Raw genomic sequence first — 47,914 nt, forward strand, 5'->3', positions numbered from 1 at the left:
GGTGGCCACGGCGAGGCTCATCGCGAGCGCGCCTGCAAGGGCAGAACGCCGGACAATGCTGAGCATGATGATCCTTTTCTGGAGAACTCGGCCACTCTAGCCTCGTCTCCCATATGCGCAACGTGGTTCGGAAAATGGTGAAGCGTTTGCGGGGGTTTCTCGCAGCGTGCGGCGGACGAAGCGCTGTAGATCTGGCCGAAATGCCCCGGCACTCGGGCCTGGCTTCCTTCCGTGGCCACGCCGATTCCCCTGGTGGACGTGGCTCGGCCTCAGGGTTCGCGGGCGCAGAGGCACGCGTCCAGGCCGCCGCCTATGAGCGCCGCGCGCTCGGGATCGGCTCGCACTGGCCCTTCGACCAATGGGGGCGTTTTCTGCCCGAGCACACCACCGCGGTCAGCCTGCTGGATCGGCTCTTGCACCACAGCATCGTCGTGGTCACCGAAGGCGAGTCCTTCCGGATGCGACAAGCCCGAACCCGAGGCCCAGGACGACTCACCAAGAAGTAGTCAACTACGAAGAGGTGGGGACTTTTTCCTGGCCACCAGCGGCGACACGCACTTGGCCGTTGACACCCTGTCTGAGTGTCAAGTACCGAATTGGAACGTCCCGCGCAGGACGGTGCCTCGCCCGCTCCAGTAGCTCTCGTAATCGGCCCGGTAGGTGACGTCTTCGAAGGCGGTGAGTACCTCACAGGTGGCGCCCGGGTGCCGGATGTTGTCATCTCTGATGACAATGGGCCTTCCGATCACACCCGGGCGGGTCAGGGTCACCTCCACCCAGGCGGTCCCTGTGGTGTCATCCGCCCGGACGCACAACTCATTGGTGGGGTCGGCGTAGCGGACGATCCCGTCTCCGACATCCCGTTGAAAGCTCGCCGCCAAGGCTGGTTGCGCGAGGATGACGCTCGCCACCGTGGCAGCGACGCCGACGGTGACCGTTTTGAGCGGGTTCATCGTTCCTCCTTCTCTCGGACAGAGATCAGCCCTCCGAAGCGCCTGGTATTAGGAGGTGAAATATGGCCTCTAGTAAGGATTCGTCATGCTCGAATCTCTCTGACGCGAGCGATCCTCTGGCCGGGGTTCACTGGAGTGATCGTTGCACGCGTCGGTAGCACCGTGGAATATGCGCGGAATACGCCTGGTTACCCGGCTTTGCTTGGCTGAACGGGTACAGCGTCCTCACCTGATGACGCTGCGGACCTTGGAGGCTCCTTGTCGAGCAGCCCGCCTTCGGCGGTCGCGCCGGTCACGACCTGGAGGCTTGCCAGATGCTCCGGTGCATCCGCCAGGCGCAGCAGATAGTTGATGTGGCGGGCCGGTGCGACCGTCTCATGCGCCAGAGGAAGTGGGCGCGATCATCGGCAGGTGATCGATGGAATCTTGTAGCGTCTGCGGACCGGTGCGCCCTGGCAGACCTGTTACGAGCGATTCGAACGCCGGGAAGAGGACCTGGGCCGACCCGGCACCGCGCCGGTGACCTTTGAGGGTGACCGCCGACCGTCTGATGGCGGTCATCCACGGCGACGGGTCGCCGAGGCCCGGCTGCCCTTCACCCGAGCCGGGAGTCCAGCGTTCTCACGCCATTCTCGTGCGAGATCCCGCGGAACAGCTCACGGGCCTCCTCCCAGACGGCCCTGGCCGTGCGGTGGTCGCCGGCGCCGTCGTGGGCGTCGCCGAGGGCGCGGAGCGTCCGCGCCAGGTAGGGGATCGAGCCGCGGGTTCGCCACACCCGGACCGAGCGTTCGAGGGTGGCGATGGCGGCGGGCAGATCTCCTTCGGCCAGGTCCAACTGCCCGAGAACGCTGAGCGCGTCGGCGAGATAATGGCCGAAGTTGCCGTCCTCGCTGTGGGCCAGCGTCAGTTCGGCGGTCGCCCTGGCCCGCTCGTCCCCGACCGCGGCGAACAGCTTCGAGAGGTAGAGCAGCGAGAACGTCTCCAGATAGCGGTAGTGCAACCGCCGTGCCATCTCCAAGGAGCTCTCCAGCAGTTCCTGGCCGCCCGTGATGTCACCGCAGAACGATTTCGCCGCGCCGAGGAACTGGGTGATCGTCGTGGTGTAGTGAGCGTTGCCGAGCGCCTCGGCGACCTTCGTCGCCTGCTCCAGGACCGTGAGCGCCCCTTGAGGGTCGTCCTCGCCATGGATGATCGCCATCACGTGATAGGCCCGCGCCTGGCCGCCGAGGTAGTCCGCGTCGGCGGCCGTCCGCAGAGCGCGCTCCGCCAGGGCGAGCGCTTGTGCACCACCGTTCCCGTCGGCCGTCATGCTCCAGGCCAGGGTCGCCAAGGCGTCGGACATTCCGGCCGGATCGTCCAGCATGGTGAACAGGTCGAGGAGCTGCGAAGCGCCGGCCCGCATCCGTGTCATCGCCGGTCCGGGGCCCGCCGGTGAGTTCCAGGTGGTGACCTCCAGGAGGCCGCGCATCAGCACGGCCTCGCCGCGCTTGTCGCCGGTCTCACGGCAGAGGGCGAGCGCCTGCTCGTGCATGCGCTGCCAGCCGTCATACAGGCCGCGCACGTTGAGGTACGTCTCGGTGGATCCCGCGAGGTCCCATGCGAGTTGGGTCAGGCGCGCCTCGCACGCCTGGGCGACCCCCGCCATCAGCGCGGCGTGCTCCGCGCCGAACCAGGCCATCGGGTCGGCCAGCAGCGGGCCGGAAACCGCCGCAGGCAGCCGCCAGCGCGGCGCACAGCCGTGCATGAGTGCGTAGCAGGGGCCCTGGACGTGCTCCGCCGCGACCTCCGCCAGCGCCAGCCACGCACCCAGGGCCCGTTCGAGCGCGGCCTGGCGCTCGGATCCGGAATCCTCGCGCTGCGCCCGCTCACGCGCGTACAACCGGATCAGGTCGTGGAACCGATACCTGAGCCTGCCCGTCTCGTCCGTCCCGGTGAGGTTCAGCAGATGAGCGTCGATCAGGGTTTCTATCTCGTGCTCCGCCTGCCGTACCGGCACGTCCAGGAGGGCCGCCACCGCCCAGGGGGCGAAATCGGGCGCGTCGAGCAGTCCAGCTAACCGGAAGGCCCGCTGCGCACCCGCGGGAAGCGTCCGGTAACTCATCTCGAATCCCGCGCGGATGTCGAGGTCGCCCGCCACAAGTTCGTCCAGCCGGTGCCGTTCCTCCCCGAGGACGCCGGCGAGGTGGGACAGACTCCACTGCCTTCTGCCGAGGAGCCTGGCCGCCGAGATGCGGACCGCCAGCGGGACCCGGCCGCACAGCCGGGTGATCTCCAGAGCCGCGTCCGGGTCGTCCTGGACGCGTTCGTCGCCGACGATCCTTCTCAGCAGGTCCATGGCCTGGGCCGACGGCAGGACGTCGAGTTCCAGCAGGCTCGTGCCCTCGAGACCGACCAGCCGGACACGTCCGGTGAGGAGCACGGCCGTGCCGGGGGCCCCGGGCAGGAGCGGCCGCACCTGCTCCTCTCCGGCGACGTTGTCGAGCAGGATGAGAATTCTGCGTCCGGCCAGGCAGCTCCGGTAGAACGCCACGCGTTCTTCCAGGGATTCGGGTATGCCGGTGGCGCTGATGCCCAGTGCGAACAGGAACCGGCTGAGCACGTCCTCCGGGCGGGCAGGGTCGGCGGAGGCACCGCGCAGGTCCGCGTAGAGCTGGCCGTCGGGAAAGCGATCCGCGATCCGGTGCGCGACGTGCACGGCGAGCGTGGTCTTGCCCAGGCCCCCCAGACCCGCGATGCTGGCCATGGCGACGGTGCCCGGCCGCGGCTTGGTGAGGACCTCGGTGAGTTCTGCCACCTCGCCGTCCCTGCCCGTGAAATCCGCGATGTCCGGCGGCAACTCGGCGGGGGTGGGGGCCGCTTGAGGTTCAGGCGTCGGGGCCGTGGCAGGGACGGGACGGTCGGCGGACAGGGCACGCATGTGCTCGCTCGGCTCGCTGCCCGGTTCATCCGACAGGCGCGCAGCAGTGTCACGGTGAGCCGGCCTGTACGGGCCCGGCCCCACAGGGGAGCCCGTGATCGTCGCCGTGATGCGAGGAACGAGGTCGAGTGAGGGGTCCTGAGTGAGGATTCTCTGATGCATGTCGTGCAGCTCTTCGGCCGGGTCCAGACCGGTCTCCTCGATCAGGGTCTTGCGGGCACGCGTGTATTCGGCGAGCGCGTCCGCCCGCCGGCCACAGCGGTACAGCGCCAGCATCAGCTGCGCGCGCAGCCGCTCCCGCAGCGGGTACTCGTTGGTGAGCGCGGTCAGCTCGCCCAACAGTCCGGCGTGGCGTCCCAGCCTCAGATCCACGGCGATCCGCGACTGCAGGACCGACAGGCGGACCTCGTCCAGCCGCGCGGCCTCCGCGGCCAGCATCGGGACATCGGTCATGCCGACGAACGCGGGCCCGCGCCAGAGACTCAGCGCCTCGTGCAGGCGGTGGGTCGCTTCCTCCGGTTCACCGGCAGCCTCCACCGCCTGCCCTGAGCCGGCCAGGTTCTCGAACCTCGCCGCATCCAGCTCGTCCCGGACCGCCGGCACCAGATAGCCGGAGCCGTGCCGCACGACGCGAGCCGGGTCGCCCAGGTGCCGCCGGAGCCGGTGGACGTAGGTCTGCATGTTCTTGGTGGCGCTCTTCGGAGGGGTGTTCCCCCACAGCGCCACAGCCAGCTGATCTTCCGAAACAGGATTACCCGCTTGGCACAGCAGAACCGCCAACAGCACCCGCGCCTTGGGCGTGCCGAGATCGAGCTGCTCACCCTCTCGCCACACCGTCAGCGGACCTAGTATCCCGAACTTCATCGCTCCCCCTTGACTGGACGCACTGTAAACCTGGACGGCCTGTTCCGGTGATCCGCTGGGTGACGAAACGATTGCGAACTCTTCTTGCCCGGGCCGAACCCCAGGACATGACCAGCCGGCTGCCGAACCGTATTACGGCCTCGTTCCACCAGGTCTGCCACGTAGGCGGCCTGAGCAGAGCGGGAGGTGCACCAGGGACATGCGGCTCTTGATACGGCTGGTTCCCGTCGGAGACGCCACGCCGGCGATCGTCCTGACCGGAGAGCTCGGCCTCACAACCCGGCCGGTCCTGGCCACTTTCCTTGATTCGATCGCCGTGCTGGACACCAGCGCTTCCACCGACCACTGCCCCGCGGTCCTGCCGCCGCGTGAGTCAGGTCACCACGACCGTTTTGGGCTATCCCCGTATCGGGGGCCGTCGCGAGTTGAAGCGGGCGACGGAGGATTACTGGGCCGGGCGGGTCGATGCCGCCGGTCTGGGGGAGACGGCCGCCGGTCTGCGCGAGCGGGTGTGGCGGGAGCTGTCGGGGCTGTGAAGGTGAAGCCGAACACCGCCTTCGGGATCGCGTGATGACGGTTGGCGGATTCCTATCCGTCAGGCTTACCGATAGTGGGCGGACTGGGCATCCTCCCTCAAACGCCGCGCCACGCGTCCAGCCGCCTTGTCGAGTTCTCCTTCGATCTGCTCCGAGCTTGCGGCGGACACCCTGGGCGCCAGGTATGGCAGTGCCAGCACGCGTTGCGTGCGCAGGTACGTCGGCGGATGGGTCGTGTCGACCCCCGTCTTCTCGACGCGGGCAAACTCGCGGTGTCGTTCGAGCTCGGTTTCGGCAACGGCGTCCACATGGGACCGGAGAGCCGCCCACAGGTTCCCGGTTTCGACGGCCACCGCGCTGGACGCGAGGAAGCTGCCGACCGAGCGCGTCCGGGTGATCAAGACGTCCAGAAGCGAAGCGGCGGCCGCGGAGCCGGCCACCTGGGCCTGCATCTCGTCAGCACGGTATTCGGCGTGTTGAGAAGAGCGGTTCAGCAGGAATTCCAGCAGGAAGATCAAGACGCGGACGGGAACGCCCAGGATCGCGAGGAGGCACCCGGTGATGAGAGCGGACACGCCGTCACCGGGTTGCCAGCCGAAGCCGGTGACGATGCGGAGCTCGTGGAGCGAGTACAGGGCACTGCCGACGACGAGGCCGTGTCTGGCGTCGCCATTCCTGGAGTGGGCCATTTCGTGGGCCAGGAGGGCGACGCGTTCCTGCGGGGTGAGGATCAGCCAGAGTGGGTAGCCGATCTCCACCAGACGGCTGCGTCGCCAGCCATAGGTACGGAATGAGGCGTTGACCGCACCGCTGATGGCGATCAGGTCTGCTCGGGGGGCCCGCAGGTCCTCGCCGATGCGGTCAACGAGGGCGTACAGGTGGGGAGCATCTGAGTGGGTGTCTGAGAGGTGATCGTTGAGCCGTCTTGCCAGGTGGGTAGGGGTGGGACATGACACGAGATCGGTTTTTACCCCTCTGATCTGACCGATGAGCAGTGGGCGCTGATCGAGCCGCTGCTTCCCGTCCCGCACTGGGATGGCCGCCCGGACAAGCACCCACGGCGAGAGGTAGTGGACGCGATCATGTACGTGGTGCGCACCGGTTGTGCCTGGCGGCAACTGCCGGCCGACTTTCCGCCCTGGCAGACCGTCTACTGGCACTTCGTACGCTGGGAAGACCAGGGGGTAACTCAGCAGATCATGGATGTGCTGCGTCGGCGGGTCCGCAGGAGCGTCGGCCGCAAGACCGAGCCATCGGCCGCGGTGCTGGACTCCCAAAGCGTCAAAGGGGCCGACACCGTCGGCCGAGACAGCCGCGGCTACGACGCGAACAAGAAGATCAACGGCCGCAAACGGTTCGTGGCCACCGACACCCTCGGGCTGCTGCTGGCGGTGATGGTGCGTCCGGCCAGTGTGCAGGACCGCGCCGGCGCCACCACGATGCTGCTGGGGCTATATCTGACCGGTCGCTGCCGGGTCGTGTTCGCTGATCAGGGCTTTGCCGGGCGGCTCGTGCTCTGGGCACGTGAGGTGCTGGGCATCATCGTACACATCGTCGGTAAATCCCCTTCTCAGCACGGCTTTCAGGTACACCCCAGGCGGTGGGTGGTGGAACGGGCACTGGCCTGGCTGATGGCATATCGGCGGTTGGCCCGTGATTATGAACGTCGGCCGCCGACCAGTGAGGCGATGATCCGCTGGGCCGGGATCAATACCCTCCTACGGCGCATCACCCGAGGCCACCCCGCTCAGCGGCCCGGACCCCGCCCCCTTCAACGGGTTCACTGAACTTCACGAACACTGCTCAGCCGCCTTCTCACCTCAGCTCGGCTGCCGACGCAGCCCATGAAATCGGAGGACCGTCTCACGCTGTTGCTCGATGGAACCGATCTCGCAGGGCTGAGCCGGTGCGAACAGGTCGACTTCCTCAAATGCATCGCCTGGTGGTCTGGGCGCCAAGACGTATCCGAGGCGACCGTTGGTGAACTGTCGGAGTTGGCCTGATGGCCAGACGTCCGATCGTGCTCCCTGGCAGCAGAGGTTGAGCCCTTCGGCTTCCAGCCGGCGGCGGAGCTCGAGGAGACAATCCAGCAGATCTTCGCCCTCCACCTCCAGCAGGAGACCGCAGCGCGTGAGGACGAGCCGAGCCGGCACAGCGTCATAGAGCGTGAGGGTCGACGCTGCGATCCTGCCCTCCTGGTCGACAACGTCTAGTTGAAGGATTTCGTTAGGCGATGTCTGCATAGACGATCAGCTTAGGGCTGGCGCCGTCGACTGCCTGGGCGTGCTGTTGCGTCGTCCTCTGTCTCATGTTCTGGCATAGAACGACCTCGTGATCACCTCTCAAACACTCACTGAGCGGGTGAGGGGTATGGCCGAGGCAGGGAAGGGGGCAGGGCGGGGACGCAGCAGCCAGGCGAGGTCCAGGGCCACAAGGCCGAACAGGATGCCGGTTATCGTCAGACGAGTGACCAGGTATGCGCCGGTGACCAGGAAGGCCGGTGCCAGAAGGTGGACGACCGAGGCAAGGATGTAGCCGCTGGTCCGGGACACGCGACCGGCCGCTCGGCGCGACTGGACGGGAGCCGAAGGAAAGGGCGGGAAAGGTCCCGGAGGTCGCGGCGGTTCCTGGAATGCGCTCGGTGTTTCGGCCGGTAGATCGGTGGACACGACGAACAAAATGTCAGAACCCGAGAATGGCGGCAAGACGCCGAAAGTGGCCGGTCATGCGGCCGAGCCTGGATCACCTCTCCGGATCCGGTGCAGAAGAGTGAACGCGACTTCCGGATGACTGGACCGCATCCTTGCGAAGTCACTCCATGGTTCATGGGGGAGGAGAGCCCGCGTCCGTGGAACGGGCAGGTTCCCTCCAGCCGGCCGGGGGCAGCTGGGGGAGGCCGCCTCTGGCATATGCTCGTTGCGCGGTAGCTGTCGGGGGCGGGGCTGGACGCGGTGCCGTCCAACACCTTCTCCCTGTATGACCACGTGCTGGACACCACCGTCATGGTGGGCGCGGTGCCCGAGCGGTTCGCCGGGGCGGCCGATCCGTACTTCGCGATGGCCCGGGGCGCCGAGGGGGTGGCGCCGCTGGAGATGACCAAGTGGTTTGACACCAACTACCACTAGTTCAACCGCAAAGGCAACTATTTGCGGGGGAGCGGTCGGCGTAGCGGCTCATTGAGCGATCGATGCTCTGAGCTGCCAGAACGTCTGGGCAACGGGCCAGATAGGTCCTTGAGCTACATGATCGAGATCGCGTTAGCGGGTCGACCCGCGAGGATTTTCATTACTTGGTCAAGGCAGTCCGCCTGCGGCGGCCTGCGCGCGTCGGGCGGTCGCTGGCCGCGCTGCGGCTCTCCGGCCGGTCGCGGCCAGCGCCGCCCACGCGCATGACCACCGCTACGAAGGACCCGAGACGGTGAAGCTCAACGACGAAAGGGACATCAACTCGGGTATCGCATTCTCAGCTCGTCCATTGCGAGGTCCCAGAAGGACTTGTAACGGTTGGCGCCAGCCAGCCATGGCGCGAGATACCAGGCTTCCCATTCACCTTCAGGAGTTTGGACGTGGGGGTTGAGGAGAACGACTCCATCGTCCCAATACCCGGCCAGAAGGGTGTCGGATACATACTCCCCTCTCGTGTCGCCGGAGACTTGCTCGTGTCCATAGACGAAGTAGAGCTCGTCGGGCACGCTCCATGAGTTCTCGGGCTTGGGTTCTGACCAGCTCTCGGCGACCGAGGGGTCGACGTCACGGAGCCAGCCGACTTCTTCGATACGCAACAGGCAGCAGTCATCGTCGCTGCCCCACCCGTTGGCGAACAGGAGAAACTGCCGGTAACTCTGCGGCAGCTCCACACCCAGCCGCTCTTCAAGCTCGCGGACCTCTGCTTCGGTAGCCGGAGGGCACAGATCGCCGAGTGGACTGACGGCCGGGTGATCAGAACCCTCAGTCACTAGATGCTTTGCAGGAAAGCGTTCAGACCATGCGTACTGGGCACTCATTGTGAAAAAGATATCCCGTTCTGCATCCTCAGGGCGTCAGCGCTCCGCGTCGCTGTCCGGCGCGGCGCGCCCGCCCGCGCCGCACGGACATCGGGACCGGGCATGCAGCCTGGAGGCCGGTCCCGTCCCGCGCCCGCCCGGCGCGGACGGCCGGGCCCCGCCGCCCGCCGCACCAGCCCGCCCGCCGTACCGAACACCGCGCCGACCGTGAACGCACTGCCGCCCGCTTCGACCACCGGCCCAACCGCTACGCGGCCCCTACGGGGTCCTTCGGATTGCGCCGGCCGCTCCGCTCGTGTTCATCAGGAACGCTCGAATGGGGGAGTAACACCTCTGCCGTCCCGCTTCCGATGCGCGGGCCTGGCGGCCCTGTGCTTCGGGTCGGGTTGCCACCGAATGACATGGTGACCAACAGCAAGAGGGACCTATCCCCGCCGCCGTCAGATGTCCCTGGCCTGCCGTAGCCGGTCCAACGTGTCGTTGACCAGGTGACCGAGGTTTCCCAGTTCGTGCGCCATCCGGTGACGTTCGTTGTCCTCCCAAGCCCTGATGGCCGCATCAAGGGTGCCGAACCTATGGGCAGTGATGATGATCTCTTGGCCGTTGACTCGCTTCGTGGCCGCATCGCCCAGGATGACCCAGCCGTACACGGTCACGTCCCCCGAGCGGCCAGGATCAGGTCGACCACCTTTTCCGGATGTTCCTGCCTGACTGTCTGAAGGTCGGCACCGTTGCGGATGGACACCAGGTAGCAGCCCGAGCGCGGACCCATGGTCACCGTGGCTTCGCACCAACCCTGCGGACCTTTCACGGTCAGCTCCGGCGGGTGTCGCTCCATCCACGATCGGAGCGGAGGCTGGTCGGGCCAGGCCACCGCGCTGTTGGCGAACAGCCCCAGGCTGATCGTGTGATGACGGTGAGCACGGATTCCCCGCTCGATGAGAAGTCGTTGCACGACGGCCAGAGCCCTGTCGTGGCTCTCCACCGTCGCCTCGTCAACGACAGGCGGGACGGCTCTACAGTTGTCCATGGGTCGCACCTCTCTGTGCGATCAAGGAACCCGTACGGCGTGACCGCGCCTGCGGGTTCCGCTTTTTCACGGTCCTCCCATGACAGCGCCCCACCAGCACGCGGAGATAGGGCGGGACAGGGGAGACCAGGGGAGAGAAGAGGAGTAAGAGGCTCAGCGGAAGGGGAATAGGGGAGACTGAGGGAGAGACGCAGACCCCTATCTCCAGAGGTAACGCGATGCGCGACGTTCCAGCTTGGGCGCGACGGCTACGCGCCGAACGGCGTAACCGGCTGTGGACTCAGCGGGAAATGGCCCGAGCGTTGACCGATCTGGCCGACGAACGCACGCGTAGCCGTATGCCGGGACGGGATTCCGTCACCCGCATGATCAAAGACTGGGAAGCGGGTAGGCATAAGCCGAGGGATCCATACCGGCTGCTTTACTGCCGAGCTTTCGACCTGGACGAGAATGAACTGTTCAGCGTGGAAAGCACGTCACGCACCGAGTCGGAGGATGATGTGCTACGCAGAGAATTTCTCGGTGCGTCCGTGGCGACTGTAAGCATTGCCGCTATTCCCGTACCGTTTGAGAGTCTTCCTCAGGGGCGACGCGTCAATGATGAGCTTGTCGTTTCGCTTCGCAAGCGCATTGCGCGGCTACGTCGAATCGACGACTATCTAGGTGGCGCCGAAACCTATCCTCTCTATGCTGCCGAGCTTGAGAGAACGAGCACACTCGTCAACGAGGCCAGTTATACACAGAAGACGGGAAGAGCGCTTCTAAGCGTGGTCAGCGAGCAAGCACAACAGGCGGGATGGGCTGCCTTCGACGCGGGATGGGCCAAGAAAGCGAGGCAGCTTTTCAAGAAAAGCCTGTCGGCCGCCACTGATGCCGGGGACACCGCCCTTCTTGCCAACTCGCTGGCGTTCCTGGCCTATCAGAAAGTGAGCTACGGCTCTCCGGGGATTCAGGAAGCGGATGCTTCGTGCCGGGTAGCGGAGCGAGGGACTCCCCCTGCGGTCAGGGCACTCCTGCTGGAGCGGGCGGCATGGGCTTACGCGTCTGAAGGGCAGAGATACCAGGTTGAGGTCGAAAGAGCCCTTGAAGAGGCCGGTAGGGCCCTTGAAGAGAGCAGTGGTGAGCCGAATCCAGATTGGGCACTCTGGGTTGACCGGCTCGAACTTCAGATCATGACGGGACGGTGCTGGGTCGCGCTGAATCAGCCCGTTAAGGCTATTGCCGTTCTTGAGGATGCCCTCTCGAAGTACGAGGACACCCGCGCCCGAGACAAGTCTCTCTATACGACTTGGCTTTCGGAAGCGTATCTAGACGCCGGGGAGATCGAACGCGCATCCGCCGCCCTGAGTCAGTCGCTGAGCCTCTCCATGGATGTCGCGTCAATTCGTCCACGCCAGCGCGTCAGTGCCGTTCTTGAGCGACTTGAGGATCACAGATCGCTGCCATCCGTCGCCGAACTTTTCGACCGCATGGCTACGCCGTCGTCTTGCTCAGCCATTCCAAGTACGGAGCCGACCCACCGTCAATCGATGTGAAGGTCACTTCAGGGTTGTTCCACGGGTGCTCGGATAGCAAATGCGCCTCCAAGTCCGGGTAGCGCTCCGCAGTCGTCCTCAGGAAGATCTGCCACTCTTCCCCTTCTCCCATTTTTCCCTCATGCCAGAAAACAGATTGCGCAGGCCCGAAGACTTGGCCCGATGCCGCCAATTTCGCGCGGACGGCAGATCTGAGGAGATTCATCGCCGCATCACGGCTGTCCACTGTGGTCGAAACCTGAAGGTAGTCAGTCATGCGGCCAAGCCTAGATCACTTCCCCAGATCCGGTACAGAAGAGTGAAGGGGGCTTCAGGACGACTGAAACACATCCCCATGAAGTCACCCCATTTCAGGATGAGTTTGTTCTTTGGTGATCTCGCGGGCAGTGGCGATGCGTTGCCGAAGTCAGTTGAGCCCAGAAGGGTTCGCCGTGCCGGTGGCCGCTTCCGGATAGCACCTCTCAGACGGGGTGATGCCGGTCTTCGGCAGGATCGGGCAGACCCAGAAGGCTACCTCTACTGCTGGCCTGCCGCTGGCCGGCTCGGTCTGGAGACAGGGGCGGGTTATGCTCGTGGTGCGGTTGGTTCTTCCGGTGTCGTGTTGGTGTCGGGAGTCGTAAGAGGGAACCCGGTGTGATTCCGGGACTGCCCCGCAGCGGTGAGTGGGAACGAACGCCGTCATCGGCACTGGACGCTTGTGCGTCTGGGAAGCGACGGTCAGTAGGAATTGTGTGTGGTGCCCGCGAGTCCGAAGACCTGCCAGTCGCCCGTGCGCCGTCCGGTGTGCGGTGATCCGTGGCCTCGTGGGAGGGCCTGGGATGCGTCTTTCCCGGATGGGTCCTGCGCGTGGCCGTGGGTCGGCATGGCATGAGCCGAGGGAAGGACGCCATGAGTCAGGTCACCACGACCGTTTTGGGTTACCCCCGTATCGGGGGCCGTCGCGAGTTGAAGCGGGCGACGGAGGATTACTGGGCCGGGCGCACAGATGCCGCCGGGTTGCAGGAGACGGCCGCCGGGTTGCGCGAGCGGGTGTGGCGGGAGCTGTCGGGGGCGGGGCTGGATGCGGTGCCGTCCAACACCTTCTCCCTGTATGACCACGTGCTGGACGCGATCGCGCTGGTGGGCGCGGTGCCCGAGCGGTTCTCCGGGGTCGCGGATCCGTACTTCGCGATGGCCCGGGGTGCCGAGGGGGTGGCGCCGCTGGAGATGACCAAGTGGTTCGACACCAACTACCACTAGTTCAACCGCAAAGGCAACTATTTGCGGGGGAGCGGTCGGCGTAGCGGCTCATTGAGCGATCGATGCTCTGAGCTGCCAGAACGTCTGGGCAACGGGCCAGATAGGTCCTTGAGCTACATGATCGAGATCGCGTTAGCGGGTCGACCCGCGAGGATTTTCATTACTTGGTCAAGGCGTCGGCGTAAACGCCGCCGCACCTACGCAGTCCTCTCTGTGCGAGCTGCGGCTTTTAGGTTGATCTCACGCAGGCTTTTACCTGCACTAAGCCTGACCAGATAATTATTCTAGACGGGCGGCTATCCGGGATCCACCATGGTTTACGCTTTTTATCAGTACATGCCTCTAGCGGGGACTCAGCTCTGGGGTGAGCGCGACGAACCCTGCAAACCAAAGAGCTAGGGGAAAGGTTGTTATTCCAATGGGGAGCTCCAGATTTGATCTCTGGTCCTAAACTTTCTGCTTTTATATGAAGGAGGCAGATAGAAAGATCTCAGGAGGCTGGTTTTTGAGGCTCTGTTGGCGGGGTCTCCGAAGCCGACACCTGTGATGCTTCCAACGTTACATCAGGGTATGCGCTTTTGAGGGTGGCAACTTCGGCATTTATCTGAGTCCTGAACTTTTCAATATCCATTACGCGTCGAGCAACGCGAACCGTTTGGTAGCTGTATCGAAATAGGAGGGTTGCTAGTGGTATATACATAACAGCATCAAGCAGGTTTAGTGCATTTACCCATGGGTCGGTTATTAGGCCAATGGTCGTTATCGTATTAATGCCTAGCATGGCGTTAATAATAAAGGATAATATAAAGCCAGGAATGCCGATAAGTAGCCATATCGCATTTAATACTAAGATGCGATAGCCGATAAAGGCGATGAATTTGAGTGGGTCTTTTTTGTACTCCTCCGCTTCCTTGAGGTCCTTCTCAAGAATCCCGCGCCTGATGTTCGACTGGATGGAGCTGCGCCTTGCGCGCCACCGCTGAATCTTGACTGTGATAAAAGGAGAAAGTATGGATATTGGTATCGACACAAGGGCGCCGAGCAGAAAGAAGGTAAAGTCATTCATTTTCGATACCTCACGGATTCAACCTAGGCGGGGTGAGTCGCCATACGTGCGAGCGCCATCTGGCAGGCAGCTCCTCGTTGTCATGGGCTCCAATGGGCACCCAACGTCAGCGAAAAGTCAACATTGCTCTAGTGTGTGATCGTTGTGGATGGTGCTCGGCGTTACAGGATCTGCAACGGTTCATGCTGAACTGGTCTTTCTAGGCCATGACGACCGCCTACTTTGGTTCCGGTCATTCGTGGCTAAGGCGATCGACGCCGAAGCCCTCCTCCGTTAGGTTTCGGCGCCAAGTAACCACGGATGAGGTGACAGCAGTGCTGACAGCAACGTCCTCACAGGTCAACACATCCGTGCCGCCACGTATATGCACGTGACCACGGCGTTTATCATCCGAGCTAGGTGATTGCTCCGCCTGAAAAGCGGACGGTCGTGCTGCTATGAGGCTGATGAGGAGGCCGCAGGTTCACCTGCATCATTAGGGCGTCAGCGCTCCTCGCCGCAGTCCGGCGCGGCACGCCCGCCCGCGCCGCCCGGACATCGGGACCGGGCATGCGGCCTGGAGGCCGGTCCCGTCCCGCGCCCGCCCGGCGCGGACGGCCGGACCCCGCCGCCCGCCGCACCAGCCCGCCCGCCGTACCGAACGCCGCGCCGACCGTGGACGCACTGCCGCCCGCTCCGACCACCGGCCCAACCGCTACGCGGCCCCTCCGGGGTCCTTCGGATTGCGCCGGCCGCTCCGCTCGTGTTCATCAGGAACGCCCGAATGTGGGAGTAACATCTCTGCCGCCCCGCTTCCGATGCTCGGGCCTGGCGGCCCTGTGCTTCGGGTCGGGTTGCCACCGGATGACATGGCTACCAACAGTGAGAGTGACCTACTCCGGCCGCCTCCTTCAGGTATCCCTGGCCTGTCGTAGCCGGTCCAACGCGTCGTTGACCAGACGGCCTAGGTTTCCCAGTTCGTGCGCCATCCGGTGACGTTCGTTGTCCTCCCAAGCCCTGATGGCCGCCCCGAGGTTGCCCGACCTACCGGCAGTGATGATGACCTCTTGGCCGTTGACGCGCTTCGTAGCCGCATCGCCCAGGATGACCCAGCCGTACACGCTCACGTCCCCCGAGCGGCCAGGATCAGGTCGACCACCTTTTCCGGCTGTTCCTGCCCGACAGCCTGAAGGTCGGGACCGTTGCGGATGGACACCAGGTAGCAGCCCGAGCGCGGTCCTACGGTCACCGTGATATCGCGCCAGCCTTGGGGGCCGATCACCGCGAGTTCGGGCGGGTGCCGTTTCATCCATGTCCGGGAGTCAGGTCGGTTCGGCCAGGTGGGAAGGTCTACATGGTTGCCGTAGAGCCCGAGGCTGATCGTGTTGTGGCGGTGGGCACGAATGCCATGTTCGGTGAGAAGTCGTTGCACGACGGCCAGAGCCCTGTCCTGGCTTTCCGCTGTAGCGTCGGTGATCACCTCGCCGCACTCGTCGCCACGCTGGTTTTCGCTCTGCCCCTCTGTTTCGCTTTGCGTCACTCTCATAACACCCGCCTTTCCTCTCACAGGTGCGCGCTCTTTGGGGCCCTCATGGTTCCGACCCGTTTCTGAGAGCACCAGCAAGGGCATCGCTTACAGCGATAGGAGTGCTAGGGGAAAGATCGCTCACAGCGATACGCTCGTTCGGTGGATGTGCGAACTTTCCCAGAGGCCCTTAAAGCGATCATGGAGCAGCAAGGGTGGACCCAGACCGATCTCGCCCGTGAGCTAGGTGTTTCCCAGGCATGGGTCTCCGAGGTATCCCGAGGCCAGAAGGACACCGGCATGGCCAAGGCCATCAACCTACTGGCGCGCGTAGGCTGGGAAATACGCATATCGCCCAAAGTGGAGGAGTCCGTGGAACGTAGGGAATTTCTGGCAGCAGCCGCATCCGTTATCTTTGTTCCCTCTACTGGCGCGAACCCCTACCAAGACGCCAATTATGTGAATACGTTGGCCACGTCACTTGCTCGCAGTCGGTATGAGCTTGGTGGAATTCCGCTCATGTCGCGTGCGTCAAGCCACATGCAGCACATCGATCGGATATTGAAAGACGTCAGCGAGCGGCCTCTGCAAAAAGCGGTTTCCGAGCTTATGTATCAGGTCACCCTCGTTCTGTACGACGCGGGGAAGCTTGCCCAGGCTGACCGGACCGGCGGCATCGCGCTAGACCTCGCGCTTCGAGCCCAGGACTTCAAGAGCCAGGCCCGCGCGTACGACAGCCTGAGCCGGGTCAGTCTCTACCGAGGTGATCATGCCCGAGGGGTCACCTACGCTCAGCGAGGGCTACAGGTCCCGGACATCACCAGCAGCCAGCAGGCATCTTTGAGCATGAGGCTTGGGCGTTCCCTGGCGCTCATACCGGAGCAGAAAGCAGCATCCCGGGACGCGCTTGATCGTGCGCTCAATGTCGGAGGGCTTTCTCCCTTCGGAGAGGCCGCCTTGGCGGGTGACGTCGGCATAGGACTGAGCCACCTTCGCGAGTACGGGGAAGCCGGAACACTGCTGAATGAAGCGGCCAGCACGATCGGGCAATGGTCGCCGCTTTTCCGGGCGCAATATCTGGGACGGCAGATACAAACGGCACTCAGGGCTTCTGATCCGTCTTTCGCGGCTGATCGGATGAACGAACTGGCGCGAGCGCTCCCGTTCGTCGCTTCGGCGCGAGTCAACAAACGGGTTCATGAAATACTCCGAGCGTCCCTCAAATGGAACGCGACCCCGGAGATACGACAGGCGCGCGAACACCTGCAATCCATGATTTCCCCTGAAGCGCCACCGCCCGCCGCGTGACAACGGGCCTCATGGTGCCGCCCGTTCTTTGGCGATCCTGCGGGCAGTGACGATGCGTTGCCGGGCCAGCTCCGCCCAGAAGGGTTCGCCGTGTCGGTGGCCGCTTCCGGCGTAGCGCCACTCGGACAGGGTGAGCGTGGTCTCTTCGGCAGGGTCGGGCAGGCCGAGGAGCATCCGGGCTTGCGCGGCGCGGTAGTCGGCACGGGTCCGGCGTAGCTCGCCGAGGGTGGTGGAGTAGTAGCGGCTCTTGGTGGAGAAGTGGCCCCGGTACCCAAGCATGTGCGACCAATGCCGCAGTGGGAGCAGCCGGTATTGAGACAGGCGGTTCAGAGTGAAGCAGGTCAGGATCATGCGCCGGGCGTGTTCGGTCACGTCCAGTCGGGCGATGTCCCGAGCGTCACGGATGCGTCGGTCCACCGTCCCCGCGGATTCCGCTCCCTTGGTCGCGTACTTGGCCACGTAGGAGGCCACCCGCTGGTCACTCACGCCGTCGAGGTCGGTGGAGAGGTAGACCGGTCGCACGTCGAGTTGGTCACCCCAGCGCAGCAGGACCGGAGGAGGAGCGTCCGGCGACTGTTTCGAGGCCGGGACGACGACCTGTGCGGCGGCCTGCCGGATCGCGGTGTCCAGCAGTGGAACGGTTGCCCACTCCGGGGGAGGGGAGGCTGGACCGTTCGGGCCGTCGAGGCGGATCACCGCGTGGAAGTGGACCAGGCCGCGCGCTTGGTACTCGGCGACCTTGGCATACGACAGGCGCAGCACCTCACGCAGGTGAGCACGAGACACGCCGAGCTGCCGAGCCAGGACAGCCGGGAGTGCCTGGGTGAAGCGGCGCCACAGCTCTCCCGCGTGAGCGTTCCACAGGACCGCGCCCTGGTAGTCATAACAGTCCACGCAGAGCGGTTGCCCCACTTGTGGGTCCTCGCGGTCGTGACGTCTACCGCAGCCCTCGTATCGGCCATGAGGGCAGATAGGGGAGTCGCGCCGGGGACGGCATGGCAGGGTCTTGCCGTCCTTGCCCGTACGGTGAGCATGGACTGAGCCGAAGGACGGAGCGGTGAAGGTGGCGAACACGCGAGGATGGCCGCCCACGTCTTCGGGGACGCCCTTGCCGCCGCGCAGGCCGGAGATGATGAGGTGGTAGGTGTCGTCCTTGTAGACCGCCGAGCAGGCTGCGCACCGCGACGCGCGACGGTTGCCGCAGGCGGTGAGTAGGAACCCGGTGGGTTCGTCGGCCGTCCGGTAGACGTCGAGGATCTCACCGGTCGCGCCGTCGAAGGTCAGACGTTCACCGTGCAGGCGGACCGGTTGGGCACAGCCGCCCGTGGCGTAGACCATGCGTTGCCACCGGGCGAAGTCGGGCATGGCCGCGCGTTGCAGTGCGGCCAGGATGTCAGGGGCGAAGGAGGGGGCCGGGTTCACGCGGCACCCCTCCCGGCTTCGAGGGACGGGGGTTCGGCACGGGTCGGCCCGTCGGCCAGCTCGATGCCGTGGATGGCGGCGATACGTCGCCATTTCTCGGGTGACCACCGAGGCGACTCGGCGATCTTGCGCTTGGACCACTCCCGTACAAGCGCGGCGTGCGGTACCAGTTCGGGAGGTACCAAAGGACTCCTTTCTCTCTGCGGAGTTCCCACGCCATTTCGGGAAAAGACAGGTGCCATCGGCAGGCATGCGGAAAAGACATGACTGCGCAGGAACGGCACTCGTCAGCGAGATTGATGGAGTGTTGAGGTCGCGCGACGGTGAACCAGTGAGCGCTGCCTGTACTGCTGGCCTACCGCTGGCCGGGTCCCCCCAGCGGAACGGCTCTCGTCTTCGTGGTGCCCGGTGGCGTACTGCGCTCGAATGTGTCGCGTCTGGTCTCTCGCTGCTTCCCGAAAGGCGGGGGAAATTATCTATTGTTATTTTGCCACGGTGGACGGGAAATTATGCGTGCGGGAATTTCCGCCGGGACGTCTTCCGAGCCGTCCCCTGTCGTCCGGTGGCGTCCGGCTGCGTCCAGTGACGTCCGGCTGCGTACGGCTGCATCTGATCGTCAGGGGCAACAAGTAAGGGAGCTGTCACCTGTCGGTCAGGTGCTCAGCTCCCTTGGGGGCGAGGACGTCCCAGGACGTCTTACTCCATCCACACCGGTTCGAGGAGGTCGGGATTGAAGGTGGCCCGTCCCTTGCCCGCCGGGTGCACGATCACCGCGTGGAGCATCTCCCGGACATGCGCCCTCTTTCGCGACAGCGGTAGCCCGCCCTCCGCTTCCGGGAGGTACCAGCGCCGCCGGATCTCCTTGATGTCGGTGACCATGCTCGCCCGCTGGCGTTCCGCCCGTCCCGTGATCTTGTTCTTCTCCGCCCGCAACCGGGCGATGTCGCCTTCCAGGTCGGCGGCGGTGCGGAAGTAGAGGTTGTTGGAGATCTTCCGCCCCCGCCACTGCCGGGTCAGTTCCTCCAGTTGCTCCTCTACGTCGGCGAGTTCTTCTTCCCGGGTCCACAGTGGAGCGTCGTCCACGTCCGTGTACTGGGCGAGTTCCATCTGACCGAGCACGAGTTCCGAGATGGCGAAGTCGACCAGGTCCCCGCGCCGCGCGACTCCGCCGCAGCCGCCCACGTCCTGGCCGGGGCAGAAGTAGATGTGTCGCTTGCCGTCCTTCGTCTTCTTGGTCCTCAGCGGCACGTTGCATACGCCCCCGCCCTCGACGGGACGACCGCAGCGCAACACGCCGGTTAGCAGGTAGCGGTGCTCCCGGTAGTCCAGGGGGAGGGGAGCGCCCACGGCGCCGCCCCGCTTGACGGTGTGCCCCTTGCGGCTGTCGAGGATGTCTCGCACGGCCAGCCACTCCGCAGGGGTGAGGATCGGTTGCCATTCCCCGGTGATCGGGTCGCCGCTCGCGTCGCGGACCAGTTCGCCGCGCAGCTCCCGGTAGCCGCACATGCGCGGCTTGGCCAGTGCCGAGCTGAGCGTGCGCGTTTGCCAGTCGTTGCCCCGAGGGGTCTTGACCCCCCGCCGCTTCCAGTCCATGACGATGGCGTAGAGCGACGTGCCCCCGGCGAAGTCGCGGGCGGCCTGCCGCAGCAAAGCCGCTTCCGGCTCTTCCACCGTGATCCGGTCGTCCTTCCAGCCGAACGGACGAGGACCGCCGACCGCCTTGCCCTGGAGTGCCCGCGCCTGATGGGAACTGCGCATCCGGCGTTGCATCTTGCGGACCTCCATCTTGGAGATGACCGCGCCGAACAGGCCCATGCTCTCCACGTCCTCGCTGTAGAGGTCCTTGGACTGCTTGGCGTCGGCGAAGACCCGCCCGTCCCGGTAGGTGATCGCTTCGACGAACCGTTCGTAGTCGCCGGGACGACGGGCCAGCCGGTCCTCAGCGATGATCACGACGCCCCGGACCTCTCTGCCGTCCGGCAGCTTCCCGCCCTTGAGGACCTTGAGCATCGCTTCGAAGTCGTCGCGGTAGACGTCGGCCTTGGCCGCTGACTTGTCGTTGTCGGTGAACTCGTGCACCACGGTCCAGCCGTGACGTGTGGCCGTCTGGCGGTTGACCCGGTGCTGGTCCTGCACACCGTGTTCGTCGCCGCGAAGGTCGGCCGAGATGCGAGCGTAGGACACGACGGGGACCAGGTCCGTTCCCTCTGGCAGCGTGGTCGTCTTCGGCACGAGCACCTCCGATTTAATAGGGCCTCTGTGCATGTTCTACCACTACCTGGTTCCGGAGCTGGGCCCCGGCACCCGGTTCCGGCTCGACTGGAGCAAGCCGCTGGGCGAGCACGCCGAGGCGCGGCGGCTGAGCGTCGAGACCCGGCCGGTGCTGGTCGGGCCGCTGTCGTTCCTGCTGCTGGCCAAGTCCACCGAGCCCGGCTTCGCACCGCTGCGGCTGCTGGACGGCCTGCTGGAGGCCTACGCCGAGCTGCTGGAACGGATGGCCGCGGCGGGGGTGGCCGAGGTGCAGCTGGACGAGCCGGTGCTCGCCGCCGACCGTACGGAGGAGGAACTGGCCGCGCTGCGCCGGGTCTACGCGCGGCTGGGCGAGCTCAGCAGCCGCCCCCGGCTGCTGGTGGCCACCTACTTCGGCGAGATCGGGCCCGCGCTGGAGATCCTGGCCCGCAGCCGGGTCGAGGCCGTCGGCCTGGACTTCGTCTCGGCGCCCGGCAACCTGGAGGCGCTGGCCGCCGCCGGCGGGCTGCCCGGCAAGACCCTCGTCGCCGGGGTCGTCGACGGCCGCAACATCTGGCGTACCGACACCGCGAAGGCGCTGGCGACCTGCGCCGCGCTGCTCGGCCTTAGCGACCGGCTGGTGGTGGGCACATCCTGCTCGCTGCTGCACGTCCCGCTCGACCTGGACGCCGAGACCTCGCTGGACCCGCGGCTGCGTGAGCGGCTGGCCTTCGCCAGGCAGAAGGTCGACGAGGTCGTACGGATCGGCAGGGCGCTGAACGGCGAGGAGGTCGTCGTGGGGGAGAGGACCGTCGAGCGGTTCCTCAACCCCCGGGTGCGAGCCAGGCTGGACGCACTGGGCGAGGGCAGCCCGCGCGCCCCGCACGCCGAGCGGCTCGCCGTGCAGAACGCCGACCTGGGCCTGCCGCCGCTGGCCACCACCACCATCGGCTCCTTCCCGCAGACCGGCGAGGTGCGTCAGGCCCGCGCCGCCATGCGCTCGGGCGACATCGACAGGGCCGGGTACGAGCGCAGGATGGAGGCCGAGATCGACCGCGTCATCGCGCTGCAGGAGGACATCGGCCTGGACGTGCTGGTGCACGGCGAGCCCGAGCGCAACGACATGGTCCAGTATTTCGCCGAGATGCTGGAGGGCTACGCCGCTACCGAGCATGGCTGGGTGCAGTCGTACGGCAGCCGCTACGTCCGCCCGCCGATCCTGTTCGGCGACGTCTCCCGTCCCGAGCCGATGACGGTGCGCTGGGCCTCCTACGCGCAGTCGCGGACGAAGAAGCCGGTCAAGGGCATGCTTACCGGCCCGGTGACCATGCTGGCCTGGTCCTTCGTCCGCGACGACCAGCCGCTGGGCGAGACCGCCATGCAGGTGGCACTGGCGCTGCGCGACGAGACCCGCGATCTCGAGGCGGCGGGTATCAGGATCATCCAGGTCGACGAGCCCGCGCTGCGCGAGCTGCTGCCGCTGCGGCAGGCCGACCGCGAGGACTACCTGAAGTGGGCGGTCGCCGCGTTCCGGCTGGCCACCAACGGGGTGGCCGACAGCACGCAGATCCACACCCACATGTGCTACTCGGAGTTCGGGGAGATCATCGGCGCGATCGGCGACCTGGACGCCGACGTGACCAGCGTCGAGGCGGCCCGCTCCCGGATGGAGCTCCTGGACGACCTGCGCGCCTTCGGCTACGCGCGCGGCATCGGGCCCGGCGTGTGGGACATCCACTCGCCCAGGGTGCCCTCGGCCGGGGAGATCGAGGCCGCCCTGCGTACGGCCGCGGCCTCGGTGGATCCGGCCCTGCTCTGGGTCAACCCCGACTGCGGCCTGAAGACCCGCGGCTATCCGGAGACGGAGGCCAGCCTCAGGAACATGGTCGAGGCTGCCCTGCGCGTCCGCGCGGAAGCGGTCTAGAGCCTGTTCAGAGGCTCGATCATGTGGCTGGGATGAGGAGCTTCAGCCACATGATCGAGCCTCGGAGACAGGGGCCGGCCTCGTGGCTTGCCGGAGCCCTGCTTCGCGGCGTCGCCAGGCGGGCCGGTGCGGAAGATCGTTGATCGAGCGCCTCTACGTTCGGCCGAGGTCGTGCATGCCGGAACGGCTGACTCCTGGCGAGCGTGCGGACCTCGCTCTGGCGGCCGGGGACCGATGTCCAGCCCTTGCGCGAAAAACGCCGATGAAGGAGCTTGATTCATTAACCTTTCGTCCATGGATATACCGGGCGTGGACTTGACCGTGCCGAGCGCGGCACGCATATACGACTACCTGCTGGGCGGCAAGGACCACTTCGCCTCGGATCGCGAAGCCGCCGATATGGTGCTCCAGTCCGTGCCGAACGCGCGCGAGAACGCCAGGGCCAACCGTGCCTTCCTGAGCCGGGCCGTGCGCATCCTCGTCGACGCGGGCGTCCGCCAGTTCCTCGACATCGGCGCCGGGTTGCCGACGCAGGAGAACGTTCATCAGGTGGCCCAGCGCGCGGCGCCGAGCTCACGGGTGGTCTACGTCGACAACGATCCCGTGGTGCTCGTCCATGCCCGCGCGCTGCTCGCCGACAACCCCGGCACGGTGGTCGTCCCGGCCGACATCCGCGACCCGGCCGCCCTGCTGCGGCACCCCACGGTCCATGACTACCTGGACTTCACCCAGCCGGTGGGAGTGTTACTGCTGGCCGTCCTGCACTTCATCCCCGATGACGAGGAGGTGGCCGGCATCGTCGCCGAGATCCGTCGCCCGCTGGTGTCCGGCAGCTACGTGGCCGTTTCCCACGGCCACCCCGGCGAGCTGACCGGAGACCTGGCGAAGAAGGGCCAGGAGCTGTACGGCCACACCCGTCAGGGAGCCGTCGTCGGCCGCACCCGCGCGGACATGGCCGCGTGGCTCGAGGGCTTGGAGCTCCTGGCTCCGGGCATCGTCCCCGTCCAGGGCTGGCGCCCCGAGGACGACTTCGACCCCATCCCCGACCTCGCGAAACCCGGCGTCTTCGGCATGGTCGCGAGAGTTCCGTAGGGGGCGCCCCTTCGGGAGACGTTCACCGGGTCCCGATGGTGATCCGTTCCAGGTTCACGAAACGGCCGGGGGAGACCTTCCCGCCGCGCGAGCACACCCACCTGCCGGCCGCCCGAGTCGGCGCCGTCCACACGGTCTGCGCCGAGCTCGGGCGCACCTCCTTCGCAGACGATGATCGCCGGGGCCGCTGCCCGTGGGCAGCCCGGCCTTTCTCGGGGTGGTGACCGGCAAGGTCCACCTGCCGGTCGACCGGCGATGTCGTCCGCTGTCCTTCGTCCTGACCGTGGGGCAAGGACCGTGGGGCAAGGACCGTGGGGCAAGGACCGTGGGGCAAGGACCGTGGGGCAACGGGGACAGCGCGCGGTTTCGCGCCGTCCTGGCTCGTAGCAAGGTCCGGCCGCCCGCGTACCCGTCCTGCCGCGGCGGCCGCCGACAGGCCTGCTCCCTCCCGTTCCTCCGGCGACAACCACGGCTATCTGGCCGGCGCCACATCAGGGCCGTCATCCCCGAAAAGAGCGACCGGGCGGCCAACCGTGAGAACCGCCGCTCCCGGGGCCCGGCCGAAGGGGTCGTCGCGCCTGACAGGCCACCGAATCTTTCCTGACTCGAATATTTACTGTTAGGAAACTTTCTTTTATATTCGAGTCACCCCCCAGCGAAGGAGCAGGACATGCGCAGAACGGTCACCTTCCTCGCGATGGCGATCATCGCCGTCGCCTCGACCGTGTTCATCGCGTCACCGGCCAACGCGCACGGCTACATCTCGTCGCCGCCGAGCCGTCAGGCCATGTGCGCCCAGGGCCGGGTCACCGGCTGCGGCGACATCATCTACGAGCCCCAGAGCGTGGAAGGTCCCAAGGGCCTGAAGAACTGCCACGGCAACGTCGCCCGGTTCTCACAGCTCAGCAACGAGAGCAAGGGCTGGCCGGCGACGAGCGTGGGCAACTCGGTCACCTTCAACTGGGTGCTGACCGCCCGCCACGCCACCAGCACGTGGGAGTACTTCATCGGCAACACCCGGATCGCGGTGTTCAACGACGGCGGCAGGCAGCCCGGCGCCACCGTCTCGCACAACGTGAACCTGGGTGGCAGGACCGGCCGTCTGAAGGTCCTCGCCGTCTGGAACATCGCCGACACCGCCAACGCCTTCTACTCCTGCGTCGACCTGCAGCGCTGATCCGCGATCCGCGATCCGATCTGGCCGGACATAGCAGGACATGGATGGATCCGTGAGGTCCAACCAGGTCTGACAGGTCCGGCCAGGTCCGATGGCAGGGGTCTGGCCCGTTGGACCCGAACCGTTCCCGCGCCCCGTGGCCCGGCGGCGTCCCCCGCCGTCTCCGGCCCCGGTGGGTGCGGGGGCGGTTTCGTCGTTCCGGCACCTTTCCTGGCGTCCCCTCCTCGGATGATTCGAAAGAGGTCACCAAGGGCGACCGCGGTGTCACGGAAAAGGATCTCCCTTGAATGGGAGCCGGAATGGCGGGCGCGACGTCGTGGACATAGCAGCTCAAAGTGTGCAACACGGCTTTTCGTATGCGCTTTAATTGCCGAAACCTCGGTGATTCAACTCGACGGCAATGGGGAACAGATATCGTGCGTCCAGGGTTCCCGGCGCCCGTCGGGGCAGGGGTCGGCACTGTAGGGGTGGGCGGTGACTCGTCGCACAAAAAGAATCACCGATGTCGCCACGGCGATTCTGGTGGTTTTGGGAATCCTGGTCGGACTTCCGGTGCGAATGGTCGAAGAATATCTTCCGGACACGGTCGTCGAGCACCGGATCGAATGGGTCGTGATTTTCGGATTAACCGCCTCCCTCGCCGTCCTGCTGACATGGCTGACGCCGAAACTGAGGGAGTCACGCACGCGCGGCGGGCTCTTCCTGGTGCCGGACAGGCAGCCGGGCTGGATCAGGAGAACCGAGCTGGACGAGGTGGTCTCCACCCTGACGATGAGGGGCTCGGGCACGGTCGGGCTGACCACCGGTCTCGCCGGGGCGGGCGGGTTCGGCAAGACCTCTCTGGCCGTGGAGGCGTGTCACAGCGACGAGGTGCGTAAACGGTTCGGCGGCGGCGTCATATGGGTCACCGTGGGCCGTGACCGCGCCGGTGCCGACATCGCGGCGCTCGCCAACGACGTCACGGAGGCCGTGCTGGGCGTCCGGCCGGAGTTCTCCAGCCCCGAGCAGGCCGGTCACCGGATGGCCGAGGCCCTGGCGGAGCGGGGCCGCGTGCTGCTGGTGGTCGACGACGTGTGGAGCCTCAGGCAACTGCGCCCGTTCCTGGCCGCGGCCGCGCGGTCCCGGGTGCTGGTGACGACCAGGCTGCCCCGGGCACTGCCCCCGAAGGCGATCGCGATGATCGTCGACGAGATGGCGCCGCGGGTGGCCGTCCAGGTGCTGAGCCGGGGGCTGCCGCCGATGAACCCCGGGGTCGTCAGCGACCTGGTCGGCCTGACGGGGAGATGGCCGCTGCTACTGTCCCTCGTCAACGCGCGGCTGCGCGACGAGCACGGCGCGGGAACGAATGCCGACGTCGCCGCGCGCCGGGCGGCCGAGCGGCTGGGCCGGACCGTGCCGCCCGTTTTGGACGTCACCGCCGCCTCCCAGCGGGAGACCGCGGTGCTCGCCACCGTCGAGCACAGCCTCGAGGCCCTCGGCGCGTTCGACCGCGCCCGTTTCCTGGAACTGGGCGTCTTCCCCGAGGACGCCGAGATACCGGTCAGCGTCGTCGAGCTTCTCTGGCGGGGCACCGCGGGACTCACGTCCAAGCAGGCGGAGCGGCTCTGCGGAAGGCTCCAGGACCTCTCGCTGGTCAGCAGACGTCACGCGAGGGGAAAGACGCCGTCGATCACGATCCACGACGTCGTCCGTTCCGCCGTCCGCTCGGAGGGCGGCCTGGGAAAGGAGCGCGTCGAGGCCGCGAACCGCGACCTCCTCGACGAGGCCAGGAACCTGATACCCGACGACGACCTCACGGCGGACGCCGAATGGTGGAGGCTGCCCCAGACCATGCCCTACCTCTGGGACCACCTGCCGTTCCATCTCTCCGAGGCGAGGAGATACCGGGAGCTGGAGTCGCTCCTGCACGACGTGCGGTGGTTCGTCGCCCGGGTACGCGCGTTCGGGGTGGCCGCGGCGGAGGCGGACCTGGCCCTGTCGACCTCCCGCTCCGTCGCCGGGGTCCGCCGGTTGATCGACCGCAGCGCCCACCTGCTGACCCCCTTCGAGTCGGACGCCGTCTCCACGGCGAACCTGCTGGCCCGCCTCTACGCGTTCCCGCCGATGCGGGCGTCGGTCGAGCGTTACAGCCAGGAGAACAAGACCACCTTCCTGAGAGCCCGCTGGCCGCTGCCCGACGACGGCGCCACCTGCCTCCTGCGGACCCTGACCTCGGCGACGAGACGGCTCAACCAGGTGTCGATCACACCGGACGGGTCGCGGTTCGTCGTGCACGCCCGCGACGGCGGCGCGCAGATCTGGAAGGTCGACGGCACCACCCGGACGACGCTGGCCACCCACGGCAGGCCGGTGCACGAGGTCGTCGTCGCGCCGGACGGTTCGTGGCTGGTGACCCGCTCCGGGAGCAGGAGGGTGCAGATATGGGGGATCGGCGGCACCGAGCGGGCCGTCCTGCGCACCGGCGTGGGAAAGCTCGCCGCGATGGTGGCGGCGTCCGACGGGTCGTGGCTGGCGACCCTCTCCGCGAGCGGGAAGGGCCGCCTCTGGAATCCCGACGGGAGCAGGCGGGCCACCCTGCGAAGCGGGACGGGAAAGCTCGCCGGGCTGGTGGCCGCGCCGGACGGGTCGTGGCTGGCGACCCGCTCCGCGAGGGGAGGGGTCGCTCTCTGGAGTCCCGGCGGGAAGAGACGGCTGGTCCTCAGGAGCCGGGTCCGGGTGAGAACCAAGCCGCGACGCCTGAAAGACGTCCTGAGGATGCGCGGCTGGAACCAGGAGGACGAGAAGGTCTCCGGCCGGAACAGGCCGATCGGCAAGGTCTCCGAAATAGCCGTCTCACCTGACGGTTCGTGGCTGGCGACCCTCTCCGGAGACGGGAGCGTGCGTCTGTGGGGAGTCGACGGCGTCGAGCGGGCCGTCCTGACGGGACACACCGGGGCAGGATCGGGCATGCGAATCTCTCCCGACGGTTCGTGGCTGGCCACCTGGGCGTCCACCGGCCCGGTGCGGTTGTGGGAGGCCGACGGCAGGCAGCGGGCCGTCCTGACGGGTCATGCGGGGGTGGTTCGTCAGGTGGTGATCGCGCCGGACGGCGGCTGGCTGGCGGTGCTCTCCGGTGATCGGAGTGTGCGGTTGTGGGAGGCCGACGGCGTCGAGCGGGCCGCTCTGACGGGTCATGCGGGGGTGGTTCGTCAGGTGGTGATCGCGCCGGACGGCGGCTGGCTGGCGGTGCTCTCCGGTGATCGGAGTGTGCGGTTGTGGGAGGCCGACGGCGTCGAGCGGGCCGCTCTGACGGGTCATGCGGGGGTGGTTCGTCAGGTGGTGATCGCGCCGGACAGCAGCTGGCTGGCCGCCTGCTCCGACGAGGGGACGATCCGGATCTGGCAGTCGGAGCGCACCGCGCGGCAGAGCCGCAGGGGCCGGACCGGGACGGTGCGCCAGGTGACGATCTCCCCCGAGGGGAGCTGGATCGCCACGCACTCCGGTGACGGGTCGGTGAAACTCTGGAATGAGGACAGGATAGAAGGGGCGACCCTCACCGTTCCCCTGGAGAACAGCCACTACGGCGCGGTCTCGCCGGACAAGACGTGGCTGGCCGTATGGTCGGCCGACCACGTCGTCCGGATACGCGGCGCCGGTGGCCGCAGGCGGGCCATCCCGACGGGGCACGCGGGACGCCTGCGCGGAGTGGCGATCGCCCCCGACAGCACCTGGCTGGCCACCTGGTCGGCCGACCGGACCGTACGGCTGTGGGGCGCGGGCGGCAGCAGGAGGGCGGTGCTGGCCGGTCACACCGGGCCGGTGCGCGAGGTGGTGATCGCTCCCGACAGCACCTGGCTGGCCACCTGCTCCGAAGACGGCACCGCCCGCGTGTGGTGGGCCGACGGCACCGAGCGCGCCGTCCTGGTCGCGAACGTCAGGGCGACGGCCCACCTCCTCATCTCCCCGGACGGCGGCTGGCTCGCCACCCTGTCCATCTACGGGAAGATCCAGCTCTGGAAACCGGACGGCCGCAGGTACGCCACCCTGAGGAACAGGGTGGAGGACATCGGCGAGATCACCGTGGCGCCGAACGGCAGATGGTTCGCCATCTTCTCCGCCAACGGGACGGCCGGTCTGTGGGGAGCCGACGGAAAGGCACGGGCCTCGCTCAAGGGCTGCCCGGGTCCGGCCCGGGGGGTGACGATCGCCCCCGACGGCACCTGGCTGGCCGCCTGCTTCGACGACGGCGGCGCCCGTGTCTGGTCGGCGGGCGGCACGGAACGGGCGAGGCTGTCCGGCGGCGAGGGAAGGATCCGCGGCGTGGCGATCTCCCCGGACAGCAACCTGCTCGCCACCTGCTCCGACGACGGCACCATCCGGGTGTGGGACAGGTACGGCGAGTCGTCCGCCGCCGGAGCCCGGGTCGAGGCGGGCCTCAACTGCCTGGCCTGGTTCCCCAGCGGCTTCGCCCTGGCCGCGGGCGGCGACCAGGGCCTGTACGGGTTCGACCTCTACCCTCCGCCCGAATAGCGCCCGGACAGCGCTCGCGGTGAGCCGGCGCGACCGGCGCGGTCGTCACCGCGGCTTTCGCGCGGCGGGTTTCCGCGTTAGGCCTCGCGGCGGCGCGGGCTCACCGCGAGCGCGGCCAGCGCGGCCACGGCCGCGAGAACGGCGGACGCGAGCACCCCCTCGGCGGCGACCGGCGCGATCCGGGTGTCACCGATAGTCCTCCGGGGCGACGGCGCCGCTCTGGCGCTGGGTCGCGCCGAAGTAGCCGCCCCAGTCCGGCCGGGAGCCGTCGACGTCGGTGAAGCCGTACTCCTTGGCCAGCTGCCAGGTCGACAGCGAACGCCCGCTCCAGCGGCTCACCTCCGGGTCGGCGGCGAGCGCGGCCACCGCGCGGCCGAGGTAGGCGGGTGTCTCCGACATCGCGAAGTAGGGATCTTTCGCGATGCCGTCGCGCCAGGTGGTCTCGGTGACGCCGAAATGGTCGAGCATCGCCTCCGACCGGAGGAAGCCGGGCGTGAGCGCGAGGGCGGTGACGCCGTGCGGCCGCAGGTCACCCGCCTGCGCCAGGGCCGCCCGGATGACACCCGCCTTGGCCAGGTCGTAGAAGAAGGTGCCCCGGTAGTCCTGGTCGGCGGTGCCGTCGGTGACCTCCACGACCAGGCCGCGGCGGCGGGCCACCATCAGCGGCAGCGCGTGCCAGCTGGTGATGATGTGCGTGTGCACCGCCTGCCGCTGCAGCAGCAGGCCGTCCTCGAGAGGCTGCTCCCACAACGGCTTGTCCCACACCGTCATCGGGTCACCGCCCCAGACGTTGTTGACCAGGATGTCGAGCCTGCCGTCCTGCTCGCGGTCGATCCGCGCCACCAGCTCGCGGACCTGGGCGACGTCCAGATGGTCGGTGGGGACGGCGATGCCGTGGCCGCCGGCGGCGGTCACCAGGTCGGCGGTCTCCTCGATGGTCTCGGGACGGTTCATCGGCGATCTCGCCGCCGCCGTGCTGCGGCCCGTGACGTAGACGGTCGCGCCGGCCGCGCCGAGCTGGACGGCCGTTCCGCGGCCTCCGCCACGGGTGGCTCCGCTCACGAGGGCGACCTGCCCGGTCAACGGTTTGTTCTTCACCCGTTCTTCTGTCACCGGTCCTCCTTGTCGCGCCGGTAGGGGTCGAGCAGCGTGCTCAGGTCCCGGCGGAGCGCCTCGGCCAGCGGCTCCGACCTGGTCATCGCCCAGGTGAGCTGGGTGCCGTTGCGGATGGAGTCGACGGCGGCGGCGAGCGCGTCCACGTCGGTGCCCGTGGCCACGTGCCCGCTCGCCACCGCCGACCGCAGGCAGGCGGCGAGCTCGGCGCGGACCGCCGCGTCGTGCTCGCACAGCAGCTCGCGGAACTCGGGGTCGGCCAGCTCCAGGTGAAGGAACGCCAGGTGGTTGGCGAACTCCTCCGGTTCGGTGTCGGGTCCGGCGCTGCGCACCACCGCGCGGATCACCCCCTCCACCGGATCGGCGGCGGACTCGAACGCGGCCCGCATCGGCTGGACGAACGTCTTCTCCGCCAGGCCCCACCGGACGAATCCGAGCAGCAGGTCGCGCTTGCTGCCGTACCGCCCGACGAGCACGCCCGTCGACACTCCGGCCTCCCGGGCGACGTCGGCCAGTGTCAACCGGCCCGGTCCCACCCGCCCGACCGCCGCGGCGAGCGCGACCATGATGCGCTGCTCGCTGATCGTGCGCGGCCGTCCCGCCATGACCCCTCCCATTAAATAATGAACCTTCATTATTTATAGCGCACGGCGATGACCCCTCCGATCGAAGAGCCAGGAACATGCGTACCCCCGCCAGGGGAGATCAGGCGGGAAGCGGCTCACGCAGCCGTTGAGGAGCTCTTCGCGCGAGACCTTTCCGGCCGCGGGGCGCCGCCCCGTCGAGGCGCCCCGCGGTGGAGGTCCTCAGGAGACGACGAGCTCCGCGGCGAGGGCGGCGGCCCGTTCGGTGGTGAGCCGCCCGTCGGCGACCACGACGGTGATCGCGCGGGCCAGCCGGTCGGGGACGGTCAGCGGCGCGTCCCAGGCCAGGGCCGGTCCGACGCCCGGGTACTCGGCGACGCGGACGAACCACGGGTCGAGCCCGAGGGTCTGCACGAACAGCAGGCTCCAGTCGTCGGAGATGAGCGCGAGCCAGGGCGAGAGGCCGCCGTGCACCGCCCGCTCGCCGGAGGCGCCGTCGGCGAAGACGTCCAGCCCGGGGGAGTCCTTGGGCGCGCGCCAGAAGAACCCGCCGTAGCCGGCGCCGGTCCGGCCCTTGCAGGCCGAGCTCTGGATCGACAGCGGCTCGCCGGTCCGGTTGTGCAGGGTGAAGGCGACGTCCAGCGCCCAGGCGCCGGGCAGGGCGCGGGCGGTGAGGGTCCGCTCCTCGGCGGCCAGGACGGCGCCGTCCGGCCCGACCCAGTCGAGACGCTCGGCGAAGCCGCCGTCCACGGGGCGCAGCGAGCGCCGTCGCTGCCGCCCGTGGTTGGGCAGGATCCTCGGGCCGGTGCCGGGTACGTAGGTGGAGCCGCCCCAGAAGTTGACCCCGTTGACATCCGAGATGGCCACGCTCGCCCCGAAGTGGTGCACGTGGTCCGCGGGCTGGGTCTCGGTCACGAGCGTCCCGCCGAGGGTCCGGACCGGATGCAGGTGGGGCCGCGGCGCGTCCGTCGGCTTGAGGTCGCCCCGCCGGGTGTAGGTCGCGACCTCCCGCGAACCGACGCGCAGCGACGGTTCGGGCCAGGTGCTCGGCCGGGAGGCGAGGCTGCCGGGGAAACCGAGCTCCGACAGGGTCTTCAGCTCGGCCGCCGCGCGCACGGCCAGGCCGTCGATGCCCGGCAGCACCAGCCGGGACGGCTCCGTGCGGGAGCCGTCGACGGGCAGCGGGTCGGGCGCGCGCCGGATCTCGTCGAGCAGCCGGGTGAAGCCGCCGGTCCGCTCCAGCGGCACCAGCAGTTCCTCGCCCTCCCTGATGTGCGCCAGGAGATTGCCGAGGAGGTCGACCCGGTCGAAGCCGGTGCGGACGCCGTCCACCTCGATCTCGTCGAGGGTGTAGAAGAGCAGTGCGGAGCGTGTCTCGCCGTGCAGATGCAGGTAGGGCTCGGTCCGCCGGTCGCCGCAGAGGCTCACGGTGACCGCGATGACGGTTCCGTCGGCGAGGCGCAGCCGGGCGCTGGAGGTGTCGTCGGAGGAGATCGCGTTGGCCCGGTACAGCTCCAGCTCGATCCCCTCGACCGAGGAGACCGCGTCGGCCCCGGCGACGGCCAGCGCGGTGGCCACCGCGTGCGCGAACGGATTGGTCAGCGCGCCGTCCATGACGTCCACGCCGTCCAGCCGCCGGTGCCCCGCCCAGGGGGCGCGCGTGTAGTAGGTGAACGGGCGCGTCCAGGCTCCGGCGACGCCGATGGCGCGGATCGGCTCGCCCAGCAGCCCGGCCGCCGCGGGGACGGCGGCCGAGCCGAGCGACTGGAAGCCGACCTGGCAGGCCAGCCCCGTCTCGGCCACGGCGGCGGAGATCCGCTCGAACTCCTCCACCGACGGCGCGGGGGGTTTCTCCAGCAGCACGTGCGCCCCGGCCCGCAGGGCGGCGACCGTCAGCGGCGCGTGGGTGTGGATCGGCGTCGCGATCACCGCGACCTCCGCCCCGGTCTCGGAAATCAGCGACGGCAGGTCCGTCGACCACGGCACGTCGAGGCCGGACGCCGGCCGGGTGTCGCAGACGCCGGCGAGCTCGGCCCGGCCTGCCGCGGCCAGCCGCCGGACGTTCTCCACATGGTTGCGGCCGTGGCCGTGGATTCCGGCGACCACCACTCGAACCGGCTTCACGACGCCCACCTCGTCGGTGCCCCGGTCGCCCGCAGCTCCGGCCCGGTGATCTCCACGGGAAAGGGCTCGGCGAGCAGCCCGAGATCGGTGAGCGTGGCGTCCTCCACCCTCTCCACCATCGAGGGATGGTGCAGCGCGAGGGCGAGCTGGCCCGACAGCTCGGTGAGCAGATGCGGATAGACCGGGACGCTGAAGGCGCGGGCGAGCTCGGCGATCCGCAGGAACGGCGTGATCCCGCCGACCCGGACCAGGTTCGGCTGGACGACGTCGCAGGCGCCCCCGGTCAGCAGGTCGCGGAACCCGTGGACGGTGGCGACGTTCTCGCCGACCGCGATCGGCGTGGCGACGCTCCGCCGCAGCTCCACCTGGGCGGCCAGGTCGTCGGCGGGCAGCGGCTCCTCGATCCAGAACAGGTCGTACCTCTCCAGGGCCCGCAGCGCGGTCCGGGCCCGGTGCAGGTCCCAGCGCTGGTTGGCGTCGATCATCAGCAGCCGGTCGGGGCCGATCACCTCGCGGACCGCCGCCACCCGCTCGACGTCCTCGGCGAGCGAGGGGCGACCGACCTTGATCTTGACCGCGGTGTGTCCGGCGGCGACCCACCGTCCGGCCTGCGCCCGGAGCTCCTCCAGCGGGTAGTGGAGGTTGACCCCGCTGCCGTAGACGGGGACGCTCTCGCGCCGCGCGCCGAGGACCTCGACCAGCGGGCGCTCGCCGCAGCGCAGATCCCACAGCGCGAGGTCCACCCCGGCCAGGGCGATCGGCACGATCCCGGACCGCCCCGCCTCGCCGAGACGGGCCGACAGCCGGTCCCACACGAGCTCCGGATGCGGCGGCAGGCCGATCACCGCGTCGCGGATGTCGTGCTCCAGCAGTGCCTTGATCGCCTGGGCCCCGATCTGCGGAGTCCACGCCGGCCCGGTGCCGCGCCGCCCGTCGTCCAGCGTGATCGTGACGAGCAGCGCGTGGTTGAAGGGCACGTCCGCGCCCCAGGGCCGGGCCAGGGGCACCGACCGCAGCGTGACCGTCAAATCCTTGATCATGGCGCTACCAGGGCGAGTCCGGACTTGATCAGCGCCTCGAGCTCGGCCTCGTGCTCGGGCGCCACCGGGACCAGCGGCGGCCGGACCGCGCCGACGTCCAGCCCGCGCAGCCGTACCCCCGCCTTGACCAGCGACACCGCGTAGCCCGGCACCTTGGAACGCAGCCGCACCAGCGGCGCGTAGAACTCGGTGATCAGCCGTTCGTCGCCGTTCAGGTAGGCGTTGGCGATCTCGGGCGCGAAGCAGAACACCGCGCTGGAGTACAGGCCGACGCCCAGGGCCCGGTAGGCGGGCTGGGTCAGCTCGGCGGTCGGCAGCCCGTTGAAGAACAGGAAGTCCGGGTGCGTCTCCCGGACGGCCAGCACGATCCGCTGCATCCGGTCGATGTCGCCGAGGCCGTCCTTCAGCCCGATGACACCGGGGATCGCGGCCAGCTCGACCGCCGCCTCCGGTTCGAGCGCGATCGGCCCGCGCTGGTAAATGATCACCGGGAGCTCGGCGGCGATCGCCCGCACGTACTCGGGGAAACCGGGTCCCTGGACGAGATAGGGCGGCATGAGCAGCAGCCCGTCGGCACCCGCTTCGCGGGCGGCCCGCGCCTGGGCGAGCGCCGCGCCGATCGGCCCGCCCGCCCCGGCGAACACCGGGGCGGCCCCGGCCGTCGTCTCCACCGCCACCCGGACGACCTCGGCGTGCTCGGCCTCCGACAGCGCGGTGAACTCACCGGTCCCGCAGGCGGCGAACACGCCGCCCGGCCGGTGCTCGAGTCCCCGCCGGACGTGGTCGGCCAGCACGCCGGGCGCGAGCCCGCCGTCCGGGCCGAAGGGGGTCACGGGAAAGAACAGGACACCATCGAGGTTCATGATCGGGGTCTCTCTTTCAGGAGAGTCAGGAGAGTTCGGTGCGCCAGCTGCGCTTGGCGGTCCAGCCGAGCAGTCGCTCCGCCTTGGCGGAGGAGAAGGCGGGGGCGGTGCCGGTCAAATGGGTGGCGAACGCCTTCGTCTCCGGCATGACGGTCGGCAGCAGCTCGGCCAGCGGCTCGCGCGCCAGGGCGTCGCCGGCGCCCGCGAAGAAGACCTCGCCGTTCGTCTCCAGCAGGGGGAGCCTGGTGATCAGCGCGTCGACGAAGTCGCCGGCGTCGCGGGCGTCGAGGTAGTTGAACAGGGAGACCCCGCCTATCTCGGGCCGGTCCAGCCGCTCGGTGATCGTGTGCCCGGACTGGGTGGGCGCGCCCTCCCACTCCTCGGGCGCGACGACGAAGCAGGGGCGGAACGCGGCCATCCGGGTGGTCTCGCCGGCCCGGGCGAACGTCCGCATGGTCTGCTCGGCCACGACCTTCGACAGGTTGTAGGCGTTCCATGGCTCCGTCGGGTGGTCCTCGTCAAGGGGCAGGTAGGCGGGGGTCCAGCCGCCGGGCGCGCCGTATCCGATCACCGTGGGGCTGCTCGCCACGATGAGCTTCTCCACGCCGAGGGCGACCGCGGCCGCGCAGATGTTGAAGGCGAGCTGGGTGTTGACACGGAACGTGGTGGGCTCGGAACGGCTGAACGGCACCGCGATGGCCGCCAGATGGACCACCGCCTCCGGCCGGAACCGCGCGATCACCGCGTAGGCCTCACCCAGATCGGTGAGATCCGCCGGAAGGGTCGAGGCGGCCTCGCGAGGGGTTCCCGGCGCGCTGTCCACGCCGATCACCTCATGTCCGGCCGCCGCGAGCGAGGCGACCACGCTGCGGCCGAGCCGGCCTGCGCTGCCGGTGACGAGCACTCTGCTCACCGTGTGGACTCCTTTTGAAGACTGCAATCAGTTGCAGTAAACAATCGCGTCAGGCGGGACAATACGTCAAGTGAGCGGGGTCAATCACCGGCAACCGGTCTCAGGATGGTTGACCCATCTGCAAACGATTGCGTTAAGGTGTGCGGCATGTCAGTGACCATCCGGGACGTCGCCCAGGCGTCAGGCGTCCATGTGTCGACGGTTTCCCGGACCTTCTCGGCACCCCATCTGGTGAACGCCGAGACCCGGACCCGGGTGCTGGCGGCGGCCGAACAGCTCGACTACCGGCCCAACCGGGCGGCCCGCTCGCTCAAGACGGGCCGCACCAACAACATCGGGCTGATCGTGGCCGATCTGGCCAATCCGTTCTTCCCTCCGCTGATCAAGGCCGCGCAGGCCGCCGCCCGCCGCCAGGACTACCACCTTTTCGTGGCCGACACCGGAGAGGACCCCGTCGAGGAGGAGAATCTCGTACTGGCATTCTCCAAGCAGGTCGACGGCATCGTGCTGTGCAGCCCGCGACTTTCCAACAAGGCCCTTGAGAAGCTCTCGGAACAGGTCTCGTTCGTGCTGGTCAACCGGCGCATCCGCGGGCTGACCACGGTCGTGATGGACGTCGCGAACGGCGCCCGCGCCGCGATGGAGCACCTCGTGAGCCTCGGTCACCGGCGCGTCGCCCTGGTGGCGGGCCCCGCCGGCTCGTGGACCAGCGGCGAGATCCGCAAGGCCGTCTCGGAGATCCCCGGTCTCGACACGGTGGTCATCGGCCCCAACTCTCCCACCGAGGAGGGCGGGATCGCCGCCGCACCCATGATCGCCGAGGCGGGGGTGACCGGGGTGCTCGCCTACAACGACCTCGTCGCCATCGGCCTCATCGAGGGACTGGAGGTCCTCGGCGTCGACGTGCCGGGCGACGTCAGCGTGATCGGTTTCGACGACAGCATCACCGGACGGCTGCACCGTCCCAAACTCACCACGGTCGCGATGCCCGCGAGCGACGCCGGCCGGATGGCGGTGGACCTGCTCATCCAGTCGATGAGCGCCGCGACCGTCCTGGAGACCCATCTGGTGGTCCGGGAGTCCACCGCGCCTCCTAAAGTCCACCGCGCCTCCTGAAGCCCACCGCGCCCCCTGGGTCTACTGTGTCCCCTGGGGTTCGTCGTGCCTCTTGGGATTCTCCGTGCCTCTTGGAGGCCACTGCGCCTCCTGAGACCCACCGTGCCTTCTGGGGCCCACGGCGTTTTTCGTAGTCCGCCGCGTCTTTTGGATCCATCGCGTCCACGGAGTCGAGCGCGCCACCAGGGGGCCACGACGCCACCGGGCGAGAACGCCGGGAGCGGCGAGCCCGTGGACTTCCGTTTCTCTCCCACGGCCCACGCGCGGCCGGATCCCGGCACAACGGTGCAATTGATCCCGCGGCGGTGGTGACGCGCGTCGAGCGGGCACCTCGCCCGAAGGGCGGCCACCAGGCACTTCTCGCTCGTCGTGCCGCGAGCGGATCACGGTCCGCTACTGCAATCGGTTGTACTAACTCGTGTTCAAGCGAGTTTTTTCCGTTTGGCCTCTGGCGAGGGATATCCCCTCTGAGCTGCGATAACGATAAAACCGAAGGTTACGATTCGTGAGCTAGCTCACTGCAAAGGGTTGACGTCTTAGTTTGTGAAGCTATAGGAAAAGCGCATCCCATTCACCAACTCCCCGAAGGGCCAGTGATGACGCTGAGTCCCGCAACGGCGGGGACGACCGAGGTGCCGGTCGCGCCCCCGGAAAAGGCGGGCGCCCCCCACCCCGGGCGTCTCAAGAGCCACCGAAGCCGAACGCAGGCGCGGGCGGCCTACCTGTTCCTGGCCCCTTGGTTCATCGGCCTGTTCGCGATCACGCTCGGCCCGATGATCGCCTCGCTCTACCTGTCGTTCACCGACTACAGCCTGCTGACCGAGGCCAAGTGGGTCGGGTTCGACAACTACGTGGAGATGTTCACCGAGGACGAGCGGTTCATGGCGTCGCTGCAGGTGACGACGACCTACGTGCTGGTGTCCGTCCCGCTGCAGCTGGCCTTCGCCCTGGCGCTGGCGCTCGTGCTGGACAAGGGCCTGCGCGGCCTGCCGTTCTACCGCTCGATCTTCTACCTGCCGTCGCTGCTCGGAGGCAGCGTGGCGATCTCGATCCTCTGGCGGAAGATCTTCGGGACCGACGGCATCGTCAACTCGTTCCTGGGCCTGTTCGGCTACGAGGGCCAGGGCTGGGTGACCAGCCCCGACACCGCGCTGTGGACGCTGATCGTCCTGCACATCTGGACGTTCGGCGCCCCGATGGTCATCTTCCTGGCCGGGCTCCGCCAGATCCCGCAGAGCCTGTACGAGGCGGCCTCGGTCGACGGCGCCGGCAGGTGGCGCAACTTCCGCTCGATCACCCTGCCGCTGCTCACCCCGATCATCTTCTTCAACCTGGTGCTGGAGGTGATCAAGTCGTTCCAGTCCTTCACGCAGTCGTTCATCGTCAGCGGTGGCAACGGCGGACCGGTCGACTCGACGCTCTTCTACACGCTCTACCTCTACATCAAGGGCTTCAAGAACTACGAAATGGGTTACGCGGCCGGAATGGCCTGGGTGCTGCTGCTCATCATCGCCGCGCTGACCGGTGTCAACTTCCTCATGTCTCGATTCTGGGTTTTCTATGGCGACGACAAGTAAGCGCGTGCCGGTCCTTTTCCGGCCCGCCCCGCGCCTGCTCAGGCACCTGCTGCTCATCGGCGCCGGGCTGTTCATGCTCTACCCGCTGCTGTGGATGGTCTCCAGCTCGTTCAAACCCGAGGAGCTGATCTTCCGGGAGCCGGGGCTGATGCCGACCGCGGTGACGGCGGAGAACTACACCGAGGGCTGGGACGCCCTCAAGCACTCCTTCGGCTACTACCTGTGGAACTCGGCGGTCCTCACCGCGCTGGCGGTGGTCGGCAACCTGGTCGCCTGCTCGCTCGCGGCCTACGCCTTCGCCCGGCTGGAGTTCCCGCTGAAGAAGATGTGGTTCGCGATCATGCTCGGCTCGATCATGCTGCCGCACCACGTCACGGTCGTCCCGCAGTACATCGTGTTCGCCAAGATCGACTGGATCAACACGATCTGGCCGATCGTCGCGCCGAAGTTCCTCGCGACCGACGCGTTCTTCATCTTCCTGATGGTGCAGTTCATCCGCACCCTTCCCCGGGAGCTGGACGAGGCGGCGGCGATCGACGGCGCGGGCTACTGGCGCACGTTCATCCGGGTGATCATGCCGTTGTGCGTTCCGGCGCTGGCGACCACCGCGATCTTCACCTTCATCTGGACGTGGAACGACTTCTTCACCCAGAACCTCTACCTGACCAACTCCGACAATCTCACCGTCCCCGTCGCGCTGCGGCAGTTCATGGACTCCAGCGGCGAATCCTCCTGGGGACCGCTGTTCGCGATGTCGATCATCTCTCTCGGCCCGATCTTCGGGTTCTTCCTCGCGGGCCAGAAGTATCTTGTTCGCGGCATGGCGACCACCGGTCTCAAATAACCCCTCCCACCCCCATCCCCCCGGAGGTATCTCGATGAAGCGAATCCTGGCGGCCACCGCCATCACCCTGCTCGCCGTCTCGGCCACGGCATGTGGCAGCGACGACAGCGGCGGCGAGTCGGACGGGAAGACGAAGGTCGTCTTCTCGTACTGGGGCAGCGATGCCCGGCAGAAGCTGACGGAGTCGGCCATCGCCGCGTTCGAGAAGAAGAACCCGACGATCGATATCGAAGGCGACTTCTCCGACTGGGACAGCTACTACGAGAAGCTGGCCACCAAGACCGCGGCCGGCGACGCGCCGGACGTCATGTCCATCGAGATCCGCGGTCTCGCCGAGTACGCGGGCCGCGCCACCCTCGCCGACCTCAACGGCAAGGTCAACACCGCCGACCTCGACCAGGAGGTGCTCAAGGCCGGCCAGGTCGACGGCAAGCAGTACGCCATCCCCACCGGCGTCAACACCTTCCCGATGATCGTCAACAAGGCGGCGGTGGAGAAGGCCGGCGAGAGGGTCCCGGACGACACGACCTGGACCTGGGACGACTACATCGCGCTCTCCCAGCGGGTGACCGAGAAGGGCGACGGCAAGGTCTGGGGCACCGAGTACAACGAGAACCCCGCCTTCCTGCAGCTGTTCGCCGCCCAGCGCGGGGAGCAGTTCTACAAGGACGGCAAGATCGGCCTGTCGGAGCAGGTCATCAAGGACTGGTGGGCCCTCCTGCAGAAGATCATCTCTACCAAGGCCGGCCCGGACGCCGCCCTGATGCTGGAGACCGGGACCAAGGTCGACCAGGCCCTGCTCGCCACGAACGCCAGCGCGTTCGGCAGCTGGTGGAGCAACCAGCTCACCGCGCTGAGCAAGGGCTCCGGCCAGGAGCTCGACCTGCTGCGGATGCCGAAGGCGGAGGGGGCGACCACCGCCGGCATGTTCCTGCAGCCGGCGATGTACTACACGATCTCGTCCAAGACCGAGCAGGCCGACGCGGCCCAGAAGTTCGTCGACTTCCTCGTCAACGACCCCGAGGCCGGCGCCATCCTGCTCAGCGACCGCGGCCTGCCGACCAACGCCAAGGTCGTCGCCGCCATCAAGGACAAGCTGACCCCGACCGACCAGAAGGTGCTGGCCTTCATCGACTCCATCAGGAGCGAGCTGAGCCCGATCGCGATCCCGCCGAAGGGCGCCATGGAGATGGAGGACATCCTCAAGCGCGCCACCGACTCGGTGCTGTTCGGCAAGGCCTCCGCGGACGACGCGGCGAGGGCCTTCCTCACCGAGGCCAACGCCGCCATCACCAAGTAGCCGGCGGTAGCCGGGACCCGCCGACGTGCCGTACGGCTCGCGCCGAGCCGTACGGCACACCTGTCTCCACCCTTCACCGTCCTTCTCATGGAGTGCTTGGTCCTTCTCATGGAGTGCTTGATGCGATACGCCTTCGTCGGGCTCGGCCACCGGGTACAGCTGTACATCGACGCGCTGCTCGGCGAGTGGGGCGACACCGGCGAGATCGTCGCCCTCTGCGACGTCAACCGCACCCGGATCGGCTACTACCTCGACCGGATCGGACGCGACGTCCCGTGCTTCGCGCCGCACGAGTTCGACAAGATGCTCCAGCTCGCGGACGCCGTCGTGGTCGCCACCGTCGACGCCGCCCACGCCCGTTACGTCGTCGCCGCGCTGGAGGCGGGCAAGGACGTCATCGTGGAGAAGCCGCTGTGCACCACCGCCGAGGACTGCGCGGCCATCACCGAGGCCGCCGAGCGGAGCACCGGCCGGCTCGTCGTCACCTTCAACTACCGCTACTCGCCGCGCAACAGCGCCGTCCGCAGGCTGCTCGCCGACGGGGCGATCGGCGACGTCACCTCCGTGCACTTCGAGTGGGTGCTGGACACCATCCACGGAGCCGACTACTTCCGCCGCTGGCACCGCGACAGGGCCAACTCCGGCGGCCTGCTGGTGCACAAGTCCACCCACCACTTCGACCTGGTCAACTGGTGGCTGGCCGACACCGCCCGCTCCGTCTACGCCCGGTCGGCGCTGCGGTTCTACGGAGCCGACAACGCCCGCGCCCGCGGCCTGCGCGACCGGCCGGGACGCGCCCACGGCGCGCCGGGACTCGGCACCGACCCCTACCTCCTCGACATCTCCGCCGACCCCCGGCTCAAGCGCCTCTACCTGGACGCCGAGCACGAGGACGGCTACCTCCGCGACCAGGACGTGTTCGACGACGGCGTGACCATCGAGGACAACATGGCCGTCATCGTCGGGTACTCCCGCGGGGCGATGCTCACCTACTCCCTCAACGCCCACGGCCCCTTCGAGGGTTACCGGGTGGCCGTGAACGGCACCGCCGGACGGCTGGAGCTGGAGGTCGTCGAACGCGCCTGGACCCCGCCGCGGGCCGCGATCGACCCGACCGCCGCCGACAAGGCGCACGCCCCCGGCGCCTCCGAGCGGCTCGTCCTGCACCGGCACTGGAGCGAGCCGGAGGAGATCGCCATCTCCTCCGGCGCGGGCGGTCACGGCGGCGGCGACGCCCTCATGCTGGACGACGTCTTCCGCGGCGCGGGCGAGGACCCCCTGGGCTGCCAGGCGGGGCACCGCGCGGGTGTCGCGAGCGTGATGGTCGGGGTCTCGGCCAACCTGTCCGCCGCGAGCGGCGCACCCGTCCTCCTGGAGGACGACGGCACCCGGTACGCGGGCTGACCCCCCGGCGCCCGGCGGAGACCCGGCCTTCCCCGCAAGGGCGTCCCGCCCGTTCCGGTGACTCACCTGCCGCTCCCGGCGCTCCGGCGGCCACCGTAGAGTGGGCCGGTCCGCAGGACTTTTCGAAAACGGGTGGAAATCTATGGATGAAGAACTGACGTTGATGGCCGTTCACGCCCATCCCGACGACGAGGTGATCAGCACCGGCGGGATCCTCGCCAGGTACGCGGACGAGGGCGTCCGGACCGTCCTGGTCACCTGCACGAACGGCGAGCAGGGCGACGGTCCCGGCGGGGTGAAGCCGGGGGAGCCCGGCCACGACGAGGCGGCGGTGAGAGCGCTGCGGCTGGAGGAGCTCCGCGAGTCGGCGACCCACCTGGGGATCTCCCACGTGGAGCTGCTCGGCTACCGCGACTCGGGCATGGTCGGCTGGGCCGCCAACGAGGCGCCAGACTCCTTCGCCAACGTCCCCTTCGAGCAGGCCGTCGGCCGGCTCGTCGCGCTGATGGAGCGCTACCGCCCGCAGGTCGTCGTGACCTACGACGAGAACGGCGGCTACGGCCACCCCGACCACATCCAGGCCCACCGGATCGCGGTGGCCGCGGCCGAGGCGAGCGGCATTCCCGGCAAGCTCTACTACACGGCCGTGCCACGCGAGCGGATGGCCGAGCTGTTCGAGTATCTCCGCTCGACCGGTGACGCCCCGGAGGGCTTCGAGTTCCCCGACGACTTCGGCGTCCCCGAGGAGCAGATCACCGCCGTGGTCGACGTGTCCGCCCAGGTGGAGCGCAAGCTCAAGGCGCTGGAGGCGCACGCGAGCCAGGGAGACGGCATCTTCTTCCTGCGCATGCCCGCCGAGGCCCAGCACCGGGTGTTCGCGCACGAGACCTTCGTCCGCCACATCAACCGCGTTCCCGCCGCGGCCGACCGCGAGGACGACCTCTTCGACGGCCTCCGCTAGGAAGACGCGTCGGGGGAGTCGGGGACGGCCCTCGGCGGGCCCCGCCCCGCGGGGCCCGCCGAGGACTACGGTGTCATACCGAAGTACGGAAAAACCTGGTTCAACGCTTCTCGTCGCCTTTACGATCTTTTCTCTGGTATGCAACTCTGCAAACCCGGGGGAGTAAACGGTTATGCGTGATCGACGGCTCCTCGCGCTGGTCTTCTCCGCGACCGCGATCCTCGTCTTCGGCGTGTACGGGGTGGTGGCCGCCCCGGGGGCGGTGGTGGCCTCGCCCTCGCCGCGCCCCACGCCGGCCGGCGACTCCGACGAGTCCGGTGAACCGGACGTCGGCACGACCGTGCGGGAGGCGGGGGAGCCGCCCAGCCCGGTGCCCGTCTCGCCGCCACCGAACCTGGTCACGCTGACCCCGGTCACGCCGACCTCGCAGGGCGGTCCCGAGGCGACCGCGACGAGCTACCTGACCGCCTGGCAGAACGGCGACTTCATCGGGATGACGGGCATGGTCGTCGACCCCCCGGCCGACTTCGGCGTCCGGCACCGCGGGTTCGACGCCGACCTGCGGGTCTCGTCGCTGTCGCTCACCCCCGGCGAGCTGCGCCACCGCGGCGAGGAGGCGGCCGAGATGTCCTTCAGGGGGGTACGGCAGGTCACCGGGCTGGGCGAGTGGCCGTTCGACTCCGTCCTGCGCCTGGAGTTGCGGTTCGGGGTGTGGAAGGTGCGCTGGACCCCCGAGACGATGCACCGCTCGCTCAAGGACGGCGGGAGGCTGCGGCTGAAGGAGACCGAGGTCCGGAGCCCGGCCACGCTGACCCGAGAGGGGGTCCCGTTCCCCCGCGACAGCAGGGCGGGCCACTACTTCAGCGGGCTGAGCGACACGGCGGTCGAGCTGCGGCTGGAGGAGGAGCCCTCCGGCCGGGTGCTGCTGGCCTCCCCGCCCCGGCAGGCCTCGGGGACGAGGACCACGATCTCCCGGCCCGTCCAGGCCGCCGCGGCCCGCGCCCTGGACGGGGTCGGCCAGCCCGCCGCGATCGTGGCCCTGGACGTCCAGACGGCCCAGGTGCGCGCGGTGGCGGACACGCTGGGCGGCAAGGAGGCGTTCAACGGCCTCTACCCGCCCGGCTCGACGTTCAAGGTCGTGACCGCCGCCGCGCTGCTCCGCAGCGGCCTGACCCCGGAGTCGCAGGTCGCCTGCCCGGCCGGCTACACCATCCCGAACGGCAGGAGCTTCAGCGACTCCGACGGCGTCGACCACGGCAACGTGCCCTTCACCACGGCCTTCGCGCTCTCCTGCAACACCACCTTCGCCCAGCAGACGTACGAGCGGCTGCGCGACGACCGGCTGCGCGCCGAGGCGGCCGACAGGTTCGGCTTCCGGGAGAAGCCGGGGCTGAGCTCCTGCCGGATCCAGCCGTACGGAAGCCCGGACCAGCTGGGATCCGACGCCATCGGCCAGAACTCGGTGCAGGCCAGCCCGCTGTGCATGGCCGAGGTCGCCGCCGCGGTCGCGAGCGGCGTCTGGAGACCCGCCATCATGACCGAGGGGCCTCCCGCGGACTCGCCGGCCCCGGTGCCGCTGGACGAGGGGGTGGCCGCGAGCCTGCGGACGATGATGGGCGCCGTGGTCACCCAGGGAACGGCCTCCCAGGCCGGGCTCCCGTCGGACACCGCGGGCAAGACCGGCACCGCCGAGGTCGAGGGCGGCGGGGACCACGCCTGGTTCATCGGCTACCGGGGTTCCCTGGCCTTCGCGGTGTTCGTCCGGCACGGCGGTGCCGGGGGCAAGGTGGCGGCGCCGATCGCCGCGAGGTTCCTGAACGCCCTCTGACGCGCTCTGCCGCGCTCCCGGCGTTCCGGGTGCGGGGAACGGGCTACCGTACACAGGGTGTACGTGAAGATCTGCGGGCTGCGCGAGCCCGGACATGTGACGGCCGCCGTCGAGGCGGGAGCCGACGCCGTCGGGTTCGTCCTCACCAGGAGCTCGCGGCGGGTCACCCCCGCGCGGGCGAGGGAGCTGGCCTCGGCGATCCCCCCGCACGTGCTGACCGTGGGGGTGTTCGCCGGTGAGCCGTCCGAGGAGGTCAGGGCGGCCACGCTGGAGGCGGGACTGCGTGCCGTCCAGTTGCACGGCGACCATCCGCACGAGGACTTCACCGCGCTGAAGGACCTCGGGGTCACGCTGGTCCGCGCCGGGGCCGCGAGCACCGACCTGCGCTGCGGCGCCCTCGACGAGGACCTGCTCATCGTCGACGCGCCCAGGCCGGGATCGGGGGAGCCGTGGGACTGGGCGGCCGTGCGCGGGCGCCCGGAGGGCCGCTGGATGCTGGCCGGTGGGCTGGACCCGTCGAACGTGTCCCGGGCGATCGCCGCCGCCCGGCCCTGGGGGGTCGACGTGTCGAGCGGGGTGGAGGTCGCGCCCGGGGTGAAGGACCCCGGTCTCATCAGGGACTTCGTCACCGCCGCCCGCGGCGGCTGAGCGCCGCGGCCGGGCTTGCCCGGCCGGTGTCGTCACCACGTCCACGAGGACGGTCTCCCCGCCGCCCGGACGTTCGACGGCCGGTGCCGTTCAGCGGGCCCCGGCCAGCTTCGGGTAGAGCGCGGTGAGGTCGCCGGAGAGCGCGGCCTTGACGCGCGCGCTGGTCTCGTCGGCGAGGACCTCGTACCGCCCGGCCTCCACGCCGTCGAGGGCCGCGCGGGCGACGGCCGAGGGGTCGCTCTTGGGCCCGTCGACGTGCGCGGCCATGGCGGTCTCCATGTATCCGACGTGCAGGGCGGTGACCAGGGTCTTCTGCTCGGCGAGCTGCAGGCGCAGCGCGTTGGTCAGGGACCAGGCCGCCGACTTGGCCGCGGAGTAGGCCGCGCTGCTGGGGAGCGCGACCCAGGACAGCACGGACAGGACGTTGAGGACGGCCCCGCCGCCGTTGCGGGCGAGGACGGGGGCGAAGGCCCGGCTCATGGCGAGCGTGCCGAAGTAGTGGGTCTCCATCTCGAGCCGGAAGGCGTCGAGCTCCCCGTCGAGGAGCCCCGCCTTGGTGGAACTTCCGGCGTTGTTGATCAGCAGGGTGACGTCCGGTGCCAGGTCGGCCGCCGCGCGTACGGCCGCCGGGTCGGTGACGTCCAGGGCGATGGGCACCACACCGGGCGTGGTGATCGTGTCGGGATTGCGCGCGGCGGCGTAGACCTTCGACGCGCCGCGTTCGAGCAGTGCCTGGACGAACCGCTCGCCGAGTCCGCGATTGCCGCCGGTGACGAGGGCCACAGAGCCGTTGATCTGCATGATGTTCCTTACCGTGGATGAACGGGCGGAGACGCCGCGAGACGGTTTCCACGCCACGGGACCGCCGGGGGTGCTCCGGCACCTGAGTTGGTATATCCAATCTAGCATCCTGGATTGGAAAACCCAACCTCGCATAGACTGGAATCATGCCCACGAAGACAGGTCGCGTACCCGAACCGCGTTGCTCCGTCGCCCGGAGTTTGCAGGTGCTTGGTGAGCGGTGGACACTGCTGATCGTCCGGGACGCCCTCGCCGGCCTGACCCGGTTCGCCGACTTCCGCGACTCCCTGGGCATCGCCTCCGACCTGCTCACCAACCGGCTGAACGCGCTGGTCGAGGCGGGTGTCATGGAGCGCCGTCCCTATCGGGAGCCGGGAGCCAGGGCTCGTCACAGCTACCATCTGACCCCGGCCGGCGAGGAGCTGGTGACGGTGCTCGCCTCGCTCCAGCAGTGGGGCGACGTCAACCGGCCCCACGAGGAGGGGCCCTCGATGTGGAGCCGCAGCCGGTCCACCGGGCGTCCCGTGCGCGTCACGTTCGTCGACGACGCCGGCACGCCCGTGCCCCGGGAGGACGTCGACCTGGTCTTCCTCGGCACCTGAGCGGCCTTCCGGGTCCGGCGTTGCCAAAGTCGTCAACCGTCTTTACTATATAGACAACCTCATTGACGATATCGCCCTGAGGTGCGATCGCGCAGCCCACGTTCCGAGGACCCGGAGAACAAGAGAGAAGGCCCCCATGTCCCATGCCGTCTTCGTCACGCACACCGCCGAGAGTGCTCCGCCCGACGCCCGTCCCACCATCGAGGGTGTGCGGCGGAAGTTCGGCCACGTCCCCACGGCGGTCGGCCGGATGGCCACCTCCCCGCAGTTGCTCAAGGGGTTCCTGGCGGCGAGCGCCGCCTTCGAGCAGAGCACCCTGGATCCGGTCGACCGCGAGATCGTCGTCATGACGGTCGCCACCCGCAACGGCTGTCATGTCTGCGTGGCGATGCACACCGCCACGCTGGCCCGGCTGGAGGCCCCCTCCGAGCTCGTCGAGGCGCTCCGGGCCGGCACGCCCCTCCCGGACGCCCGGTCGGAGGCGCTGCGGTCCTTCACCCTCGCCGTCATGGACCATCGCGGCGCGGTCGGCGACGAGGAGACGCGGGCGTTCCTCGACGCGGGCCACAGCGCGCGGAACGCTCTCGAGGTCGTCCTCGGGATCGGCGCGTACACGATCTCCACCTTCGCCAACCGCCTGATCGAGGCCCCCCTCGACCCGCCGTTCCACGCCTTCGCCTGGGACGGTGACGACAGGTGAGCCCGGACCGGTCCGCTCGGCCGGTCAGAGGGGTCGGCGGACCCCGACGACGGTGCCGAGGTCGCCGGACAGCGGGATGTCGACGGCGCGAAGCGCCGGATGCTCCAGCCAGTGACTCCTCCGCTCCCTGAAGGGAGCGGCTTCTCGCTAGGCCGCTTCCGCAGCGTCGCGAAGGGCAAGCCCTGCCC

At 68.3% G+C, this 47,914-nt stretch carries 40 protein-coding genes, 1 pseudogene and 1 riboswitch; of the genes and pseudogenes, 21 read left to right on the forward strand and 20 right to left on the reverse strand.

Translation table 11 applies throughout. The annotated features are described in order from the left end of the window. The first annotated feature begins 113 nt into the window (after positions 1–113). Positions 114–506, forward strand: a complete 393-nt coding sequence (locus tag ACTOQ1_RS41085; RefSeq protein ID WP_440073800.1) for an ATP-binding protein — start codon at positions 114–116, stop codon at positions 504–506. Between the two features lie 78 nt (positions 507–584). Here ACTOQ1_RS41085 and ACTOQ1_RS41090 read toward each other — a convergent pair whose 3' ends face one another. Next, positions 585–953: a hypothetical protein gene (locus tag ACTOQ1_RS41090; protein ID WP_440073801.1), complete on the reverse strand. Its 369-nt coding sequence runs from the start codon at positions 951–953 to the stop codon at positions 585–587. A gap of 595 nt (positions 954–1,548) precedes the next feature. Continuing rightward, entirely contained in the window at positions 1,549–4,734 is a 3,186-nt protein-coding gene (locus tag ACTOQ1_RS41095; RefSeq protein ID WP_440073802.1) for an AfsR/SARP family transcriptional regulator, read from the reverse strand. Between the two features lie 368 nt (positions 4,735–5,102). On the opposite strand from ACTOQ1_RS41095, the gene ACTOQ1_RS41100 reads away from it, so the two are divergent. Continuing rightward, positions 5,103–5,270, forward strand: a complete 168-nt coding sequence (locus ACTOQ1_RS41100) for a hypothetical protein (protein WP_440073803.1) — start codon at positions 5,103–5,105, stop codon at positions 5,268–5,270. Between the two features lie 65 nt (positions 5,271–5,335). Here ACTOQ1_RS41100 and ACTOQ1_RS41105 read toward each other — a convergent pair whose 3' ends face one another. Continuing rightward, positions 5,336–6,301, reverse strand: a complete 966-nt coding sequence (locus ACTOQ1_RS41105) for a M48 family metallopeptidase (RefSeq protein ID WP_440073804.1) — start codon at positions 6,299–6,301, stop codon at positions 5,336–5,338. Here ACTOQ1_RS41105 and ACTOQ1_RS41110 point away from each other — a divergent pair. Beyond that, a complete protein-coding gene (locus ACTOQ1_RS41110) occupies positions 6,284–7,057 on the forward strand; it encodes an IS5 family transposase (protein WP_440073855.1) in 774 nt (257 codons plus the stop codon). The genes ACTOQ1_RS41105 and ACTOQ1_RS41110 overlap by 18 nt on opposite strands. A gap of 1,140 nt (positions 7,058–8,197) precedes the next feature. Further along, a pseudogene (locus ACTOQ1_RS41115) lies at positions 8,198–8,392 on the forward strand (hypothetical protein); the annotation flags it as partial. Between the two features lie 320 nt (positions 8,393–8,712). Here ACTOQ1_RS41115 and ACTOQ1_RS41120 read toward each other — a convergent pair. The 3 genes from ACTOQ1_RS41120 to ACTOQ1_RS41130 all read right to left on the reverse strand — a co-directional run bounded on the left by ACTOQ1_RS41120 (position 8,713) and on the right by ACTOQ1_RS41130 (position 10,303). Beyond that, positions 8,713–9,273 (reverse strand): SMI1/KNR4 family protein, encoded by a 561-nt coding sequence (locus ACTOQ1_RS41120; RefSeq protein WP_440073805.1) that lies wholly within the window; start codon positions 9,271–9,273, stop codon positions 8,713–8,715. A 440-nt stretch (positions 9,274–9,713) separates the two neighbouring features. Next, a complete protein-coding gene (locus ACTOQ1_RS41125; RefSeq protein ID WP_440073806.1) occupies positions 9,714–9,923 on the reverse strand; it encodes a hypothetical protein in 210 nt (69 codons plus the stop codon). Between the two features lie 2 nt (positions 9,924–9,925). Next, a complete protein-coding gene (locus tag ACTOQ1_RS41130; protein ID WP_440073807.1) occupies positions 9,926–10,303 on the reverse strand; it encodes a hypothetical protein in 378 nt (125 codons plus the stop codon). Between the two features lie 365 nt (positions 10,304–10,668). On the opposite strand from ACTOQ1_RS41130, the gene ACTOQ1_RS41135 reads away from it, so the two are divergent. Then, a complete protein-coding gene (locus tag ACTOQ1_RS41135; RefSeq protein WP_440073809.1) occupies positions 10,669–11,838 on the forward strand; it encodes a hypothetical protein in 1,170 nt (389 codons plus the stop codon). Here the strand turns inward: ACTOQ1_RS41135 and cutA are convergent. Next, complete coding sequence (cutA, locus tag ACTOQ1_RS41140) at positions 11,777–12,094, reverse strand: divalent-cation tolerance protein CutA (protein WP_440073810.1); 318 nt, start codon at positions 12,092–12,094, stop codon at positions 11,777–11,779. The genes ACTOQ1_RS41135 and cutA overlap by 62 nt on opposite strands. Positions 12,095–12,403: 309 nt before the next feature. Beyond that, a riboswitch (cobalamin riboswitch) is annotated at positions 12,404–12,616 on the forward strand. Positions 12,617–12,726: 110 nt separating this feature from the next. Between cutA and ACTOQ1_RS41145 the strand changes: the two genes are divergently transcribed. After that, positions 12,727–13,077: a hypothetical protein gene (locus ACTOQ1_RS41145; protein WP_440073812.1), complete on the forward strand. Its 351-nt coding sequence runs from the start codon at positions 12,727–12,729 to the stop codon at positions 13,075–13,077. A gap of 490 nt (positions 13,078–13,567) precedes the next feature. Here ACTOQ1_RS41145 and ACTOQ1_RS41150 read toward each other — a convergent pair whose 3' ends face one another. The 3 genes from ACTOQ1_RS41150 to ACTOQ1_RS41160 all read right to left on the reverse strand — a co-directional run bounded on the left by ACTOQ1_RS41150 (position 13,568) and on the right by ACTOQ1_RS41160 (position 15,668). Next, the gene (locus tag ACTOQ1_RS41150; RefSeq protein ID WP_440073813.1) at positions 13,568–14,143 is read right to left on the reverse strand and encodes a hypothetical protein; all 576 of its coding nucleotides are present in this window, start codon (positions 14,141–14,143) and stop codon (positions 13,568–13,570) included. A gap of 890 nt (positions 14,144–15,033) precedes the next feature. Further along, on the reverse strand, positions 15,034–15,243 hold the full coding sequence (locus tag ACTOQ1_RS41155; RefSeq protein ID WP_440073815.1) for a hypothetical protein: 210 nt from the start codon (positions 15,241–15,243) through the stop codon (positions 15,034–15,036). 2 nt (positions 15,244–15,245) lie between these two features. Then, positions 15,246–15,668, reverse strand: coding sequence for a hypothetical protein (locus tag ACTOQ1_RS41160; RefSeq protein ID WP_440073816.1), 423 nt, complete (start codon positions 15,666–15,668; stop codon positions 15,246–15,248). A gap of 141 nt (positions 15,669–15,809) precedes the next feature. Between ACTOQ1_RS41160 and ACTOQ1_RS41165 the strand changes: the two genes are divergently transcribed. Further along, the gene (locus ACTOQ1_RS41165) at positions 15,810–16,955 is read left to right on the forward strand and encodes a helix-turn-helix domain-containing protein (protein WP_440073817.1); all 1,146 of its coding nucleotides are present in this window, start codon (positions 15,810–15,812) and stop codon (positions 16,953–16,955) included. Positions 16,956–16,964: 9 nt separating this feature from the next. On the opposite strand, the gene ACTOQ1_RS41170 is transcribed toward ACTOQ1_RS41165, so the two are convergent. From ACTOQ1_RS41170 to ACTOQ1_RS41180, 3 genes are all read right to left on the reverse strand, one after another. Further along, positions 16,965–18,377, reverse strand: coding sequence for a replication initiator (locus ACTOQ1_RS41170; protein ID WP_440073819.1), 1,413 nt, complete (start codon positions 18,375–18,377; stop codon positions 16,965–16,967). Beyond that, complete coding sequence (locus tag ACTOQ1_RS41175; RefSeq protein WP_440073820.1) at positions 18,374–18,562, reverse strand: hypothetical protein; 189 nt, start codon at positions 18,560–18,562, stop codon at positions 18,374–18,376. The genes ACTOQ1_RS41170 and ACTOQ1_RS41175 overlap by 4 nt, the downstream gene beginning before the upstream one ends. Before the next feature lie 511 nt (positions 18,563–19,073). Continuing rightward, positions 19,074–20,615: a recombinase family protein gene (locus ACTOQ1_RS41180; protein ID WP_440073821.1), complete on the reverse strand. Its 1,542-nt coding sequence runs from the start codon at positions 20,613–20,615 to the stop codon at positions 19,074–19,076. Between the two features lie 25 nt (positions 20,616–20,640). On the opposite strand from ACTOQ1_RS41180, the gene metE reads away from it, so the two are divergent. The 4 genes from metE (at position 20,641) to ACTOQ1_RS41200 (ending at position 29,308) form a co-directional block, all read left to right on the forward strand. Beyond that, the gene (gene metE, locus ACTOQ1_RS41185) at positions 20,641–22,530 is read left to right on the forward strand and encodes a 5-methyltetrahydropteroyltriglutamate--homocysteine S-methyltransferase (protein WP_440073823.1); all 1,890 of its coding nucleotides are present in this window, start codon (positions 20,641–20,643) and stop codon (positions 22,528–22,530) included. 309 nt (positions 22,531–22,839) lie between these two features. Next, complete coding sequence (locus ACTOQ1_RS41190; protein ID WP_440073824.1) at positions 22,840–23,622, forward strand: SAM-dependent methyltransferase; 783 nt, start codon at positions 22,840–22,842, stop codon at positions 23,620–23,622. Between the two features lie 670 nt (positions 23,623–24,292). Further along, on the forward strand, positions 24,293–24,799 hold the full coding sequence (locus ACTOQ1_RS41195; RefSeq protein WP_362690702.1) for a lytic polysaccharide monooxygenase auxiliary activity family 9 protein: 507 nt from the start codon (positions 24,293–24,295) through the stop codon (positions 24,797–24,799). 612 nt (positions 24,800–25,411) lie between these two features. Then, the gene (locus ACTOQ1_RS41200; RefSeq protein WP_440073826.1) at positions 25,412–29,308 is read left to right on the forward strand and encodes an NB-ARC domain-containing protein; all 3,897 of its coding nucleotides are present in this window, start codon (positions 25,412–25,414) and stop codon (positions 29,306–29,308) included. Positions 29,309–29,494: 186 nt separating this feature from the next. Here ACTOQ1_RS41200 and ACTOQ1_RS41205 read toward each other — a convergent pair whose 3' ends face one another. The 6 genes from ACTOQ1_RS41205 to ACTOQ1_RS41230 all read right to left on the reverse strand — a co-directional run bounded on the left by ACTOQ1_RS41205 (position 29,495) and on the right by ACTOQ1_RS41230 (position 35,945). Further along, complete coding sequence (locus ACTOQ1_RS41205) at positions 29,495–30,421, reverse strand: SDR family oxidoreductase (RefSeq protein WP_440073828.1); 927 nt, start codon at positions 30,419–30,421, stop codon at positions 29,495–29,497. Continuing rightward, a complete protein-coding gene (locus tag ACTOQ1_RS41210) occupies positions 30,418–31,026 on the reverse strand; it encodes a TetR family transcriptional regulator C-terminal domain-containing protein (RefSeq protein WP_440073830.1) in 609 nt (202 codons plus the stop codon). The genes ACTOQ1_RS41205 and ACTOQ1_RS41210 overlap by 4 nt, the downstream gene beginning before the upstream one ends. A 201-nt stretch (positions 31,027–31,227) precedes the next feature. Beyond that, positions 31,228–33,129, reverse strand: coding sequence for a DUF6807 family protein (locus ACTOQ1_RS41215; protein WP_440073832.1), 1,902 nt, complete (start codon positions 33,127–33,129; stop codon positions 31,228–31,230). Next, positions 33,126–34,169: a mandelate racemase/muconate lactonizing enzyme family protein gene (locus ACTOQ1_RS41220; protein ID WP_440073834.1), complete on the reverse strand. Its 1,044-nt coding sequence runs from the start codon at positions 34,167–34,169 to the stop codon at positions 33,126–33,128. Before ACTOQ1_RS41220 ends, ACTOQ1_RS41215 begins: the two co-directional genes overlap by 4 nt. Further along, entirely contained in the window at positions 34,166–35,032 is an 867-nt protein-coding gene (locus ACTOQ1_RS41225; RefSeq protein ID WP_440073835.1) for a 5-dehydro-4-deoxyglucarate dehydratase, read from the reverse strand. The genes ACTOQ1_RS41220 and ACTOQ1_RS41225 overlap by 4 nt, the downstream gene beginning before the upstream one ends. A gap of 25 nt (positions 35,033–35,057) precedes the next feature. Beyond that, the gene (locus tag ACTOQ1_RS41230) at positions 35,058–35,945 is read right to left on the reverse strand and encodes an NAD-dependent epimerase/dehydratase family protein (protein WP_440073836.1); all 888 of its coding nucleotides are present in this window, start codon (positions 35,943–35,945) and stop codon (positions 35,058–35,060) included. A gap of 147 nt (positions 35,946–36,092) precedes the next feature. Between ACTOQ1_RS41230 and ACTOQ1_RS41235 the strand changes: the two genes are divergently transcribed. The 8 genes from ACTOQ1_RS41235 to ACTOQ1_RS41270 all read left to right on the forward strand — a co-directional run bounded on the left by ACTOQ1_RS41235 (position 36,093) and on the right by ACTOQ1_RS41270 (position 45,623). Continuing rightward, positions 36,093–37,061: a LacI family DNA-binding transcriptional regulator gene (locus ACTOQ1_RS41235; protein ID WP_440073837.1), complete on the forward strand. Its 969-nt coding sequence runs from the start codon at positions 36,093–36,095 to the stop codon at positions 37,059–37,061. Between the two features lie 596 nt (positions 37,062–37,657). Further along, the gene (locus tag ACTOQ1_RS41240) at positions 37,658–38,638 is read left to right on the forward strand and encodes a carbohydrate ABC transporter permease (protein WP_440073839.1); all 981 of its coding nucleotides are present in this window, start codon (positions 37,658–37,660) and stop codon (positions 38,636–38,638) included. Next, on the forward strand, positions 38,622–39,482 hold the full coding sequence (locus ACTOQ1_RS41245) for a carbohydrate ABC transporter permease (protein ID WP_440073841.1): 861 nt from the start codon (positions 38,622–38,624) through the stop codon (positions 39,480–39,482). Before ACTOQ1_RS41240 ends, ACTOQ1_RS41245 begins: the two co-directional genes overlap by 17 nt. Before the next feature lie 34 nt (positions 39,483–39,516). Next, positions 39,517–40,782 carry an ABC transporter substrate-binding protein gene (locus ACTOQ1_RS41250; RefSeq protein ID WP_440073843.1) on the forward strand — a complete coding sequence of 422 codons (1,266 nt, stop codon included), beginning with the start codon at positions 39,517–39,519 and terminating at the stop codon, positions 40,780–40,782. Positions 40,783–40,902: 120 nt separating this feature from the next. Continuing rightward, positions 40,903–42,186, forward strand: a complete 1,284-nt coding sequence (locus tag ACTOQ1_RS41255) for a Gfo/Idh/MocA family protein (RefSeq protein WP_440073845.1) — start codon at positions 40,903–40,905, stop codon at positions 42,184–42,186. Positions 42,187–42,328: 142 nt separating this feature from the next. Next, entirely contained in the window at positions 42,329–43,147 is an 819-nt protein-coding gene (locus tag ACTOQ1_RS41260; RefSeq protein ID WP_440073846.1) for a PIG-L family deacetylase, read from the forward strand. Positions 43,148–43,319: 172 nt separating this feature from the next. After that, the gene (locus tag ACTOQ1_RS41265) at positions 43,320–44,975 is read left to right on the forward strand and encodes a penicillin-binding transpeptidase domain-containing protein (protein WP_440073848.1); all 1,656 of its coding nucleotides are present in this window, start codon (positions 43,320–43,322) and stop codon (positions 44,973–44,975) included. A 57-nt stretch (positions 44,976–45,032) separates the two neighbouring features. Beyond that, positions 45,033–45,623: a phosphoribosylanthranilate isomerase gene (locus ACTOQ1_RS41270; protein WP_440073850.1), complete on the forward strand. Its 591-nt coding sequence runs from the start codon at positions 45,033–45,035 to the stop codon at positions 45,621–45,623. 90 nt (positions 45,624–45,713) lie between these two features. On the opposite strand, the gene ACTOQ1_RS41275 is transcribed toward ACTOQ1_RS41270, so the two are convergent. Continuing rightward, positions 45,714–46,424 (reverse strand): SDR family oxidoreductase, encoded by a 711-nt coding sequence (locus tag ACTOQ1_RS41275; protein ID WP_440073851.1) that lies wholly within the window; start codon positions 46,422–46,424, stop codon positions 45,714–45,716. Between the two features lie 206 nt (positions 46,425–46,630). Between ACTOQ1_RS41275 and ACTOQ1_RS41280 the strand changes: the two genes are divergently transcribed. Beyond that, positions 46,631–47,026 (forward strand): winged helix-turn-helix transcriptional regulator, encoded by a 396-nt coding sequence (locus ACTOQ1_RS41280; RefSeq protein WP_440073853.1) that lies wholly within the window; start codon positions 46,631–46,633, stop codon positions 47,024–47,026. A 136-nt stretch (positions 47,027–47,162) separates the two neighbouring features. Next, a complete protein-coding gene (locus tag ACTOQ1_RS41285) occupies positions 47,163–47,726 on the forward strand; it encodes a carboxymuconolactone decarboxylase family protein (RefSeq protein ID WP_440073854.1) in 564 nt (187 codons plus the stop codon). Positions 47,727–47,914: the final 188 nt, after the last annotated feature.

The organism is Streptosporangium sp. OZ121 (assembly GCF_051918885.1).
Taxonomy (GTDB): Bacteria; Actinomycetota; Actinomycetes; order Streptosporangiales; family Streptosporangiaceae; genus Streptosporangium.

What these genes read in the sequence shown, in the direction of transcription:
- ACTOQ1_RS41255 (WP_440073845.1), top strand. Translation starts at nt 40,903, where the DNA reads ATGCGATACGCCTTCGTCGGGCTCGGCCACCGGGTACAGCTGTACATC.
- ACTOQ1_RS41240 (WP_440073839.1), top strand. Translation starts at nt 37,658, where the DNA reads ATGACGCTGAGTCCCGCAACGGCGGGGACGACCGAGGTGCCGGTCGCG.
- ACTOQ1_RS41085 (WP_440073800.1), top strand. Translation starts at nt 114, where the DNA reads ATGCGCAACGTGGTTCGGAAAATGGTGAAGCGTTTGCGGGGGTTTCTC.
- ACTOQ1_RS41135 (WP_440073809.1), top strand. Translation starts at nt 10,669, where the DNA reads ATGATCAAAGACTGGGAAGCGGGTAGGCATAAGCCGAGGGATCCATAC.
- ACTOQ1_RS41145 (WP_440073812.1), top strand. Translation starts at nt 12,727, where the DNA reads ATGAGTCAGGTCACCACGACCGTTTTGGGTTACCCCCGTATCGGGGGC.
- ACTOQ1_RS41235 (WP_440073837.1), top strand. Translation starts at nt 36,093, where the DNA reads ATGTCAGTGACCATCCGGGACGTCGCCCAGGCGTCAGGCGTCCATGTG.
- ACTOQ1_RS41095 (WP_440073802.1), bottom strand. Translation starts at nt 4,734, where the DNA reads ATGAAGTTCGGGATACTAGGTCCGCTGACGGTGTGGCGAGAGGGTGAG.
- ACTOQ1_RS41160 (WP_440073816.1), bottom strand. Translation starts at nt 15,668, where the DNA reads ATGAGAGTGACGCAAAGCGAAACAGAGGGGCAGAGCGAAAACCAGCGT.
- ACTOQ1_RS41275 (WP_440073851.1), bottom strand. Translation starts at nt 46,424, where the DNA reads ATGCAGATCAACGGCTCTGTGGCCCTCGTCACCGGCGGCAATCGCGGA.
- ACTOQ1_RS41225 (WP_440073835.1), bottom strand. Translation starts at nt 35,032, where the DNA reads ATGAACCTCGATGGTGTCCTGTTCTTTCCCGTGACCCCCTTCGGCCCG.
- ACTOQ1_RS41090 (WP_440073801.1), bottom strand. Translation starts at nt 953, where the DNA reads ATGAACCCGCTCAAAACGGTCACCGTCGGCGTCGCTGCCACGGTGGCG.
- ACTOQ1_RS41130 (WP_440073807.1), bottom strand. Translation starts at nt 10,303, where the DNA reads ATGGACAACTGTAGAGCCGTCCCGCCTGTCGTTGACGAGGCGACGGTG.
- cutA (WP_440073810.1), bottom strand. Translation starts at nt 12,094, where the DNA reads ATGACTGACTACCTTCAGGTTTCGACCACAGTGGACAGCCGTGATGCG.
- ACTOQ1_RS41245 (WP_440073841.1), top strand. Translation starts at nt 38,622, where the DNA reads ATGGCGACGACAAGTAAGCGCGTGCCGGTCCTTTTCCGGCCCGCCCCG.
- ACTOQ1_RS41250 (WP_440073843.1), top strand. Translation starts at nt 39,517, where the DNA reads ATGAAGCGAATCCTGGCGGCCACCGCCATCACCCTGCTCGCCGTCTCG.
- ACTOQ1_RS41220 (WP_440073834.1), bottom strand. Translation starts at nt 34,169, where the DNA reads ATGATCAAGGATTTGACGGTCACGCTGCGGTCGGTGCCCCTGGCCCGG.
- ACTOQ1_RS41285 (WP_440073854.1), top strand. Translation starts at nt 47,163, where the DNA reads ATGTCCCATGCCGTCTTCGTCACGCACACCGCCGAGAGTGCTCCGCCC.
- ACTOQ1_RS41150 (WP_440073813.1), bottom strand. Translation starts at nt 14,143, where the DNA reads ATGAATGACTTTACCTTCTTTCTGCTCGGCGCCCTTGTGTCGATACCA.
- ACTOQ1_RS41265 (WP_440073848.1), top strand. Translation starts at nt 43,320, where the DNA reads ATGCGTGATCGACGGCTCCTCGCGCTGGTCTTCTCCGCGACCGCGATC.
- metE (WP_440073823.1), top strand. Translation starts at nt 20,641, where the DNA reads ATGTTCTACCACTACCTGGTTCCGGAGCTGGGCCCCGGCACCCGGTTC.
- ACTOQ1_RS41210 (WP_440073830.1), bottom strand. Translation starts at nt 31,026, where the DNA reads ATGGCGGGACGGCCGCGCACGATCAGCGAGCAGCGCATCATGGTCGCG.
- ACTOQ1_RS41195 (WP_362690702.1), top strand. Translation starts at nt 24,293, where the DNA reads ATGCGCAGAACGGTCACCTTCCTCGCGATGGCGATCATCGCCGTCGCC.
- ACTOQ1_RS41260 (WP_440073846.1), top strand. Translation starts at nt 42,329, where the DNA reads ATGGATGAAGAACTGACGTTGATGGCCGTTCACGCCCATCCCGACGAC.
- ACTOQ1_RS41120 (WP_440073805.1), bottom strand. Translation starts at nt 9,273, where the DNA reads ATGAGTGCCCAGTACGCATGGTCTGAACGCTTTCCTGCAAAGCATCTA.